Annotated in this window: 47 protein-coding genes (2 of these 47 cut by a window edge); 37 read left to right on the top strand and 10 right to left on the bottom strand. The window is 72.9% G+C overall.

What is annotated here, in order from left to right; genetic code table 11:
- Positions 1–302: the 3' end of an MDR family MFS transporter gene (locus ACZ6C1_RS06950; RefSeq protein ID WP_469238572.1), read on the top strand. Its footprint begins 1,747 nt before the window's first position; the window shows 302 of its 2,049 coding nt (coding positions 1,748–2,049); the start codon falls outside the window, past its left edge; it ends in the stop codon at positions 300–302.
- Between the two features lie 278 nt (positions 303–580).
- On the opposite strand, the gene ACZ6C1_RS06955 is transcribed toward ACZ6C1_RS06950, so the two are convergent.
- Positions 581–1,060 carry a YchJ family protein gene (locus ACZ6C1_RS06955; RefSeq protein WP_469238573.1) on the bottom strand — a complete coding sequence of 160 codons (480 nt, stop codon included), beginning with the start codon at positions 1,058–1,060 and terminating at the stop codon, positions 581–583.
- 130 nt (positions 1,061–1,190) lie between these two features.
- Between ACZ6C1_RS06955 and tgmA the strand changes: the two genes are divergently transcribed.
- The 3 genes from tgmA to ACZ6C1_RS06970 all read left to right on the top strand — a co-directional run bounded on the left by tgmA (position 1,191) and on the right by ACZ6C1_RS06970 (position 4,254).
- Entirely contained in the window at positions 1,191–1,385 is a 195-nt protein-coding gene (gene tgmA / locus ACZ6C1_RS06960) for a putative ATP-grasp-modified RiPP (protein ID WP_469238576.1), read from the top strand.
- 22 nt (positions 1,386–1,407) lie between these two features.
- On the top strand, positions 1,408–2,343 hold the full coding sequence (tgmB, locus tag ACZ6C1_RS06965; RefSeq protein ID WP_469238578.1) for an ATP-grasp ribosomal peptide maturase: 936 nt from the start codon (positions 1,408–1,410) through the stop codon (positions 2,341–2,343).
- A 135-nt stretch (positions 2,344–2,478) separates the two neighbouring features.
- Positions 2,479–4,254, top strand: a complete 1,776-nt coding sequence (locus tag ACZ6C1_RS06970; protein WP_469238580.1) for a hydroxysqualene dehydroxylase — start codon at positions 2,479–2,481, stop codon at positions 4,252–4,254.
- Positions 4,255–4,261: 7 nt separating this feature from the next.
- Here ACZ6C1_RS06970 and ACZ6C1_RS06975 read toward each other — a convergent pair whose 3' ends face one another.
- Positions 4,262–5,149 (bottom strand): alpha/beta fold hydrolase, encoded by an 888-nt coding sequence (locus ACZ6C1_RS06975; RefSeq protein WP_469238581.1) that lies wholly within the window; start codon positions 5,147–5,149, stop codon positions 4,262–4,264.
- Between the two features lie 106 nt (positions 5,150–5,255).
- On the opposite strand from ACZ6C1_RS06975, the gene ACZ6C1_RS06980 reads away from it, so the two are divergent.
- Both ACZ6C1_RS06980 and ACZ6C1_RS06985 read left to right on the top strand, forming a co-directional pair.
- Complete coding sequence (locus ACZ6C1_RS06980; RefSeq protein WP_469238583.1) at positions 5,256–6,578, top strand: 6-phospho-beta-glucosidase; 1,323 nt, start codon at positions 5,256–5,258, stop codon at positions 6,576–6,578.
- A gap of 57 nt (positions 6,579–6,635) precedes the next feature.
- Positions 6,636–8,528 (top strand): M64 family metallopeptidase, encoded by a 1,893-nt coding sequence (locus tag ACZ6C1_RS06985; RefSeq protein WP_469238585.1) that lies wholly within the window; start codon positions 6,636–6,638, stop codon positions 8,526–8,528.
- 49 nt (positions 8,529–8,577) lie between these two features.
- Here ACZ6C1_RS06985 and ACZ6C1_RS06990 read toward each other — a convergent pair whose 3' ends face one another.
- The gene (locus ACZ6C1_RS06990; protein WP_469238587.1) at positions 8,578–8,823 is read right to left on the bottom strand and encodes a DUF397 domain-containing protein; all 246 of its coding nucleotides are present in this window, start codon (positions 8,821–8,823) and stop codon (positions 8,578–8,580) included.
- Positions 8,824–9,687 carry a helix-turn-helix domain-containing protein gene (locus tag ACZ6C1_RS06995; protein WP_469238589.1) on the bottom strand — a complete coding sequence of 288 codons (864 nt, stop codon included), beginning with the start codon at positions 9,685–9,687 and terminating at the stop codon, positions 8,824–8,826.
- Positions 9,688–9,901: 214 nt separating this feature from the next.
- Between ACZ6C1_RS06995 and ACZ6C1_RS07000 the strand changes: the two genes are divergently transcribed.
- From ACZ6C1_RS07000 to ACZ6C1_RS07020, 5 genes are all read left to right on the top strand, one after another.
- Positions 9,902–10,348, top strand: a complete 447-nt coding sequence (locus ACZ6C1_RS07000) for an ATP-binding protein (RefSeq protein WP_469238591.1) — start codon at positions 9,902–9,904, stop codon at positions 10,346–10,348.
- A gap of 5 nt (positions 10,349–10,353) precedes the next feature.
- Positions 10,354–10,785 (top strand): hypothetical protein, encoded by a 432-nt coding sequence (locus ACZ6C1_RS07005; protein ID WP_469239067.1) that lies wholly within the window; start codon positions 10,354–10,356, stop codon positions 10,783–10,785.
- 844 nt (positions 10,786–11,629) lie between these two features.
- Entirely contained in the window at positions 11,630–13,441 is a 1,812-nt protein-coding gene (locus tag ACZ6C1_RS07010; protein ID WP_469239069.1) for a S8 family peptidase, read from the top strand.
- A 312-nt stretch (positions 13,442–13,753) separates the two neighbouring features.
- Positions 13,754–16,510, top strand: a complete 2,757-nt coding sequence (locus tag ACZ6C1_RS07015) for a helix-turn-helix transcriptional regulator (protein WP_469239071.1) — start codon at positions 13,754–13,756, stop codon at positions 16,508–16,510.
- 81 nt (positions 16,511–16,591) lie between these two features.
- Positions 16,592–17,290, top strand: coding sequence for an ester cyclase (locus ACZ6C1_RS07020; RefSeq protein WP_469238593.1), 699 nt, complete (start codon positions 16,592–16,594; stop codon positions 17,288–17,290).
- A 365-nt stretch (positions 17,291–17,655) separates the two neighbouring features.
- Here the strand turns inward: ACZ6C1_RS07020 and ACZ6C1_RS07025 are convergent, their stop codons facing one another.
- Both ACZ6C1_RS07025 and ACZ6C1_RS07030 read right to left on the bottom strand, forming a co-directional pair.
- The gene (locus ACZ6C1_RS07025) at positions 17,656–18,546 is read right to left on the bottom strand and encodes a D-alanyl-D-alanine carboxypeptidase family protein (protein WP_469238595.1); all 891 of its coding nucleotides are present in this window, start codon (positions 18,544–18,546) and stop codon (positions 17,656–17,658) included.
- 440 nt (positions 18,547–18,986) lie between these two features.
- Positions 18,987–19,214: a DUF5133 domain-containing protein gene (locus ACZ6C1_RS07030; protein ID WP_469238597.1), complete on the bottom strand. Its 228-nt coding sequence runs from the start codon at positions 19,212–19,214 to the stop codon at positions 18,987–18,989.
- A 102-nt stretch (positions 19,215–19,316) separates the two neighbouring features.
- Between ACZ6C1_RS07030 and mmuM the strand changes: the two genes are divergently transcribed.
- The 6 genes from mmuM (at position 19,317) to ACZ6C1_RS07060 (ending at position 25,770) form a co-directional block, all read left to right on the top strand.
- Entirely contained in the window at positions 19,317–20,243 is a 927-nt protein-coding gene (mmuM, locus tag ACZ6C1_RS07035; protein WP_469238599.1) for a homocysteine S-methyltransferase, read from the top strand.
- An 81-nt stretch (positions 20,244–20,324) separates the two neighbouring features.
- A complete protein-coding gene (locus tag ACZ6C1_RS07040; RefSeq protein WP_469238601.1) occupies positions 20,325–20,495 on the top strand; it encodes a hypothetical protein in 171 nt (56 codons plus the stop codon).
- Positions 20,492–22,402 carry a DUF2264 domain-containing protein gene (locus ACZ6C1_RS07045; RefSeq protein ID WP_469238603.1) on the top strand — a complete coding sequence of 637 codons (1,911 nt, stop codon included), beginning with the start codon at positions 20,492–20,494 and terminating at the stop codon, positions 22,400–22,402. Before ACZ6C1_RS07040 ends, ACZ6C1_RS07045 begins: the two co-directional genes overlap by 4 nt.
- A 1,504-nt stretch (positions 22,403–23,906) precedes the next feature.
- Complete coding sequence (locus tag ACZ6C1_RS07050) at positions 23,907–24,152, top strand: hypothetical protein (protein WP_469238605.1); 246 nt, start codon at positions 23,907–23,909, stop codon at positions 24,150–24,152.
- 64 nt (positions 24,153–24,216) lie between these two features.
- Positions 24,217–24,945: a helix-turn-helix domain-containing protein gene (locus ACZ6C1_RS07055; protein ID WP_469238607.1), complete on the top strand. Its 729-nt coding sequence runs from the start codon at positions 24,217–24,219 to the stop codon at positions 24,943–24,945.
- Between the two features lie 168 nt (positions 24,946–25,113).
- On the top strand, positions 25,114–25,770 hold the full coding sequence (locus tag ACZ6C1_RS07060) for a DUF5701 family protein (protein WP_469238609.1): 657 nt from the start codon (positions 25,114–25,116) through the stop codon (positions 25,768–25,770).
- A 37-nt stretch (positions 25,771–25,807) separates the two neighbouring features.
- Here the strand turns inward: ACZ6C1_RS07060 and ACZ6C1_RS07065 are convergent, their stop codons facing one another.
- Positions 25,808–26,758 (bottom strand): GlxA family transcriptional regulator, encoded by a 951-nt coding sequence (locus tag ACZ6C1_RS07065; protein ID WP_469238611.1) that lies wholly within the window; start codon positions 26,756–26,758, stop codon positions 25,808–25,810.
- Positions 26,759–26,828: 70 nt separating this feature from the next.
- Between ACZ6C1_RS07065 and ACZ6C1_RS07070 the strand changes: the two genes are divergently transcribed.
- The 12 genes from ACZ6C1_RS07070 to ACZ6C1_RS07125 all read left to right on the top strand — a co-directional run bounded on the left by ACZ6C1_RS07070 (position 26,829) and on the right by ACZ6C1_RS07125 (position 42,254).
- Entirely contained in the window at positions 26,829–27,782 is a 954-nt protein-coding gene (locus ACZ6C1_RS07070; RefSeq protein WP_469238613.1) for an NADP-dependent oxidoreductase, read from the top strand.
- Positions 27,783–27,910: 128 nt separating this feature from the next.
- Positions 27,911–29,167: an ABC transporter substrate-binding protein gene (locus tag ACZ6C1_RS07075; RefSeq protein WP_469238615.1), complete on the top strand. Its 1,257-nt coding sequence runs from the start codon at positions 27,911–27,913 to the stop codon at positions 29,165–29,167.
- Positions 29,168–29,240: 73 nt separating this feature from the next.
- A complete protein-coding gene (locus ACZ6C1_RS07080) occupies positions 29,241–29,984 on the top strand; it encodes a Clp protease N-terminal domain-containing protein (RefSeq protein ID WP_469238617.1) in 744 nt (247 codons plus the stop codon).
- An 820-nt stretch (positions 29,985–30,804) separates the two neighbouring features.
- Positions 30,805–32,661, top strand: coding sequence for an HSP90 family protein (locus tag ACZ6C1_RS07085; protein WP_469238619.1), 1,857 nt, complete (start codon positions 30,805–30,807; stop codon positions 32,659–32,661).
- A complete protein-coding gene (locus tag ACZ6C1_RS07090) occupies positions 32,658–35,690 on the top strand; it encodes a tetratricopeptide repeat protein (RefSeq protein WP_469238621.1) in 3,033 nt (1,010 codons plus the stop codon). The genes ACZ6C1_RS07085 and ACZ6C1_RS07090 overlap by 4 nt, the downstream gene beginning before the upstream one ends.
- 53 nt (positions 35,691–35,743) lie before the next feature.
- Complete coding sequence (locus ACZ6C1_RS07095) at positions 35,744–35,884, top strand: hypothetical protein (protein WP_469238623.1); 141 nt, start codon at positions 35,744–35,746, stop codon at positions 35,882–35,884.
- Complete coding sequence (locus ACZ6C1_RS07100) at positions 35,884–36,642, top strand: (Fe-S)-binding protein (protein ID WP_469238625.1); 759 nt, start codon at positions 35,884–35,886, stop codon at positions 36,640–36,642. Before ACZ6C1_RS07095 ends, ACZ6C1_RS07100 begins: the two co-directional genes overlap by 1 nt.
- Positions 36,639–38,057: a LutB/LldF family L-lactate oxidation iron-sulfur protein gene (locus ACZ6C1_RS07105; RefSeq protein ID WP_469238627.1), complete on the top strand. Its 1,419-nt coding sequence runs from the start codon at positions 36,639–36,641 to the stop codon at positions 38,055–38,057. The genes ACZ6C1_RS07100 and ACZ6C1_RS07105 overlap by 4 nt, the downstream gene beginning before the upstream one ends.
- Positions 38,054–38,692: a LutC/YkgG family protein gene (locus ACZ6C1_RS07110; RefSeq protein ID WP_469238629.1), complete on the top strand. Its 639-nt coding sequence runs from the start codon at positions 38,054–38,056 to the stop codon at positions 38,690–38,692. The genes ACZ6C1_RS07105 and ACZ6C1_RS07110 overlap by 4 nt, the downstream gene beginning before the upstream one ends.
- 327 nt (positions 38,693–39,019) lie before the next feature.
- Positions 39,020–40,453: a family 2B encapsulin nanocompartment shell protein gene (locus ACZ6C1_RS07115; protein WP_469238631.1), complete on the top strand. Its 1,434-nt coding sequence runs from the start codon at positions 39,020–39,022 to the stop codon at positions 40,451–40,453.
- 142 nt (positions 40,454–40,595) lie between these two features.
- Positions 40,596–41,450: a geranyl diphosphate 2-C-methyltransferase gene (locus ACZ6C1_RS07120; RefSeq protein WP_469239073.1), complete on the top strand. Its 855-nt coding sequence runs from the start codon at positions 40,596–40,598 to the stop codon at positions 41,448–41,450.
- A gap of 99 nt (positions 41,451–41,549) precedes the next feature.
- Positions 41,550–42,254: a helix-turn-helix domain-containing protein gene (locus ACZ6C1_RS07125; protein ID WP_469238633.1), complete on the top strand. Its 705-nt coding sequence runs from the start codon at positions 41,550–41,552 to the stop codon at positions 42,252–42,254.
- Between the two features lie 117 nt (positions 42,255–42,371).
- On the opposite strand, the gene ACZ6C1_RS07130 is transcribed toward ACZ6C1_RS07125, so the two are convergent.
- Positions 42,372–44,768: a glycoside hydrolase family 65 protein gene (locus ACZ6C1_RS07130; protein WP_469238635.1), complete on the bottom strand. Its 2,397-nt coding sequence runs from the start codon at positions 44,766–44,768 to the stop codon at positions 42,372–42,374.
- Positions 44,765–45,523 (bottom strand): HAD family hydrolase, encoded by a 759-nt coding sequence (locus ACZ6C1_RS07135; protein WP_469238637.1) that lies wholly within the window; start codon positions 45,521–45,523, stop codon positions 44,765–44,767. The genes ACZ6C1_RS07130 and ACZ6C1_RS07135 overlap by 4 nt, the downstream gene beginning before the upstream one ends.
- Before the next feature lie 780 nt (positions 45,524–46,303).
- On the opposite strand from ACZ6C1_RS07135, the gene ACZ6C1_RS07140 reads away from it, so the two are divergent.
- The 7 genes from ACZ6C1_RS07140 to ACZ6C1_RS07170 all read left to right on the top strand — a co-directional run bounded on the left by ACZ6C1_RS07140 (position 46,304) and on the right by ACZ6C1_RS07170 (position 55,529).
- The gene (locus ACZ6C1_RS07140) at positions 46,304–47,347 is read left to right on the top strand and encodes a tetratricopeptide repeat protein (protein ID WP_469238639.1); all 1,044 of its coding nucleotides are present in this window, start codon (positions 46,304–46,306) and stop codon (positions 47,345–47,347) included.
- Positions 47,344–48,555 (top strand): polyprenyl synthetase family protein, encoded by a 1,212-nt coding sequence (locus ACZ6C1_RS07145; protein WP_469238641.1) that lies wholly within the window; start codon positions 47,344–47,346, stop codon positions 48,553–48,555. Before ACZ6C1_RS07140 ends, ACZ6C1_RS07145 begins: the two co-directional genes overlap by 4 nt.
- Positions 48,556–48,991: 436 nt before the next feature.
- Complete coding sequence (locus ACZ6C1_RS07150) at positions 48,992–49,213, top strand: type A2 lantipeptide (RefSeq protein WP_469238643.1); 222 nt, start codon at positions 48,992–48,994, stop codon at positions 49,211–49,213.
- A gap of 94 nt (positions 49,214–49,307) precedes the next feature.
- Positions 49,308–50,114 (top strand): hypothetical protein, encoded by an 807-nt coding sequence (locus ACZ6C1_RS07155; protein ID WP_469238645.1) that lies wholly within the window; start codon positions 49,308–49,310, stop codon positions 50,112–50,114.
- An 89-nt stretch (positions 50,115–50,203) separates the two neighbouring features.
- The gene (locus ACZ6C1_RS07160) at positions 50,204–52,324 is read left to right on the top strand and encodes an NHLP family bacteriocin export ABC transporter peptidase/permease/ATPase subunit (protein WP_469239075.1); all 2,121 of its coding nucleotides are present in this window, start codon (positions 50,204–50,206) and stop codon (positions 52,322–52,324) included.
- A 1-nt stretch (position 52,325) separates the two neighbouring features.
- Positions 52,326–55,187 carry an NHLP bacteriocin export ABC transporter permease/ATPase subunit gene (locus ACZ6C1_RS07165; RefSeq protein ID WP_469238646.1) on the top strand — a complete coding sequence of 954 codons (2,862 nt, stop codon included), beginning with the start codon at positions 52,326–52,328 and terminating at the stop codon, positions 55,185–55,187.
- A 120-nt stretch (positions 55,188–55,307) separates the two neighbouring features.
- Complete coding sequence (locus ACZ6C1_RS07170; protein ID WP_469238648.1) at positions 55,308–55,529, top strand: hypothetical protein; 222 nt, start codon at positions 55,308–55,310, stop codon at positions 55,527–55,529.
- A 69-nt stretch (positions 55,530–55,598) separates the two neighbouring features.
- On the opposite strand, the gene ACZ6C1_RS07175 is transcribed toward ACZ6C1_RS07170, so the two are convergent.
- The gene (locus ACZ6C1_RS07175) at positions 55,599–56,960 is read right to left on the bottom strand and encodes a pectate lyase family protein (protein ID WP_469238651.1); all 1,362 of its coding nucleotides are present in this window, start codon (positions 56,958–56,960) and stop codon (positions 55,599–55,601) included.
- A 529-nt stretch (positions 56,961–57,489) separates the two neighbouring features.
- Between ACZ6C1_RS07175 and ACZ6C1_RS07180 the strand changes: the two genes are divergently transcribed.
- Positions 57,490–57,671: the 5' end (the start) of an RNA polymerase sigma factor gene (locus ACZ6C1_RS07180; RefSeq protein ID WP_469238653.1), read on the top strand. 358 nt of this gene lie beyond the right edge of the window; 182 of the gene's 540 nt are visible here — the first part of the coding sequence; the start codon lies at positions 57,490–57,492; its stop codon lies beyond the right edge, outside the window.

The raw sequence follows: 57,671 nt of genomic DNA on the forward strand, positions 1-57,671 counted from the left end.
GGCACGCGAGTCTGGGGCTGATCGCGGCGCGGCGCCGGTTGCCGCCGGAGGTGCTGGTGCCGGTGTTCGACCGGATGGTGGAGGAGGGGTACCTGACGCGGCACGGGCCTCTGTTCTCGCACACCGAGGCCGGGGCGCGCGAGGCGCGGGTGATCAGCGACGCGTGGGGGGAATGGCTGGCCGGGCAGGTCGAGCGGGAGACCGGCCGTCCGAGCGGTCCGGAGTTGCGGGCGGCGGTGGACGCGATCGCGAAGCGGCTGCTGGCGGAGGACCTCGCGGCGGCGATGCCGGCTCGCGCCTGACACCGATCGGGGGAAGGCCGCTCAGCGGGCGAGCCGGTGAAGGTCTCCGGCACGCGCCCCGTGCAGCCCCCGCGAAACCCCCGCCGCGCGCACCGCTGAAAGGCCCCCGCACCTCACCGGTGAGACCCCCGCCCCGCGCCCCGGTGCAGCCCCCCACACGTGACCGGTGAAGCCTCCGGCACGCGCGCCGCGGAAGGCCCCCCGCACCTCACCGGTGAGACCCCCGACCTGCCCCGCGAAACCCCCGTCACGCGCACCGCCGAGGGCTCCGTGGCGCTTCAGTCGGTGAAGGTCCCGTCGACGTAGACCCAGGCGCCGTCGGCCTTCTCGAAGCGGCTTCGTTCGCGCAGCTCGCCCGGCTCGCCCCGGTGGGTGTAGCGGGCGACGAAGGTGACCGTGCCGGTGGTGTGGAACAGGGTGCCGTCGGTGGTGTCGACGATCTCCAGGCCGGTCCAGCGCATGGCCGGGTCGAAGTCGACGCTCCTCGGGCGGGTGGCCGTTGCCCAGGTGCGCAGCAGGTAGGGCTCGTCGCGGACGACGAAGGCGCTGTAGCGGGAACGCATCAGCGCCTCGGCGGTCGGAGCGACGGCTTCCGCCGTGTGAAACCGGCCACAACAGGCCGTGTAGGCGGCGGGCAGACCGCACGGGCAGGGGGCGTCGCCCCGGACCGCGGGGGCGGTCTCGGGGCGGGTGGCGGACCGGGCGTTACGGGAGGTCGGACGGGGGGTGGCGCGGCGGGCGGGGGTGCGTCGGGGCATGCCCCCATTCTGCCGGTCGCCGGCCGGTGGACGATCCGGTGCCCGTATTGCAGCGGAGAGTAGTGAGATCCCTACACATTCGCCCGCGTACCGTCACATGTACCGAAGTTGACGAGTGATGGAGGGGATCATGCAGCCGTTCGCGTGCAGCTACGCGCGTCCGCAGAAGGCTTCGGAGGACGTCACCGCTCTCTACACGTACGACCCGGCGCTCCAGCTGAACGTCCTGTCGGACGGGCGTCCGGCGATCAGGGACCGGGCGTTGCTCCTGGCCGCCGGTACGACCACGTCCACCGCCGGCTCCCAGACGCACTTCGACGACTGAGCGACCCGGTCGGCACGCGCTGATGACCGTACTGATCCTGACGAGCCCTCAGGACGTCACGGCGGACATGGTGGTGGCCGAGCTGCACGAGCGGGGTGTGCCGCTCGTACGGCTGGATCCCGCCGATCTGCCCGGTGGCGTCGACCTGTCGGCCGAGTACGTCCACGGGGACTTCCACTGCTACCTCTCGACGCAGGGGCGCATGGTCAGCTCCCGGGCCCTGCGCTCCGTCTGGGTGCGCAGGCCGGGAGAGCCGGCGGCGCACGCGACCGGGACGTCGGCGTGGCTGGGCGCCGAGACGGGGCAGGCGCTGTACGGGATGCTGTACTCGACCACGGCGCGCTGGATGAACCACCCGCGGCAGGCGGCGCAGGCCCGGTACAAGCCCTGGCAGTTGCGTGTCGCGCACCACAGTGGCTTCGCCGTGCCGCCCACCCTCATCACCACGTTCCCGCGGGTGGCCGAGGAGTTCGCCGCGCGGTACGAGCGGGTCGTGGTGAAGTCCCTGTCGGGGCCGCCGCGCACCGAGCCACCCGTGGCGCTGCCCACCGCGCTGGTGGAGCCGGGCGCAGACTTCGCGGGGGTCGCGGCCGGGCCGACGCTGTTCCAGGGTTACGTCGCCAAGCGCGCCGACGTCCGGCTGACGTGTGTCGGCCTGCGGTTGTTCGCCGCCCGCAAGGTCGCCGACGAGGGGCAGGTCGACGGGCGCTACGGCGACACCGGGCACTCCTGGGAGCCGGTGGAGGTGCCGGACCGGATCGTCCGGTCGGTCCGCGAGTACATGGACCTGGCCGGCCTGGCGTACGCCGCGTTCGACTTCGCCGAGGACGACGAGGGCCTGTGGTGGTTCCTGGAGTGCAACCAGGGCGGCCAGTTCGGCTTCGTCGAGCTGCAGACCGGCCAGCCGATCGCCGGGGCGGTCGCCTCCTGGCTGGGGGCTCCGCCGACGCGCTTCTGATCCGACCCGCTGTGAACCGGCCATTGTGGCGGCTGTTGCGCCAAGGGGGACGCGCGGTGGTTCCGGGGCCCGCCGGGGCGGCCCTATGCTCCTGCGACCGACGTGACAGTTACCGCGGGTAAGGGGTGGGTGGGCATGCACCGTACGGGTACGACGCGACGCACCTTCATGGCGGGCGCCACCGCCGTCACCGGAGCCGTCGGGGTGGGCGCCCTGCCGGCCCCTTCGGCCACAGCGGCCACGGCCACGGCCGCGCGGCCCTCCGTGGCGGTGCTGGGCGGCGGGGTCGCCGGGCTCACCGCCGCGCACGAGCTGGCCGAGCGGGGGTTCGCCGTCACGGTCTACGAGCGGCGGGCGCTCGGCGGCAAGGCCCGCAGCATGGACGTGCCCGGCAGTGCCAGGGGCGGGCGCAGACCGCTGCCCGCCGAGCACGGCTTCCGGTTCATCCCGGGCATTTACCACAACCTCCCCGACACGATGCGGCGCATCCCCTTCCCCGGCAACGCGCGCGGCGTCTTCGACAACCTGGTGGCACCGGGCGAGATGATGTTCGCCCGCACCGGCCGCGAGGACCTGCGGATGCCCATCCCCTGGCCCGGCCACCAGCCGGAGCGGCTCACGCTCGACGAGATCCGCCGCGCGCTGACCGCGCTCGTCGAAACGGCCACCGGACTGCCCCTCCACGAGGCCGCGTACTTCGTCAACCGCGCGCTCGTCTTCCTGACCAGCTGCGACGAGCGGCGCGACACGGTGTGGGAGCGCACGCCATGGTGGGACTTCACCCGCGCGGCGCGGATGTCGGAGACGTACCAGCGGATCCTCGCGATCGGCGTCACCCGCAACATCGTGGCGACCAAGGCCGAGGAGGCCAGCACCCGCACGGTCGGTACGCTCGGCGAGGCGTTCGTCTTCAACGCCCTCGGCCGCGGTGCGGACGGCCCGCCGGACCGGATCCTCAACGCGCCGACCAACGAGGCGTGGATCGACCCGTGGGAGGCCCATCTGCGTTCCCTGGGCGTCGAGTTCCGGATCGGCTGGACCCTGCGCGAGATGCTGTACGGCGACGGCCGTGTCACCGGCGCGCTGGTCCAGAGCCCCGACGGCGTACGTACCACGATCACCGCCGACCACTACGTCTGCGCGTTGCCGGTCGAGCACGCGCGGCGCACCTGGGGTTCGGCGCTGCGGGCGGCGGATCCGCAGCTGGCGCGGTGCGACAGGCTCCAGACGGACTGGATGACGGGTATCCAGTTCTATCTCACCGAGCGCCCGCCCATGGTGCACGGGCACGTCAACTGCATCGACTCCCCTTGGTCGTTGACGGCGATCGCCCAGGCCGAGCACTGGCGGGAGCGGGACTTCCCCGCGGACTACGGTGACGGGGTGGCCGTGGACTGCCTGTCCGTGGACATCTCCGAGTGGGACAAGCCGGGGATCCTGTACGGAAAGACCGCGAAGCAGTGCACGCGCGAGCAGGTGGCCCGCGAGGTGTGGGCGCAGCTCAAGGCGGCGCTCAACGACACCGGCCGTACGGTGCTCAAGGACGGCGCCCTGCACTCCTGGTTCCTGGACCCCGGGGTGGACGGGCTCGGCACGCCGAACCCCACCAACGAGGACGAGCTGCTGATCCACCCGGTCGGCACGTTCCACCACCGCCCCTCGGCGGCCACGGCGATCCCCAACTTCTTCCTGGCGGGTGACTACGTGTCGGTCGACATCGACCTCGCGACGATGGAGGGCGCGAACGCCGCCGCCCGCCAGGCGGTCAACGCCCTGCTGGACCGCGCCGGTTCGGACGCGGCGCGGTGCACCGTGAAGCCCCTGTTCCGCGCGCCGGAGATCGAGGCGCTGAAGCGGCACGACCGCACTCGCTACCGGCTGGGGCTGCGCAACGCTCTGGATCTCGGCTGAGGGGTGGTCAGGCGCCCCCGGTGTGCCCCAGGACCGCCTCGGCGAGCGGGGCGAGGACCTGACGCGGCAGCGCGTGCCCCATCCCCGGGATCTCGACGAGTGCGGCGCCCCCGCCGGTGACCTGCGCCAGGTGCTGGGGGTGGGGCGGCGGGGCCAGGGGGTCGGCGGGCGCGGAGACGACGAGCACCGGGACGCGGGTTGCCGCGAGGGCGTGCGTCCGCTCCATTCCCGTCTGGTCGGCGCGGGCGTGGGCGCCGGAGGAGTCGTACCGTCCGGTGTGCGCGACGACCCGTCGTTCCAGCTCGCGGAAGTACGCGGGGTCGAACGGTATTGCCTCGCCGCCCAGTAGGCGCCAGTGCCGCACCCGGCGGTCGAGTTCGGCTTCGAGGCCGTGGTCCTCGACCGGCCGGGCCCACTCGGCGAGGATCCTCGGGTCGATGCCGGGCAGGTCCTCCACGGCGGTACGGGTGCCGTCGGCGTGGACGAGCGGCGCCGTGCTGAGCGCGTGCGTGCCGAACAGGGTGGCGCTGAGCACCCGGTCGGGGTGGTCGCAGAGGACGAGCTGGGCGAGCGTGCCGCCCAGGGACATGCCGACGAGGTGGGCGCGGTCGATCCCGAGCCCGTCGAGCACCGCGATCACGTCGTCGGCGAGGTCCGTGAGCCGGTAGGGCGCCTTCTCGTACGACCAGGTCGAGCGGCCCGTGTCGCGGTGGTCGTAGCGGATGACGTGGTGGTGGCGGGCGAGCGCGTCGCACAGCTCATCGGGCCAGCCGAGGCCGGACGCCTGGGCGCCCATGACCAGGAGCAGGGCGGGAGCGTCCGGGTCGCCCCGGCGCTCGGTCCACAGGCGCACACCGGGGGCGGTCTCCACGTACTGGACGTGTGGCTGGGGCATGGGGTCTCCCTCGGACGACAACTTAGACGATACGTATCGTCTCGCATGGCCCCGTCATGGTCAACCGTCCCCCGGCACGCCCGCGCGGCCGAGTAGCGTGACGGCCATGAGGCTGACGATTCTGGGCGGCGGCGGGTTCCGGGTGCCGCTGGTGTACCGGGCGCTGCTGGGCGACCGCGCGGAGGGCCGGGTCACCCGGGTGACCCTGCACGACGTGGACGGGGACCGGCTCCGGGCGATCGGCGGGGTGCTGGCCGAACAGGCCCGGGACGTACCGGACGCGCCGGAGGTCACGGCGACCACCGACCTCGACGAGGCCCTGCGCGGTGCCGACTTCGTGTTCTCGGCGATCCGCGTCGGGGGCCTGGCCGGGCGCGCGGCGGACGAACGGGTGGCGCTGGCGGAGGGAGTGCTGGGGCAGGAGACGGTGGGCGCGGGCGGCATCGCGTACGGGCTGCGCACGGTGCCGGTCGCGGTGTCGATCGCCCGCCGGATCGCCGCGGTCGCCCCCGACGCCTGGGTCATCAACTTCACCAACCCGGCCGGGCTCGTGACCGAGGCCATGTCGCGGGTCCTGGGCGACCGGGTGATCGGCATCTGCGACTCTCCCGTGGGCCTGGGGCGGCGGGTGGCGCGGCTGCTGGGCGCCGACCCGGACGAGGCGTGGTTCGACTACGTGGGCCTGAACCACCTGGGCTGGCTGCGCGGCGTGCGGGTCGCGGGGCGGGACGAGCTGCCCCGGCTGCTGGCGGACACGGAGGCGCTGGGGTCCTTCGAGGAGGGCAAGCTGTTCGGCGCGGAGTGGCTGCGCTCCCTGGGCGCGATCCCCAACGAGTACCTGCACTACTACTACTTCAACCGGGAGGCGGTACGGGCCTACCAGGAGGCCGAGCGGACCCGCGGGGCGTACCTGCGCGAGCAGCAGGCCGCCTTCTACGGCTCACCCTCCCTCGACACCTGGTACGCCACCCTCGCCGAGCGCGAGGCCACCTACATGGCGGCCAACCGGGAGGCGGCCGGCGTCGGTGACCGGGCCGAGCAGGACCTGGAGTCGGGCGGCTACGAGAAGGTCGCCCTGGCGCTGATGCGGGCCATCGCCCGCGACGAGCGCACCACGCTCATCCTGAACGTCCGCAACCGCACCACCCTGTCGGTGCTGGACGCGGACGCAGTGATCGAGGTGCCCTGCTTCGTCGACGCCAACGGCGCCCATCCGGTGGCGGTGTCGCCGCTCCCGTACCACGCGGTGGGGCTGGTGACGGCCGTCAAGGCGGTCGAGCGCGAGGTGCTGGAGGCGGCGGAGAGCGGGTCCCGCGAGGCGGCCGTGAAGGCCTTCGCCCTGCACCCGCTGGTCGACTCGGTGTCGGTGGCCCGGCGGCTCCTGGACGCGTACGCGAACGAGCACCCGGGGCTCGGCCATCTGGTGTAACGGTGGCCAACAGCGGTGTCTTTACGGCGCGTTGACCGCACCGTACGCTCCGGCCCCATGGTTGCCCAACGCCTTGGACGAGCCGCCGCGCTGATCGGCGCGGCCTCCCTCCTCACCACCGCCCTGGTGGGCTCCGGACCGGCCACCGCCGGGGAACGCCCACCGGTCACCGAGTCCGCCACCGTCGTCCCCGTACAGACCACCGGCCCCGCCGACAAGCGGTTCAACCTGATCCTGCTCGGGGACGGCTACACCGCCGAACAGCTCCCCGAGTTCCGGGCGGACGTCGACAAGCACCTCAACGTGCTGTGGAGCATCGAACCGTTCGCCTCCTACCGCTCCTACATCAACGTCTGGGCGGTGGAGGTGCCCTCCCCCGAGTCCGGCGTGGACTGCGATCCGGCGCTGGACGCACCCCGCAGGGACACCCCGCTCGGGATGGGCTTCTGGGGCGGTTGCGACGCGGCGAGCGTGCAGCGACTGCTGACCGTGGACAGCGGCGCGGCGAACGCGCTCGCCGGCCTCGTACCCGGCTCGACGAGCGCCAACCGGCAGATCGTCGCCCTCGCCAACAGCGACACCTACGGCGGCGCGGGCGGAACGTACGCCACCGCCTCCGGGGGCAACGCCCTGTCCTCCCTGATCACGCCGCACGAGATCGGCCACTCGCTGGGCGGGCTCCAGGACGAGTACGACTATTACGGGCGCGGCGTCCCCGGCGGCACCTACGAGGGCGGCGAACCGTCGTCCGCGCACCACACCGTGCTCACCGAGCGGCAGATGAGGGACCAGCGGGCCAAGTGGTGGCGGTGGCTCGGCGAGGAGAGCGAGTCCGGCGGCGTCATCGGACGGTACGAGGGCGGGCTCTACAGCACCAAGGGGGTGCACCGGCCCAGTCGGCACTCCCTCATGAAGACCCTCGGCTACGCCTTCGACCAGGTGGGCCGCGAGGTGATGGTGCGGGCGATCTCCTCCAAGGTGAACCTGATCCAGGGCCACACGCCGAACACCGCGCCGATCGGAGCCGACCGGACGGTGTGGGTGGACACCCTCCATCCGCTGGGCGGTGAACTGGACGTGACCTGGCGGCTGGACGGCCGTCCCGTGCGGTCGGCGGCCGGAGCCCGGACGATCGACATGCGGCTGCTGGACGTGCCGCCCGGCAGGCACACCCTGACCGCGACGGTCACCGATCCGACACCGTTCGTCCGTGACCCGGCGGTGCGCGGCTCCGCGGCGCTGACCCGTACGGTGACGTGGACGGTGGACACGTCGCTGGTGACGGAACCGGGCCACGTGGCACCGGAGTTCACCGGGCACACGGCCACCGACGCGCCCGTCGGGGCCCGGTCGGTGGTGTACGCCGACACCACGCACCCCGCCGACCGGACGCTCGCCGTCCAGTGGCGCCTGGACGGCCGGCCGGTGGCGAACCCGGGCAACGACCGCGACCTCGACCTGTCGGCGCTGCGGCTGCGCCCCGGCACCCCGCACACCCTCACCGCCCGGATCGCGGGCACGGACCGCGAGCTGCGCTGGACGGTCGACGCGACGGCCGCCTCCGCCTCGTACGAGCTGTCGAAGCCGCTGCGCACGGTCCACCGTCCGGGGCGGCCGGTGGAGTACGTGTACGACGGCGCGTTCACGATGCGGCTGACCGCGCGGGACGACCAGGACGGGTACGTGGTCAGCCAGTTCCGGGTGAACGGCGACGGCTGGTACACCTACTACGGCTGGCCGACGGACGCGGACGCGCCGTTCCGGTTCACTCCGGGCGGCACGGAGATCGACGGTCTGGTGTACGGGAAGCTCGGCACCCCGCGCGTGGTGCCGTGGGACGACGCGACACCGGAGTACGGCACGCACACCGTGGAGTACCGGACGATCGACTCGGCCGGGAACACCGGCCCCGCGAAGAGGTTCCTCGTGACGCTGGTGCCCAAGCGGTAGGGGCGGTCACGGCCCGCGTGCCGTCGGCCGACCGGCCGACGGCACGCACTCAGGTCAGCAGGAAGTCGGCCTTGCCCGACTTGGCACCCTGGATGAACGCGGCGATCTCCTTGTGGCTGTAGATGAGCGCGGGGCCCTCGGGGTCGGCGGACTGGCGGACCGCGACCCGGCCGTCGGCCAGCTTCATCGCCTCGACGCAGTTGCCGCCGTTGCCGCCGCTCCACGGCTTGTGCCAACCGTCGGCCCCGAGCTCGGCGGCGGGCATGCCGTTGTATATGCGCTTCGCGCTATCCATTCACAGCTCCTTGCGGAAATCCTTGAGGATTTCCTTCGTACGTTGCGCGGTGGCGGCCTGTGCGGCCATGCGGTCCATGACCTCGAGGTGCGAGGCCACCTCGGGACGCGCGTCGAGATAGACCGCGCCGGTCAGGTACTCGCTGTAGACCATGTCCGGCAGTTCGGGCATGGCGAAGCGGAACAGCACGAACGGTCCGTAGGTGCCGGGGTGGTGTCCGGTGGCGAACTCGGCGACCTGAAGGGTCACGTTCGTCAGCTCGGAGGCCTCCAGCAGCCGGTCGATCTGCGCCCGCATGACGGCGGGCCCGCTGCCCACGGGGCGGCGCAGTACCGTCTCGTCCATGATCACCCAGAACTTCGGCGCGTCGGGGCGGGTGAGCAGGGACTGCCGCTCCATGCGGAGGGCGACGTGGCGTTCGATGGCGTCGTGCGCGACCTGACCGACGGCGCCGCCGCGCAGGATGGCCCGGGCGTAGTCCTCCGTCTGAAGGAGCCCGGGCACGAACTGCGGTTCGTAGGCCCGGATGATGCTCGCGGCGCCCTCCAGGCTGACATACATGCTGAACCAGCCCGGCAGGACGTCGTGGAAACGCTGCCACCAGCCGGGCTTGTTGGCGTCCTCGGCGAGCCTGACGAAGCCGTCCGCCTCGTCGGCGGGCACCCCGTAGGCCTGGAGCAGCAGTTGCACGTAGGGGATCTTCAGCGCGACTTCCGCGGTCTCCATCCTGCGGATCGTGGCCGGGGCCACGCGGAGCACCTTGGCGGCCTCTTCCCGCTTCAGTCCCGCCCGCTCTCGCAGATCCTGCAGACGCTTGCCGAGTACGACCTGTCCCACGGTGGGGGCGGACCGCGGCTCGCTCACTTAAGACCTCCCCACGCGCTGTTTCGATGAGTGTGCCATGTGACGACCACAGAGAACACCGCACTCTGCAATTTTCAGAGTGCCACTTGCCAAGTGTCCGAGTCGGGAGGAAAGTATTCCGGTGAACCAGTTGGTGAACCAGTTCACGCGGCTGCCGCGCTCTGCCACGGGAGAGGCGACGTACGGCGCCGCTCCCCCACGTTAGGAATCGGTCGTGGCTCCTGGTAATGCGCTCACCCCCCGGCTCACGGCCCCACGACCCCCGATGTCCGCCGATGTCCGCCGCTTCTCCTTCGAACTTCCCGCACGCGCGGAATCGGTCGCCAGAGCCAGACACCTCGTCGAGGAACGGCTGGTGCTCTGGGAGGTGGACGGCACGGTGTGCGAGGCCGTGACGCTGGTGGTCTCCGAGCTCGTCACCAACGCCGTGGTGCACACGGCGAGCTGCCGGGTGATCTGCGAACTGCGGGACTGCGGTCAGCAATTGCGCGTCTCCGTCCAGGACGAGGGGTGCCCGGCCGCCGCGCCGCGGCTGTGCCGTGTGTCGCCGGAGGAGGGCGGCCGGGGACTGCTGCTCGTGGACGCCGTCAGCAGCGCGTGGGGCGCGCATGACGCGCGGCACGGGGCGGGGCGCGTCGTCTGGGCGGAGCTGGCGTGCTGAGGACGATGGCCACGCTGCTGGCGGCGCGTGGCCAGCGGGGGACGGTACCGAGGCCGGCCCGGTACAGCGACCCCGACGGCGAGGTGCGGTTGACGCTGCCGCCGTCGCTCCCGGCGGCGCTCGGCTGCGACGCGGTGGGGGTACCGGCGCGGTACGGCTTCCGGCTGATGTCACGGCTGCCCGGCAACGGGTGCGTGTTCGCCGACACGGACTGGTGGTGGTGGATCGTCCCGGCCGGTTCCGACGCCGATCTGCGCTGGCCGCTGCCGTCCTGTTACGCGGCGGACGCGTACGTCCCGGACCGGCGGCCCCGGCTGATCCACCGGCCGGACACGACGTCGCCGTACACCCCGCCGATCCCGCTGTACCTCATGATCTGCCAGCTCACCGGGGTCGCCCCCGCCTGGACCGTTCCGGGCGTGGGCACCCCCCTCTGACCCACCTGACCGCTGTGGCCCCTCGGCCACGGCGGCCGGCTCGCGCGGCCCCGGCTGGGGGGCTGGGCCGCGCGAGCCGCGGGGTGGCCCGCACGGGCGGTTCCGTCGTGACTCCACCCCCGCTCACCGCAGCCCTTCCGGCGCCGCCGCCCTCACGTACCCGCCCGGCCCCTTGCCGTCGCCCGGCCGGAACCTGAGCGGACGGAGCCCCGGCCCCGGGCTGCGCCCGGCGGGCAGGTTCAAGAAGCCCGGCGCCTACGACCACGTGCAGGGCCGCCCGAGCGGCGCCCGGCAGGCAGGTCCCGGAAGCCCGGCGCCTCCGACCACTCACCGGTCCGCCCGAGCGGAGACGTACATCCGCCTCGGCGCTCCCGGCAGGCGGGTCGGCATCCGGCCCCGTCGGACGGGGCCATGAGACGGGCGTGAGCCCGCGCGACCGGGGCGTTCCGGCCGCGATCGGCGCGGGTGCCGGTGGGGGCGGCGGGCACCGACCCCCACCCCGCCCTCGGCCCTCGCGGGGGTGACAAGGGTTTTCCCCGTATCGGCTTCATCCCGGGTTTCCCTACTGTCTGCCGCACCGGAGGTTCTCAGCCACCTGGCTGTCAGGTGCATGTAAGTCACGAGTGCCGCCGGTGACGGCCCCGCCCCAGGGGCCGTCGCGTCGGCGGCGGCGCAACGGGCGTACCCGGCCCGGGGACCACGGACTGCCACCCCCACGGCACGTCCGCGCTCCCCAAGCGCCCGCCGCCCGTCGCGCCCTGCACCGTCAGCCGCTCCGGGAGTCGCCGGAGCTGCCCTGAAAGGGAACACCTTGAACGGTTCCAGGCGGAGACTCATATCCGTCGTGGCGGCGAGCGCCACGATCCTCGGCGTGACCGCCACCTCCGCGGTGGCCCTCGCCACAGAGGCCACCCCCACCCCGAAGCCGGCTGCCCCGGCTTCGCAGGCCATGACCCCGGCCGCGCTGCCCAGCGCGCCGGTGGACAAGGTCATCGTCACCTACAAGTCCCGTACCGCCGAGGCCACGTCGAACGCAGCCGCCAAGAGCGACGCCGCGGCGAAGGCCACCGAGACGGGCGAGAAGCTCAGCTTCGAACGCCGCCTGGCGAGTGGTGCCGCGCTGGTCGACCTCGGCACGGACACGACCAAGCAGGACGTCACGGAGGTCATGGACGCCTTCCGCGCCGACCCGCAGGTCGCCTCCGTGGAGGCCGACATCCGCGCCTACGCGATGGCCGTCACGCCCAACGACACCGAGTACGCCAAGCAGTGGGACCTCTTCGAGGCCACCGGCGGCATGAACGTGCCCGGCGCCTGGGACAAGACCACCGGCAGCGGCGTCACCGTCGCCGTCATCGACACCGGCTACGCCGCGCACAGCGACCTGAGCGGGAACACCGTCTCGGGCTACGACTTCATCTCCAGCTCCGCCGACGCCCGCGACGGCAACGGCCGCGACGCCAACCCGGCGGACGAGGGCGACTGGAACGCCACCGACGGCGAGTGCGGCGCCGGCTCCCGGGCGAGCAACTCGTCCTGGCACGGCACCCACGTCGCGGGCACCATCGCCGCGACCACCCACAACGCCAAGGGCGTCGCGGGCATCGCGTACGGGGCGAAGGTCCAGCACGTCCGTGTGCTCGGCAAGTGCGGCGGCTCGTCCTCCGACATCGCCGACGCGATCACCTGGGCCTCCGGCGGCACCGTCCCGGGCATCCCGGCGAACCCGAACCCGGCCAAGGTCATCAACATGAGCCTCGGCGGCGCCAGCTCGACCTGCCCGACCGTGTACAAGAACGCCATCGACGGGGCGGTCGCGCGGGGGGCGACCGTCGTCGTCGCGGCCGGCAACAGCAACGCCAACGCGTCCGGCTTCACGCCCGCCAACTGCGCCGGCGTCATCAACGTGGCGTCCACCAGCCGTGAGGGCAACCGTTCGTACTACTCGAACTACGGCTCCATCATCGACGTCTCGGCCCCGGGCGGTGAGACCCGCCGCGCCACCGACACGCCCGGCACCGTCACCACCCCCGAGAACGGCATCCTCTCCACGCTGAACTCCGGCACCACGACCCAGTCGCTGGAGAACTACAAGCCGTACCAGGGCACTTCGATGGCCGCCCCGCACATCGCCGGGCTCGCCGCGCTGCTGAAGTCGGCCAAGTCGACCCTGACCCCGGCCGAGATCGAGACCGCGATCAAGGCCAACGCCCGCCCGCTGCCCGGCACCTGCACCGGTGGCTGCGGCACCGGCATCGCGGACGCGACCAAGACCGTGAACGCCGTGACCGGTACTACCACCCCCGGTACCGGAACGGCGTTCACCAACACCACGAACGTGACGATCTCGGACAACACCACCGTGACGTCCCCGATCGCCGTCACCGGCCGCACGGGCAACGCCCCCGCCGCCCTCAAGGTCGACGTGGACATCAAGCACACGTGGCGCGGCGACCTGGTCATCGACCTGGTGGCCCCGGACGGCACCGCGTACCGGCTGAAGAACTCCAGCAGCAACGACTCGGCCGACAACGTCCTCGCCTCGTACACGGTCGACGCCTCCGCCGAGACCGCGAACGGCACCTGGAAGCTGCAGGTCCGCGACGTGGCGTCGGGTGACACCGGCTACATCGACTCGTGGGGCCTGACCTTCTGATCCGCCGGTAGGACCCACATCTTCACAGGTCAGGGGCGTGCTCGTGGCATTTCGCCGCGGGCACGCCCCCTTGTGTGTTCGTCCACATACCGGACAGGGCACCTGGACTCCCGTGGCCGAGTTCGTATGCTGCGCTCGCGGGACAGATCACGGGCAGGGGGTCCGTGGGCAGGGGGTCCGCGCGCCGGAGGGTGGTGGTCGCAGGTGAGGTCGACGCCGTATCCCTCCACGCCGTACGTCCCGGCGCCCTACGTCCCGGGCCCGTACGCCCCCGGGCAGGGCGACCGGGCCGCGCCCGTCGGGCGGACCGAGTTGCTCACGCGCCTCGAACGCGTCCTCATGGCCCGTGGACGTGCCCTGCTCACCGGGCCTCCCGGGGTCGGCAAGACGGAGGTCGCCCAGGCGGCCGCCGACCAGGCCACCACACGGGGTGAGACCGTCGTGTGGCTCGCCCCGCAGCCCGCGGACCAGGGCATGGCCGGGGCGGCCGCGGCCGCCCTGGTCACCTCCGTGCCGGCCTTCGCGCTCGACGGTCTGCCAGGGCCCCAACGGGACGCCGTGGCGGTGCTCTGCCGCGAGTCCGCCGCGCCGGCCGTCGGCCGGGACCCGATCGCCCTGCGGCTGGCCGTCGCCGGCATCCTGCGGACCCTCGCCGAGCGCTCCCCCGTCCTCCTCGTCGTCGACGACGCCCAGCGCATCGACGCCGACAGCGCGGACCTGCTCCGCTTCGCCCTCCACCTCGCGCCGCCCACGCTGCGCGTCGTCGCCGTCGAGACGCCCGCGCCGTACGCCGCCGGCGGCGCCGACAGCGGTGGTGCTCCCATGCCGCTGTGGGTGGCCTCCGAGGCCGACGTCCTGCTGGTGCCGCCGCTCCAGGCCGACGAGATGGCCGAGCTGCTCGTCCACCACCGGCTGCCGTCCCGGCTCGCGGGGCGCATCCACCGCGCCAGCGGCGGCAACCCCCGCCTCGCGCTCGCCGTCGGCCGCTCCCTGGCCGACGCGCGCACCCCGGTGCACCACGCCGAGGCCCTGCCGCTGTCGGGCCGCGCCCGGGACGTGGCCCGCCGGATGCTCGCGCCCGCCTCCGACTCCGTACGCGCCACGCTGCTGCTCGCCGCCCTGGCGCTGCGCCCGACCACGGCGCTGCTGCGGCGCGCCGGGCGCCCGACGGCGGAGGCGGAGCTGGCCGCCGCGGAGCGCGCCGGGCTGATCTCGCTGACCGAGGACGGGACGGTCGCGTTCACGGCCGGACTGCTGCCCTCCACGCTCGTCCACGACACCTGCTGGACCGAGCGCAGCCGGGGGCACGCCGCGCTCGCCGAGGTGGTGGACGACCCGGTGGAGGCGGTACGGCACCGGGCCCTGGCGGGTGACGTGCCGGACGAGGACCTGGCCGCCGAGGTCGCCGCGGCGGCCGACACGGCACGCCGCCGCGGCAACAGCGCGCTCGCCGCCGAACTGGCGCTGCTCGCCGCCGAGACCACCCCAGCGGGGCTGGGCCGCCGCCGGCTGGAGCGGCTGGTGGACGCCGCGGAGGAGGGCGCGCGGGCCGCCCGCGCGGATCTCGCGATGCGCGCCGCGGCCGATCTGCTGGCCCGTGACGCGACACCCGCCGACCGGGTCCGGGCGCGGCTCGCCGTGCTGGACACGGCGGGGCAGGGGCTGACCGACCTGGACGAGATCTATGTGCACGCCATGGAGGACTCCGAGGGCGAGCCGGCGCTGCGGGCGGCCGTGCAGCTACGCCTGGCGGTGAAGTACGTTCTCGCGGACGGTGATCCGGTGCGGTCCCGGGCCGCGGCGGTCGAGTCGGCCGCCCTGGCCATGTCGGTGGGCGACCGGCACACCGCCGCCCAGGCACTGACCCAGCAGGCGCGGATGGACCGGGTGCTCGGCTCGCCGGACGCCGAGCGGACGCTGGCCGAGGCGCGCGCGCTGGAGATGACCGACCGGCCGCTCGGTGTCCGCAACACCGCCCAGATCCTGACGATCCGTCATGCCCTGTTCGACGACCGGCTCGCGGACGCCCGGGACCAGCTCTACGCGCTGTTGCCGCTGGTCGAGCGACGCGGCCCGGTCGAGGACGCGATCGAGTTGTTCCGTACGCTCGCCGAGGTCGAGGCCCGGCGCGGCCAGTGCGCGGCAGCCCTGGCGCATGCCGAGCGGTCGCTCGCGCTGACGCTGGAGGCGGGCCTGTCGCCGGGGCCCGCCTGGTACGCGCTGGCGCTCGCCGAGACCGCGGGCGGCAGCTTCGCGCGGGCGGCCGGGTACGCGCGGCGCAGCGTCCGGGCGTCGGAGGAGGAGGGCGACCACGTCTTCCTGTCCCGGAGCCTGTACGCGCTCGGCCGGGTCCAGCTCGTCACCGGGGACGTGGCGGGCGCGCTGGAGACGCTGCGCCGGGTGCGGGACGGCGAGAGCGCGCAGTGCACGGTCGACCCCTCCATGCTGCGGTGGCACGAGGAGCTGGCCGAGGCGCTGCTGGCGAGCGACGCCATGGAGGAGGCCCAGGCGCTTCTCGCCGACGTGGGCCCGGTGGCGGAACGGCTGGGCCGCGGTACGGTGCTGCTCGGCTACGACCGGGTGTACGCGCTGTGCCTGGCGGCGGGCGGCAAGACCGACGAGGCGGTCGACCTGCTGGTCGGGACGGCGGACCGGTTCGCCGGGCACGGGCTCGTCCTGGAGCAGGGACGCTGTCTGATCGCCCTGGCCCGGGTGGAGCGGCGGCGGCGCAGACGGTCGGCCGCGCAGGCGGCGATGCAGGCGGCGGCCGCGGTCTTCGAGCGGGCGGGCGCCGTGCCGTGGCTCGGCCTGACCGCGGAGAGCCCCTCCCCCGCCGACTCCGCGCCGGCGCCCGCCGCCGGAAGTGCGCTGTCCCGGCTGACGGAGGCCGAGCTGCGGCTCGCCCGGCTCGTCGGGGAGGGCGCGAGCAACCAGGAGGCCGCGGCCCGGCTGTACCTGAGTGTGAAGACCGTCGAGGCACGGCTGACCCGCATCTACCAGAAGCTCGACGTCCGCTCCCGCGCCCAGCTTGCGACGGCCCTCAACGGACTCGCCGCGCCGTCCCGGTAAGGGGGCCCGCGCCCGCCTGCCGCGTCCGTCCGACCGGCCTACGCTGAAAACAGCGCAGTCGTTCCAATGGCGGGAGGCGTCATGACATTCGTCCAGATCATCGACTGCAAGACCGACAGGGTCGACGAGATGAACCGGCTGCTGGACAGCTGGGCCGAGGCGACTCAGGGCAAGCGGACGGCCACCCACGCGTTGATGGGCCGGGACCGTTCGGACTCCACGCATGTGCTGGAGATCGTGGAGTTCCCCTCGTACGAGGAGGCGATGGAGAACTCGAAGCTCCCCGAGACCGACCGGATCTTCCGGGAGATGGTGGAGCTCTGTGACGGTGAACCCACCTTCACGGACCTGGACGTCGTGAGGGACGAGCAGCTCAACAAGCTGGTCGTCCAGAGGTTCGTGGACGAGGTGATCAACCAGGGGAACGTCGACGCGGCCGACGGCATGTGCACCAGTGACTACCGGGAGCACGACCCGTCGCTGACGTCGTACGACGTGGACCTGGCGACCGCCAAGGAGCAGAACCGGGAGATCATGGAGGCGTTCCGGCCGACCTGCACCATCGAGGGGCTCGTCGCCGAGGGTGACCTGGTGTGCCTGCGCATGTCGTTCAAGGGCCGCCACGTGGCCGCCTACAAGGGCATCGAGGCGACCGACAGGGACGTCTCCGGGACCGGACACGCGACCTTCCGCTGCCAGGGCGGCAAGATCGCGGAGAGCTGGTGGAACGTGGACGACCTCGGCCTGATGCGCCAGTTGGGCGTCGTACCGGAGGACTGAGGGAGCGTCCACCGGCACCGTCCCACCGTGATGCACACAGCCCCTTCGCCCCTCCGTGCGAGGGAGGGGTGGGGGGAGCCGTGACGCACGAGCCCTGATGGCCTCTGTGGGTGACCGAAGAAGTTACCCGCTGGTATCGCCTGGCCACCCTGCTGCCCGAGTCCCAGGCCGCCGAGGTCAGGGACTACTGGCAGCGCCCCGCGCCGTCCGCGTGTTCGGCGCGCACAGCCCGTGGCCCACCCTCGACGCGTTGCGGGCCGACGGCACGTCGACCCTTGCGTACGGCCCGCGGCCTTCCGTGACAACAGGCGGCGCCCGCAAGGCCGGGCTCCGTCCCCGCGCGTGCGGGGGACGGAGCCCGGGCGCTACTTCCTGAAACCGTGGTCCAGGAGCTTGGTCGCGTCCGTGTTGCGATTGGCCTCCGAGGAGGAGGCCAGGACCGTGCCGACCACCGTCCTGCCGTCCCGGGTGGCGGCGAAGACCAGGCAGTACTTGGCCTCGGGGCCCGATCCGGTCTTGACCCCGATGGCTCCCCGGTAGGTGCCGAGCAGTTTGTTGGTGTTGGTCCAGGACATGTCGCGGTATCCGCCGCTCTTCGTCCTGACCCTCTGCTTGGTGGACTTCGTCTTCACGATGGCGCGGAACGTCGGGTTCTTCATCGCCTGCCCCGCGAGCTTGGTGAGGTCGCGCGGTGTCGAGTAGTTCTTGCCGTTGCCGTTGCCGATGCCGTCGAAGGAGTCGAAGTGGGTGTTCTTCAGGCCGAGACCGGTGGCCGCCGCGTTCATCTTGCCGACGAAGGACTTCACGCGGGCCTGTCGCGTGGAGCCGGTGCCGTAGGTGTCCGCCAAGGCGTACGCGGCGTCGCACCCCGACGGCAGCAGCAGCCCGAACAGGAGCTGCCGGACGGTCACCTTGTCGCCCACGATGAGCCGTGCCGATGAGGCGGTCTTGGCCACGATGTAGTCGCTGTACGCCATCTGGACGGTGACCTTCCGGTCCAGGTCCAGGTTCTTCTGCGAAAGGACCACCTGAGCCGTCATGATCTTGGCCGTGGAACCCGTGGGGAGGCGGCTGTCCGCGGCCTTCGCGTAAAGGGCCGCCCCCGAACCGCTGTTCATCACGAAGCCGCCCTTGGCGGTGACCGACGGCGGCCGCACCGGGGCCGCCTGGGCCGGGGCGAGGGTCGCCCCGGTGGCCAGCACGGTCCAGACCGTGACGTGTACCGCTCCTAAACGGCTGAAGGTCCTGCTGTTCACGTTCCACACTCCCGTACACGCAGCCGCGGCGACGCTGCCCGGATACACCGCTACAGGCAAGACACGCCAACCGGACCCGGGGATGCGCCTCGCCCTCCGGAAGCCACCGAAAGAGTGACGGAGATGGAGGACGGCGGGCCGGTGATCGCGCCCCCGGCGCGCGGGGGCGCGTCGGGAGCCGGGCGCGTACCGCCCGGGTGGACGACCCCGGGCCGGGACGCGCGCGGGCCGGACGTACGGGGAGCGGTACGCGCGCGGGCGGACGCGCCTGGCCCGCGACGTACGTGCGGCAGGACGTGCGCGGGGGGACGTGCCTGGCCCGGGACGTGCACGGGGGACGCGCCTGGCTCGCGACGTACGTGCGGCAGGACGTGCGCGGGGGACGCGCCTGGGCCGGGACGTACGGGGGTGGAACGTCAGCCGGTGAGGGGTGCCGGCCGTCAGGACGTCAGCAGGGAGTCGTCCTCCGGGCGGGCCCCGGGCAGGCGGTGGCGGGCGGCGACCAGGGCCGTGTCCACGTCCCGGGTGCCCGTGGCGACGCAGAGGGTGCGGGCGAGTTCGTCCATGCGTTCCCGGACCTCCGGAGCGCCCGCCTCGGCGTGCAGGATCCTCAGGGTCTCGTACTGCTCGACCAGGTTGTTCAGGACGGCGGGGTGAGCCATCAGCACGGCCGGCTCCTTCCTGACGACTAGCGCCGGTTGTCTGCGTGGGGCCCTGCTACCCGGTGATCCGTTCCGCATGCCCCCGCGTCTTGGGCTAGCTTCGCCCCCATGACCAGCGCCGCCGCCCCCGCCTTCGCCGAAGCCCTCACCGCGTCGCCCTCGCCCGTCGTCCTCGACGGCGGTCTGTCCAACCAGCTCGAGGCAGCCGGCCACGACCTGAGCGACGCGCTGTGGTCGGCGCGGCTCCTCGCCGACCGGCCCGAGGCGATCGTCGCGGCCCACCTCGCCTATTACGAGGCCGGTGCGAGCGTCGCGACGACCGCCAGTTACCAGGCCACCTTCGAGGGGTTCGCGCGCCGGGGCATCGGCCACGACCGGGCGGCCGGTCTCCTCGCGCTCAGTGTCGAACTGGGACGCGAGGCCGCCCGCCGCGCCGAGGCGAAAGCGCCCGGGCGGTCACTGTGGGTGGCCGCCTCCGCCGGGCCCTACGGCGCGATGCTCGCCGACGGGTCGGAGTACCGCGGCCGGTACGGGCTCACCGTCGCCGAGCTGGAACGGTTCCACCGCCCTCGGCTGGAGGTGCTGGCCGCCGCCCGCCCGGACGCCCTCGCGCTGGAGACCGTGCCGGACGCCGACGAGGCACGGGCGCTGGTACGGGCGGTGCGCGGGCTCGGCGTACCGGCATGGCTGTCGTACAGCGTCGTCGGGGAGCGGACGCGGGCGGGCCAGCCGCTGGAGGAGGCCTTCGAGGTCGCGGCGGCGTCGGAGGACATCGTCGCCGTCGGGGTGAACTGCTGTGCGCCCGACGACGCCGACCGCGCGGTCGCGATCGCGGCGCGCGTCACGGGCAAGCCGGTGGTGGTGTACCCCAACAGCGGTGAGCGGTGGGACGCCGGGGCCCGCGCCTGGCGCGGCCGTTCGACGTTCTCGGCCGAGCGGGTGGACGGCTGGCGGCGGGCGGGCGCGCGGCTGGTCGGCGGCTGCTGCCGGGTGGGCCCGGACGCGATCGCCGAACTGGCGGCCAGAACCCGCTGATCGTTCGATCGTTTGACCGGGCCGGTGTCGGCCGATCACGATGTCGGTGTCGAGGGTGCGTCGACGACTTGGAGTGATGCGATGCCGTACGCGCACGTCCACCGCCGGTCGCCGCGCGCCGCCCTCGCCCTGCGTGAGGAGGCCGCAGCGGCCGTCTTCGGCCCCGGTGCCCGTGAGGAACCGGCGGCCGTCCGCGACCTGGCGCCCCCGCCCGTACGCGACGACCTCACCACCGACCGGTTCCCGGCATGAGCGAGCACCTCCATCTGCCCCCGGACGACCGGGAGTCGAGCCCGTACACCGGATTCACCCGGGCCCACTGGGAGACGGCGGCCGACGGCCTGGTGCGGGCCGCGTGGCGCTGGGCGACGCCCGGCGGAGCGCTGCTGGACCTGCCGGGGCGGCCGTCCGCCTCGGGCGTCCGATCCGACGGCCTGGAGGGGTACGCGCGGACGTTTCTCGCCGCCGCGTTCCGGGTCGCGGGCGCCGGCGGGAAGGACCCGTGCGGGCTGCTCGGCCGGTACGCGGACGGGCTGGCCGCCGGGACGCGCACGCCCGGCCGTGAGGACGCCGAGTCGTGGCCGGCCGTCCTCGACCACCACGTACAGGGCCAGCCGATGGTCGAGTCGGCGTCCGTGGCGCTCGGTCTGCGGCTGACCCGGCCCTGGCTGTGGGACCGCTTGGACAGCGGCGTACAGGACCGGGCCGAGCAGTGGTTGCGGGGTGCGCTTCGGCACACGCCCGCGCCGAACAACTGGTACCTGTTCCCACTGACCGTCGCCGGGTTCCTGGAATCGGTGGGGCGCGGTGACGCGGAGACCGCGCGGGCGATCGAGCGCGGGCTGGGGCTGCTGGAGGGCTGGTACCGGGGCGACGGCTGGTACGCGGACGGCGACGGGCGGGCGTTCGACCACTACAACGGCTGGGCCCTGCACCTCTACCCGCTCCTGCACGCCCATCTGGCGGGCGACGGAGCCCTGTTGGACGTGTACGGGCCGCGGCTGCGCACGCACCTGGAGGGGTTGTCGCTGCTGTTCGGCGGTGACGGGGCGCCGGTGCACTTCGGGCGGTCGCTGACGTACCGGTTCGCGGCGGGGGCGGCGGTCGGGCTCGGCGCGCTGACCCGGTACACGCCGCTGGCGCCCGGGATCTCACGGCGGCTGCTGAGCGGCTGTCTGCGGTACTTCCTGGACCGGGGCGCGGTGGACGGGCGCGACGGGCTGCTGACGCTCGGCTGGCACGGTCCGCACGCGCCCACACTGCAGCCCTATTCGGGCCCGGCGTCGCCCTATTGGGCGTCCAAGGCCTTCGTGGCGCTGCTCGTCCCGGCGGACGACCCGCTGTGGACGGTACGGGAGGAGGCGGCGCCCGCCGAGAACGGTGACCGGGTGCGGGCGCTGCCCGCGCCGGGGCTGCTGATCCAGACGACGGGCGCGGACGGCATCGCCCGGCTGCACAACCACGGCAGTGACGCCGTGCCGCCGTTCGCCGGGGACACCGCCGAGGGGCACGATCCGCTGTACGGGCGGTTCGCCTACTCCACCCGTACGGGGCCGACGTCCGCCGCCAACCCTCCCGACAACCATCTGGCCGTCGAGGTGGGCGGGGTGGCGTCGGTGCGCCGCCGGGTCCGTCCGCTGGGCGCGGGGCACGGGGACGGCTGGGGGTGGGCGGCCTCGTGGCACCGGCCGGTGTTCCCGGCGGGGTCGCCGACGGTGCCGGGGTTGCGGGCGGAGAGCGTGACGGTGGCGCTCGGCCGCCACGAGCTGCGGGTGCACCGGCTGGTGGGCCTGCCCCGCGGGGCGCGGGTACGTCTGTCGGGCTGGGCGACGGGCCCGGACGAGCCGCTCGCCTCCCAGTTGGTCGGCCTGTACGGGTGGGAAGGGCCGCACGCGGAGGAGCTGCGCGCTCCGCAGGGCACGGCGTTCGCCCGCTGGGTGGTCCTCCCGCGGCTGAGCGCCGCTCCGTCCCAGGGATGCGGCACGGTCGTGCTGGTGGCGCTCGCGTCCCTGACGGCCGCCCCGGACGCGGCGCCCCTGGCGGGCGTGGCGGCGGTGGAGCGGGTGGACGGCGAGCTGGTCGAGGTGCGGTGGACGGACGGCGAAGCGCTCACCCGGATCGGGTTCACTCCGGTGGTGAGGGTCACGCACGCGCCGTGAGGACGCCGCCGGTTCGGCCACCGGGCGCCGGGGGGCGTGTCAGGGAACGATCAGCCGCACGCGCTCGTCCCCACGCCGGGGTCTCGCTCCGCACAGCCGGCGGGCACACGGCCTCCGGTGGTGCGCGCGCCCGGCCATGAGCCGCCGAGTGTCGGTGACGGCCCCTCGGGGCGCCTTGGACGGCGACGCACGGTCCGTGCCCGGCTGGAGCGGGCCTCGTCCCCACGCGGGGACGGTGGGACGGACGGGACGTGACGCCCTCCTTCGGATGCCGACCACGGGCGTCGTCGACGCGGCCGGCACAGAGCGGCGTGGCGGCGGGACGAGCAGGTCGGGCATGGCGGACCGGCGGCATCGCCAACCAGCGCGCACCTGTCCGGCGACGAGGTCACCGGTGCGGCTACCAGCGCGAGCAGTGGCATGGGCGAGTCCACCAGTTCTCCTTCAAGTCGGCGCGGCACGCGGGTGGCCCCACGCACCGCGTTGTCCCAGGCCGGGCATCGGCCAGTGGACGGTGCCGTCCGGGTCATAGACAAGGCACCTTATGGCGCCGGCCGCTCGGGATCTCTCCCACGCAGCCAACTGCTCACCAAGGTCCGCCAACTCCGCTGATGAAGCAACTCTCAACCGCATTTTTGGTTCCTGGGCGAACCTGTTTGAAAAATCTTCCCGGCGCTTGTCACCGACCTGCGGAAACGCAGTTTTCGATCAAGACTTTTTTGGTGCGGTCCCTTTGCTTACTGGCTACTCCATTTTCATTGATTGACGCCGCCCGTGTGCGCCTGGTTTCCCGCTCATTAATGGACCCGACCGCCACCGGTGCCTCACTGCGCAGCCTTGCGTGAAGGCTCGCCCGACGGCAAGGTCATCAGACATCCGGAATCCGTTGTTCCATTTCCATTATTACCGCCGAGTATCCGGACTCAGGCCGTCCGGTTAGTTAATGACATGATTTCTACTTCAGACATTCGGGGCTCGAACTCATTTTCCCTTTCCTTTCCTCTTGAGGAGCACAGGAAAGCCCTTCCTGTGAGGAGAGTAGTGCTCTGGCCAACGCTCTGACCATACGAGATGGCACAGATGAGGACTGCCTATGTCAGGCGTTCGAGCTTTGTTGACCGGCTCTGAAAAACCCTGAGAAGCCCGGAACTTGGCAGGTGATCAACCAAAACGAAGATCGCTCGGGCCTTTTTTCGCGCCCCTCATATAGAGGGCGCTTGTCGCCATAGATGTGACCGTGTAAGGCTTCTCGAAGTGGGGCGGCATCCCCGCTGAGTAACACCGCAAGTGGACGGAAGAACCGGGTCACCAACCGAAGATCCTTTTCGGTCTAGACAAGGCCCTTGTGGCCAGAAAGAGAGATCCAGTGATCTCCATCAATACCGCGATGCAGCCCGGCCCCTTCACGGGGCCGGGTTGTGTCGTCGGAACCTCTCCGTGCGGTGGTTTCGGACTCCGCCCGGTATTCGAAACCCGGCGCTCCGAGCCGGGGACCATCGCGCGCATGGCGCTCAAGCTGGGCGCGTTCACCATCGCCGCCGGTTCCACCCTCGGCATCATGCGGCTGGGGTACGAGGCGCCCGTCGCGGCGGGCGTCACGATCTCGGCGGCCGTGATCGCCAACCGGCTCGTGGACCGGAAGACCGGCACGGACCGGCGCCGGGCCTCGCGGGTGGCCGCTGCCCTGGCGCAGCAGATCTCCCCGGCCCTGCCGGGCCAGGCCACCGTCGAGCCGGGAGCGGCGAACTAGACGGCGACCGGGGGCGCACCGGCCAGGTGCGCCCCCGGCGCCGCCCGGTTCGGGGGAGGACGCCATGACCAGGAACGACAACCGCCGTACCGGCCGCCCGATGCGTGACCTGTCGGGCCGGCAGGGGTCGCTGGCCCGCATGTGCCGCGACCTCGTACAACTGCGAGAGGAGAAGGGATACACGCTCAAGGAACTCGCCGACCGCAGCTCCCTGTCCGTCGGAACGCTCTCGGCCGCCACCAACGCCAAGCGATGCCCGTCTTGGCCGACGATGGTGGCCTATCTCAAGGCCCTGGGAGAGCGGCCCGACGACTGGCGCCCGCAGTGGGAGATGGTCGCCGACGCACGCCAGCGGCGCGCGGCCGGGGTGCCGGAGGAGCCCACCCAGCGCGCCGCCTACCGTCGGCTGCTGCCGTCGCAGGTCACCCGCGTCGAGGAGTTCGCGCTCGCACTCAGTGAACTGCGGCTGTGGCGCGAGAACATGCCGTACAAGCAGATCGTCTCGCGCTCGCTCTCCCGGGGCGCCTCGGTGTCGAAGACGACCATCTCGTACGCCATGAACGCCAAGGTCCTTCCGACCGAGAGCGCGTTGGAGGGCATCCTGCTCGGCCTCGGCCTCAACCGCGGCGACGCCGAGTACCAGGACTGGTTCGAGGCCCGCCGTGTCCTGCACGCCGGACTGCTGCGCCAGAAGATGCTGAGCAGGACCGCGGTCTTCTCCGGCACCCACCGCGCACGCAGGATCCGGCGCGTACGCGGGCCGGCCTCCAGGCGGACCTCCGGCCAGGCCTGACCGCTCCACCCGTGCCCCGGGTTCCGCCACACCGCGTGGCGGAACCCGGGGCACGGTCACGCGTGGTCCGGCGCGGTGCCGTCGTGGTGACGTCGCGTCGGGAACATTCCGGCAGGCCGCGTCGTTCGGTCTTGAGCCCACCGCCTTCGACACGAACCGAGGAGTGCCTTGCCCGACACCACGTCCTCCCCCACCGTGATCCCTCTCCCGTCGCTCGCCGCCCAGGCGGAACACCTCATCGCGCTCGGGGTGCACGACGTCGCGGGGATACCCGCCGACCAGTTGCGCGCCTTCGCGGCGGATGCCGGTCACCGGGACGGCGACGCCCTGCTCGCCGTTCATCCGGACCGCGCCCCGGCCTCCGCGCTCGCCCCGCTGCTCCGGCACGACGGCAAACCGGGCTTCGTCGTCACCGACATGCCCGACGTCGACCGTTTCGATCCCTGCGCCGTGGAAGTGCCGGACACTCCCCTCTACCTCGTCACCGGCCCCGACCGCGGCGACCACATGGCCAACTGGAGCCCGGAGGAGGCGCTGCCCGCCCTCACCCGGCAGGACCGCACCCCGCTGCTGCTCACCGAGGGCATCCACTGGGTGCTCCAGCAGCCGGCGGTCCTGGAACGCAACCACTGCTTCATGACCATCGGTTCCCGGCTGCGCAAGGCGAACGGCGCCCTGGACGCCCGTACCCCGGCGATCTGGATCAGCAACGGCACGGGACGGGACGGCCGCGAACGGCGCAACGCCCCCAAGGTCGGCTGGTGCTGGTGGGGCAACCGCCACACCTGGCTCGGCTTCGCCTCCGCCACGGGCCGCGGCCACTGAGTCCGGAAGGCGACCGGCGGCGGACCGGGGGGACCGCTCAGGCGAGGACCCGGTCCGCGGCCCGGAAGGTGCGGCGGTAGGCCAGGGGTGAGACACCGATCGCGGCGTGGAGGTGCTGCCGCAGGGAGGTGGCCGTGGCGAAGCCCACCTCGCCCGCGATGCGGTCCACCGACAGGTCGGTGGATTCCAGCAGGTGCCGAGCCCGGGCGACGCGCTGCTGGATGAGCCACCGGCCGGGGCTCATGCCGACCTCCTCGCCGAACCGGCGGGCGAAGGTGCGCGCGCTCATCCGCGCGTGGTGCGCGAGGTCGGCGAGTGTGAGCGGCAGGTGCAGGTTCTGCAGGGCCCAGTGGCGGGTGGCACCCGTCCCGTGGTCCGACGTCTCGGGCACCGGCTGTTCGATGTACTGGGCCTGGCCGCCGTCCCGCCAGGGCGGCACGACGCACTTCCTGGCCACCTGGTTGGCCACCTCGCTGCCGTGGTCCTCGCGCACGATGTGCAGGCAGACGTCGACGCCCGATCCGGCGCCCGCGGAGGTGAGGACGTCGCCGGTGTCGACGAAGAGGACGTCGGGGTCGAGCGTCACGTGCGGGAAGAGCCGCCGGAACAGCGGGACGAGCGCCCAGTGCGTGGTGGCGGTCCGGCCGTCGAGCAGCCCGCCCGCCGCCAGGAGGAAGGCGCCCGTGCAGATGGAAACGAGCCGGGTGCCCGGGCGGATCCGGGCGAGCGCGTCGGCGGCCGGCCGGGGCAGGTCGGCGGCGGCGAGTTCCATGTCGTAGGGCGGGACGACCACGGTGTCGGCGGTGGCCAGTGCCTCCGGGCCGTGGTCGACGGTGATCGAGAAGTCGGAGCCGGTGCGCACGGGACGGCCGTCGACGGAGCAGGTGATCACCTCGTACCGGCCGTCGGCCGAGCCGAAGACGCGGTTCGGGATGCCGAGCTCGAAGGGATACACGCCGTCGAGGGCGAGGACTACCACTCGGTGCATGGCACGATCCTATCGGATATTGGCTGTCTTGCCATTTTCCGCGCTCTCCGCCCCCGGCAGGGTGGAGCGCATGACAACGACAACAACCATGCGTGCGATCAGTCAGGACCGCCTCGGCGGCCCCGAGGTCCTCAAGGAAGTGGAGATGCCGCGCCCGGAGCCGGGCCCGAGTCAGGTACTGGTCCGCGTGCGCGCGGCGGGGGTCAACCCGACCGACTGGAAGCACCGCGGCGGCCGGATGTTCCTCGGCGAGCCCCCGTACGTCCTCGGCTGGGACGTCTCCGGCGTGGTGGAGGCCGTCGGCATGGGCGTCACCCTGTTCAAGCCCGGCGACGAGGTGTTCGGGATGCTGCCCTACCCGTACGGGGTCGGCTCCCACGCCGAGTACGTCACCGGTCCCGCGCGGGCTTTCGCCCGCAAGCCGGCCGGCATCGACCACGTCCAGGCCGGAGCCCTGCCGCTGGCCGCGCTGACCGCCTACCAGGCGCTCGTCGACACGGCGCGCGTCCAGGCCGGGCAGCGGGTGCTGATCCACGCGGCGGCGGGCGGCGTCGGCCACTTGGCCGTGCAGATCGCCAAGGCCCACGGGGCGTACGTGATCGGCACGGCGAGCGCGGGCAAGCACGCGTTCCTGCGTGACCTGGGCGCCGACGAGGTGATCGACTACCGGGAGACCGACTTCGCCGACGAGGTGAACGACGTCGACGTCGTCCTGGACACCATCGGCGACGACGACTACCGCGCGCGTTCGCTGCGCACCCTGCGCCGGGGCGGCCTGCTGGTCTCCATCCTTCCCATGGGCGGGGAGGAACTGGCCGCGCGGGCAAGCGAGTTCGGCGTCCGGACGGAGCTGCTGCTCGTCGAGGCCGACCACGCGGGCATGAACGCGGTCGCCCGGCTCGCCGAGGAGGGCCGGCTCCGCGCGGCGATCGCGGGCACCTTCCCGCTGGCGGACGCGGCCAAGGCGCACGAACTGGGCGAGACGGGCCGGACGGCCGGCAAGCTGGTGCTCACCGTCGGCTGACGCGAGGCCTGGGACCGCCGGGCCGTCACCGCGGGCGCAGGGGTGTGCCGACGGCCACCCGCGCCCGCGGTGACCGACGGGAGGGCGGTCGCGCGTGACACCCGCCGCGCTGGGGCGTTGTGCGGTGCATGAACCAGACGAACGGTGGGACGAACGGCGAAGAGAAGAAGGCCCCTGCGGCGGGTGGCCCGGCCGCGGAGGTTCCGGCCGTGGGCGTGGTGGTCGCGCGCACGGGCCGGCTGGCGCGGCTGGGGGATCCGCTGGCGTACGCCATGGACCTCCTGGCGCCGAAGCTGCGCGGGCGGCTGCGTCTGGTGGGCCGGGACAGCCGGTCCACCGCGGAGGGCGCGCGGAGGGCGGTGCGGGAGCTGGTGGAGGTGGAGCGGGCCCGGATCGTGCTGACGCTGGCGGGCACGGAGGTGCTGCCGGCGGTGGCCGACGCCTGCGAGGAGGCGGGCGTCCCGTGCCTGTCGAGCACCTTCCCCTGGCAGGTGTACTACTACGGCGGTGCGCGGCGGCGCTGGACGTACCACTTCTGCTGGGGGCTCGACGACATCGCCGAGACGTTCGCCGACCTGTGGGAGGCCGTCGGCGGGACGGAACGCCGGGTCGGGTGCCTGTGGAACGACGGCCCCCAGGGCGCATGGTCGCGCCACGCGACGCACGGTTTCCTTCCGGCCGCACGCGCGCGTGGCCACCGCCTGGTGGACCCGGCCGGGTACCGTGAGCCCGCCTCGGCCCTCGGCGGCCATGTGGCAAGGTTCCGGGAGGAGGGGGTGGACGTCGTCACGAGTGCGGCGACCGGTGCGGACCTGGGCGTGTTCCGGCGGGAGGCCGCCGCGCGGGGGCTGCGGCTCCGGCTGATCACCTGCTCACGGTGGCTCGCCTATCCGCCCGCCGCCTCCGCTCCGGCCGCCCAGGCACCCCAGGCGAACGTGGCGACGCTCGTGTACTGGACCCCGGCCCACCCGTACCGCTCGTCCATCGACGGTACGAGCGCCGCCGAGCTGGCCGAGGGGTACGAGGGGGCCACGGGCAACCAGTGGCTCCAGCCACTGGGCCTGGCGTACGCCCTCGTCGAGGTGGCCGCCCACGCCCTGGCCACGGCCGGCGACCCGACGGCCCCCGCGTCCGTCGCGGCAGCGATCGGTACGACCCGGCTGGACACGGTCGCGGGCCCGCTGGACTGGACGTCCGGCCCGGTACCGCACATCGCGACGGTACGGCTGGCGGGCGGTCAGTGGCAGCGGGGCCGCCGGCACCCGTACGAGTTGGTGGTCGTCGACGACCGGGGCGTGCGGGGGTTGCCGGTCGGTGGCGAGCTGCTGCCGCTGGACGAACCTCACTGGGCGACGGGCCCCTCGCCGGCCGCGGAGCCGTCGTGACCGCGGTGGCGGGACCGCCTCAATTGTCAACCTGGGGTTGCGGTCCGACGGTGTGTCAACTTACGGTTGACACATGACGAAACCAGTCGGCATGACGCATCCCGTCCGTCTCGACGACCTCATCGAAGCCATCAAGAAGGCACACACCGACGCGCTCGACCAGCTCTCCGGCGCCGTGATCGCCGCCGACCACCTCGGCGAGCTGGCGGACCACCTGATCGGCCACTTCGTGGACCAGGCCAGGCGCTCGGGCGCCTCCTGGACAGACATCGGCAAGAGCATGGGGGTCACCAGGCAGGCCGCCCAGAAGCGTTTCGTACCGAAGTCCGGCGAACCCTCGGAACTCGACCCCGCCCAGGGATTCGGCCGCTTCACCGACCGCGCCCGCAATGTCGTGATGGCCTCTCAGAACGAGGCCCACACCGCGGAGAACGACACGATCAGCCCCGCCCACCTGGTGCTCGGGCTGCTGCACGAACCCGAGGGGCTCGCCGCCAGGGCGATCACCGCCCAGGGAGTGTCCCTCGACGCGGTCCGCCAGGAGGCACGGGCGGCGCTGCCCCCGCGCGCGGACGGCGTGCCCGGCCTCGTCCCCTTCGACGCCGGGGCCAAGAAGGTCCTGGAACTGACCTTCCGTGAGGCCCTGAAGCACGCCCACAACCACGTGGGGACCGAGCACATCCTGCTCGCCCTGCTGGAGTTCGAGGACGGCCGGGGTCTCCTCACCGGCCTGGGCATCGACAAGACGGCCACCGAGGCGCACGTCACGGCGGCGTTGGCGGCGGCCGTGGACGGGACCGCGGCGGAGGAGGCCTAGAACTCGGGGTCCCCTCCCCCGGCACCCGCCGAGCCACCACGAACGCGGGCGCCTGCGGTCGGGGCGCCGCGGAGGGGGTGACGCCGCCCGGGTGCGGGGGGGGCCAGTCCGCGGAGGGGTGCGCCGCCCGCCCGCGGAGGGGTGGCGCACCCACCCGCCCAGCGGTTGCGCCGCCCATCCGCCCAGCGGTTGCACCGCCCGTCCGCCGAGGAGCCAAACCGGGGCCGGCCGCGCGGCCACGGCGCCGGGGCGGACGAGGCGGCGATCGCGAAACGGCGTACCCAGCGAGGGCGTTGCTCGGGGGCACCCCGGTCGCGGCGGGCCGCGGGACCGCGACGCGGGGTGGTTTGCAGGACCGGGCCGCACGGGGCGGGCAGCACGCGGCAGGCAGCAGGGACCGGTCCGCAAGACCGAGCCGCACGCGGCAGGCAGCAGGCAGCAGGCATGGATCGCAGGACCCAACCGCACGCGGCAGGCCGTGGGGACGGGCAGCAGGGACGGGCCTCAGGGGACCGACCCGCAGGGCAGGGCCGCACGCGGCGGGGCGCGGGCCCCGAGAGGGAGAGACCGGGCCTCAGGGCCGGGCCAGAGGGGCCGGGCCGCAAGATCACTGGGGCCGGCAAATCCCTGGGCATTGTCAGTGGCCCTCCCTACGATGGTCCTCAATTCCGAGTCCTCCTCGGTGACCTGCGCGTATGCCCGCGCGGGGTGCCGAGGTCAGGGCCGGGCCCATCGCGATTCGTGAGGGGGGGACCCCGCGATCGCCCGACCCGCGCCCACGGCCGTCCGTCCGGAGCCGTGCGGTGGCCCCACTGCGCCCATGAACCTTCACTCGCCCCAGCCGCCAGAACCGTCCGAACCGTCGGTGAACACCTTCCAGGTCGACCTCCGGGGCCTGGTGGACCTGCTGTCCCACCACCTCTACTCCAGCCCGCGCGTCTACATCCGCGAGTTGCTGCAGAACGCGGTGGACGCGGTCACCGCCCGTCTCGCCCACGACCCCGCCGCCCCGGTGGCCATCCGGCTCACGGCCACCGGCGAAGCCGTCGTCATGGAGGACAGTGGTATCGGCCTCACCTCCGAGGAGGTGCACACGCTCCTCGCCACCATCGGACGCAGCTCCAAGCGCGACGGGCTGGAGAGCGCCCGGCAGGAATTCCTCGGCCAGTTCGGCATCGGGCTGCTCGCCTGTTTCGTCGTCGCCCGGCAGATCCGCGTCGTGTCCCGCTCCGGCCGCAAGCCGGACGAGCCGCCCGTCGAGTGGGTGGCGAGCGACGACGGCTCGTACACGGTACGGACGCTGCCGCACGACGCGCGGCCCGAGCCCGGCACCACGGTCCGGCTGGAGCCGCGGCCCGGCGCCGAGGAGTGGACCGAACCGCGGCGCGTCGCCGAACTCGCCCAGGACTTCGGGTCGCTGCTGCCGCACGAAATCACCTTCACCGGGCCGGACGCCACCGACCGTCCGCTGACCGAGCGGCCGGCCGTGTGGGACCGGCCGTACCCGACACCCACCGCCCGCCGGGTCGCACTCGCCGGGCACTGCGCACGGGTCTTCGGGTTCACGCCTCTCGACTCCATCGACCTGGACCTTCCGGTGGCCGGCGTGCGCGGTGTCGCGTACGTCCTGCCGTCCCCCACGAGCCCCGCCGGCAGGGCGGCCCACCGGGTCTACCTGAAGGGGATGCTGCTCACCGACCGGGCGGACAATCTGCTGCCCGACTGGGCCTTCTTCGTGCGGGTCGTCCTGGACACCGACACACTGCGGCCCACCGCCTCCCGGGAGAACCTGTACGACGACGAGACGCTCGCCGCCGTGCGGGACGCGCTGGGCGTCCGCGTCCGTGAGTGGCTCACCGAACTCGCGGCCGGGGACCCCGACCGGCTGGCGGCGCTCCTCACCGTGCACCACCTGGGCGTGAAGTCCATGGCGCGGCACGACCCGGAGCTGTTCGCACTGATGCTGCCCTGGTTGCCGTTCGAGACGAGCGACGGCCGGGTCACGCTCGACGAGTTCGTACGCACGCACCCGCAGGTCCACTTCACGCGGACGGTGGAGGAGTTCCGGCAGGTCTCCCCGATAGCGGCCGCCCACGGCCTGGGCGTCGTCAACGGCGGGTACACCTACGACTCCGACCTGATCGCCCTGCTCCCCCAGGTCCGGGAGGGCGTCACCGTCAGCGCGCTGGACGCCGGCGCCGTCACGGCACACCTCGACCCCGTCGGGCCCCAGGAGGAACTGGCCCTCGCTTCCTTCCTGGCCACCGCCCGCACCCGCCTGGACCCCCTCGGCTGCGACGTGGCGCTGCGGTGCTTCCAGCCCGTCACCGTGCCGGCGCTGTTCCTCGACGACCGGGAGGCCCGCCACGAGCGGGACCGCGCGGCGGCCGAGGAGGGAGCCGACAGCCTGTGGAGCGACATCCTCGGCGCCCTGCGCGGCTCGGCGCCGCGCGCCCGCCTCGTCCTCAACCACAACAACCCCCTGGTGCGGCGTGTCGCGGCCATCACCGACGCCGACCTGGCCGGCACCGCGGTCGAGTCGTTGTACGGGCAGGCGCTGCTCATGGCGCAGCGCCCGCTGCGGCCGGCCGACACCTCCCTGCTCAACAGGGCGTTCCTCGGGCTCCTCGAATGGGCCACGCACCCGACCACGGCTTCCCAGGAGGGCGACGCATGACCACCCCCGAGCACTCGCCCCAGCACTCGCCCGAGGACATCCGCCGGGCCCTGTGGGAGAACAATTCCGCGCCCAACGGGCTGCTGCGCAACGCCCGCGCCGAGGAACTGGTGGCCGCCGCCGAATCGACCGGTGACCGCGATCTGCTCCGGCAGGCGCTGTTCGGTCTGATCCAGGCGTACGAGTTCAGCAGCGAGCGCGGCAAGATGCTGGTGCCGTTCGCCCGGCTGATGCGGGAGTGGGACCAGGACCCGTCCGCCTTCGACAGGGGTGACAGCCACACCTTCCACTGGATGTTCAAGTGGGTCAGTTCCGGGATGCTCACGCTCCCCGAGATCCCGCTCGCCACCATGGAGCAGTGGCTCACCGAGATGGAGCGCCGCTACCGGGTCGCCGGATACACGGAACGGGCCGTGCGGCAGGGAGAGTTCGACCTCGCCGACCACACCGGCGACACGGAACGGGCGGCGCGCGCGTTCAGCGCGTGGACGGCGGCGGACCGCGACCCGATGGCCAACTGCCATGCGTGCGAGCTCAACGACCAGGGTGCCTACTGGGTGAGGCAGGGCCGGGACGACAGGGCTCTGGACACCTGGCAGCCGGTGCTCGACGGCAACTCCAGTTGCATGGAGGAGCCGCACCGCGTCCTCGCCCAGTCGCTGCTGCCGTTGGTACGGACGGGCCGGCTGGACCAGGCACGCGCGAACCACCTGCGGGGGTACCGCATGGCGCGCGGCAATGACAGCCTGCTGCCGTCGGTGGCCCTGCACATCGAGTTCTGCGCCCTGACCGGAAACGAGGGCAGGGGACTGGAACTGCTCTCCGAGCACGCGTCGCACCTCGCGTCCGACGGCGACCCGGGCCAGCGGCTGGACCTGCTGGGAGGGACGCTGGTCCTGTTGCGCCGACTGATGGCCCTCGGTATCGGGGACGGTCCCGCGGTCGCCCACGGGGGGCGGCAGCGTACGGTGCGGGAGCTGCACGACCTGCTCGACGCCGAGGCCTGGGCGATCGCGGCCCGCTTCGACGCGCGCAACGACAGCGACGCCACATCAGGCCGGCTGCGGGACCGGCTGGACCGTGAGCCGCTGGTGGACGCTCTCCCGCTGGGTGTGCGGGCGGAACGGCTCGGCGCCGGCGCCGTCTCCTCGGCGGCGGGCGCGCCCGCGGGCACGGGCGCCGGAGCGGTCACCACGGCCGGTGCGCGCAAGGCCCCGGCCGCCTCCCTGCCGGAGCTGGTCGCCGAAGCGCGGGACCTGCGCGCCCAGGGGCACCCGCGTGCGTCGGCCGTCTGGGACCGGGTCGCGGCCCTCGTCGCGGAGAGCGGCGCGGCCACCGACGCGCTGCTCGCCGCCGACCTGCTGGACCAGCGGGCGCTGCGTGCCGGGCGCGCGGGCGAGGACGGCGCGCGCCAGTTGCTCGAGCGGGCCGTGGCGGCCTACCGGAACGCCGGCGAGCCGAGCCGGGCCGCCCTGGCCGAGCTGCGCGTTGCGTCCGCGGCGGCGCAGTCGGGTGCGGAGGCGGACGAGATCCGGGCCCTGCTCGGTACGGCCGCCGCCTCGGCGGAGGCCCTGGACCCGGCCGACCGGACCAGGACGCGGCGGATCGCGACGGTCGCCCTGATGCGGGCCAAGTTCGAGGCGATCCTGCGGGACGGCGAGAAGGAGCGGAACGACGGCATTGAGAAGAACGGGGTGGGCGGGGAGAACGGGGAGAGCGACGACGCCTCGCGGTTCGACGCCGATCTGGCCGCGTTCGTCACGCGGTTCGCGGAGGCGTCCGGTGGGGACGACGTCGACGACCTCCTCGCCGAGGCGGAAAGGCTGCGGGCCGACCACGCCTGGCGTGCCGGTGCCAGCGAGGAGGCGGACGCGCTGCTGGCCTCGGCCGCCCGGCGGTGTGTCGACGCCGGCCGCCCGTGGGACGCGGCCGAACCGCTCGCGCGGCGGGCCCGGCTGCTGATGGCGCTGGGGCGCCCGCGGGACGCCGAGGACGCAGCACGTGCGGCGCTCGCCCACAGCGCCGAGATCGTGGCGGCGGACGAGCTGGGTCGGATACGGCTGACCTTGGCGGAGGTCCTCCACGGGCAGGACGGCAAGGAGGCGGAGGCGGCCGACCACGCCTTGGAGGCGGCGCACTGGTTCGACGCCGCCGGCGAGTCGGCGGGCGCGGGAGCGTACGCCCGGCTGGTCCTGGCCCAGGCCCTCGGGGAGACGGGGCGTGCCGCCGAGGCCGCCGAGGTGCTGGAGTCGGCGCTGCCCGACCTGCTGGAGCACGGGGAGGAGCAGGCGGTACGGGCCCGCGACGCCCTGGCCCGTAACCTGCGGGCCCTCGGCGACCACCGGGCGGCCGCCGAGCAGTACCTGCTCGCCGCGGAGGTGACCAAGGGCTGGGACCACGCGGGGCCGCACGCCCACTTCGCGTCGCTCGGCGCCGAGTGCCTGTCGGCATCCGGCATGCGGGACGAGGCCGTCGCCGCCTACCACCGGGCCGTCGAGCTCTGGCAGGGCCTCGACGATCCGGGAGCGCTCGCGCGGACCCTGCGCGCGCTGGCGTGGCTGGAGGCCGGGGGCGGGGACACGGACGCGGCGAAGGAACTGATGTCGCGAGCCCTCGCCGCCGTCGACGGGGACGCCCCGGAGCTGCTGGTGGAGCGCGCGCGTACGTGGTCCCAGACGGCCGAGCTGCTGCTCGACGAGCTGTACGAGGACGAGGACGAGGAAGAGGACGAAGAGGAAGAGGAGAACGAGGGCGGGGACGACGAGGGGGACGACAGCCGCCGGGAGGTGGTGCGACTCCTGGAGCGGGCGGACGCGGCGTTCGCCGCGCTGGGCCCGGACCTCCTGGAGGAGCGGGTGCGTTGTGTCGTGCGGATGGCCTGGACGGAGCGGGAACTGGACCGTGCCGATGAGGCCGCCGAGCGGATCCGGGCACTGATGACCGAAGCCCGCGCCGTGGACACGGACGAGGGGCGTTCCGCCGTCTCGCGCCTGGAGCGCACGCTCGGCCACCTCACCCGCTCCGCCTGACCTCTGTGGCCGTTCGGTGACCGGCCGGCACGGCGGCCCGTGCACTGCCCCTGATGAGGCGGTGCACGGGCCGCGCCGTACGCACCCACCGTGTCGTGCGGCTCCTGGCCGAGGGCACCGTCCCCGGCCATATCCTCGTCCGGGCGAGGGCCACCGGGCCGGAGCCGGAGGACGACGGCAGGAAGGAGCCGTGATGCGCGTCGCGCTGTTCGTGACCTGCGTCAACGACGCGGTGTATCCCGCGACCGGGATCGCCACGGTGCGGCTCCTCGAACGCCTCGGCGTCGAGGTGGATTTTCCCGCGGCCCAGACGTGCTGCGGCCAGCCGCAGTTCAACACCGGCTACCGGCGCGAGACGGAGCGGCTGGCACGGCGTACGGCACGGGCCTTCGAGGGGTACGAGTACGTCGTCACCCCTTCGGGTTCCTGCGCGGCCATGGTGCGCGAGCACTACGCCGGGCTCGGCGAGCCGGAGCTGGGGCCGCGTACGTACGAGCTGACGGAGTTCCTGGTCGACGTGCTGGGCGTGACGGACGTGGGGGCGTACTTCCCGCACCGGGTGACGTACCACCCGTCGTGCCACGGTCTGCGGCTGCTGGGACTGGGCGAGCGGCCGCGCCGGCTGCTCGCCGCCGTCAAGGGGCTGGAGCTGGTGGAGCTGCCCGGCGCGGAGGAGTGCTGCGGTTTCGGCGGGACGTTCGCGGTGAAGAACCCGGCGGTGTCGGTGGCGATGGGCCGTGACAAGGCGCGTAACGCGGTGGCGACGGGTGCCGAGGTGTTGTGCGGTGCGGACAACTCGTGTCTCATGCACATCGGTGGTGTGCTGCGACGCGAGGGTGAGCGGGTACGGGCGGTGCACATCGCCGAGATCCTGGCCAGTACGGAACCCCGTACGGGCTCCAGTACGGAACCCCGTACCAACGCCGGTACGGAAGAGGAGCCGCCGCGGTGAGGGGAACATTCCTGGGCATGCCCGCCTTCCCGGAGGCGGCCGGGGAGGCGGTGGCCGATCCGGTGCTGCGGCGGAACCTGCGGCACGCCACGCACACGATCCGCGACAAGCGGGCCCGGGCGGTCGCGGAGCTGGACGACTGGGCGCTGCTGCGGGAGGCGGGGAAGCAGATCAAGGACCGTACTCTGCGTCACCTGGACAGCTATCTGCTGCGGTTGGAGGAGGCCGTCACGGCGGCCGGAGGCACGGTCCACTGGGCGGCGGACGCCGGCGAGGCCAACCGGATCGTGACCGAGCTGGTGAAGGCGACCGGTGAGCGGGAGGTCGTGAAGGTCAAGTCGATGGCGACCCAGGAGATCGGCCTGAACGAGGCGCTCGAGGCCGAGGGGATCGCCGCGTACGAGACGGATCTGGCCGAGCTGATCGTGCAGTTGGGCGATGACCGGCCTTCTCACATCCTGGTTCCGGCGATCCACCGCAACCGCGGGGAGATCCGGGACATCTTCCGCGACCGGATGGCCGACTGGGGCCGGCCGGCGCCCGCCGGCCTCACCGATGCGCCCGCCGAGCTGGCGGAGGCGGCCCGGCTGCACCTGCGGGAGAAGTTCCTGCGGGCGAAGGTGGGGATCTCGGGCGCGAACTTCATGGTGGCCGAGACAGGCACGCTGGTCGTGGTCGAGTCGGAGGGCAACGGGCGGATGTGCCTGACGTTGCCGGAGACCCTGATCTCGGTCGTCGGGATCGAGAAGGTCGTGCCGACGTGGCGAGACCTGGAGGTGTTCCTCCAGACGCTGCCGCGGTCGTCGACGGCGGAGCGCATGAACCCGTACACCAGCATGTGGACGGGGACGGCGGACGCCGACGGCCCGAGCGCCTTCCACCTGGTCCTGCTGGACAACGGCCGTACCACCGCGCTCGCCGACGAGGTGGGTCGCCAGGCGTTGCGTTGCATCCGCTGCTCGGCGTGCCTGAACGTCTGCCCGGTGTACGAGCGGGCCGGCGGGCACGCGTACGGTTCGGTCTACCCGGGCCCGATCGGCGCGATCCTCACACCGCAACTGCGGGGCACGACGAGCGACATCGACGCCTCCCTGCCGTACGCGTCGACGTTGTGCGGCGCCTGCTACGAGGTGTGCCCGGTCGCCATCGACATTCCCGAGGTGCTGGTCCACCTCCGCGGCGAGGTCGCCGAGCGGGGCGGTAAGGGTCACCGCCTGGAGAAGGCGGCCATCAAGGCGGCCACCTGGCTGCTGGACCACCCCGCCGCCCTCGCGGCCGGCGAGCGGGCGGCCTCCGCGGCCCGCGGGGCGCTCCCGTCCAGGCCGCCGGGCGCCGGGGCCTGGACCGACGGCCGTGACCTGCCCGAGCTGCCGGAACGATCGTTCCGCGACTGGTGGAAGAAGAACCGCGCATGACCTCCCGCGAGCGGATCCTCGCCCGTGTCCGCGCGGCCACCTCCGGTGCGCCGGAGGCCCCCGAGCCGACCCGTGACTACCGTACGAGCCACTCCCCCGAGGATCCGGCCGCCCTGCTGGACCTCCTCCACCACAACCTGGCCGACTACCGGGCCCACGTGCACCGCGTGACCGAGGACGAACTGCCGACCCTGATCGCCCGGTTGCTCACCGAGCGCGGGGCGGCCTCGGTCGCCGTGCCGCCCGGCCTGCCGACGGCGTGGCTGGCGGCCACGGAGGCCGAGCGGCGCCACGACACGGCCGGGCGCCCGCTGACCGCGTACGAACTCGACGCCACCGATGCCGTCGTCACCACCTGCGCGCTGGCGATCGCCGAGACCGGCACGATCGTCCTGGACGCGACGGAGGGCCAGGGGCGGCGCGCCCTCACCCTCGTACCGGATCTGCACCTCTGTGTCGTCCGGGCGCCCGAACAGGTCGTCGCCTCACTGCCACGGGCCCTGCCGCGGCTGGATCCGACCCGGCCGCTGACCTGGATCTCGGGGCCGTCGGCGACCAGCGACATCGAACTGGACCGGGTGGAGGGGGTGCACGGCCCGCGCACGCTCGACGTCCTGCTCGTCACCGCGAGGTAGCCGGGGCAGCCGGGGTAGCGGGCGAGCAGTCCGGCAGGCAGCCGTTGAACGGCCCGCCGGGAGCCGTCGGACGGCCCGCGGGCAGCGCCAGGTGGGGCGGGCGCCGCGGGGCGCGCTCCGGGGGTGACCGGCGTGGGTGACCGGCCTGGGGCGCGCGTGGGCGCGGGCGGGGGGCGCGTGCGCTGCGGCGCGACACGCGCACATGTGCGCCAATCCCCCATCACTATGCGTAACGCAGATTCACTACGCGTGATAACGCGAGGCGGGTCACGCGCCTGTTCCACGGCCGCCCGCCATGTGGATCATCATACGAAAGGGAAGCAGCCCATGGCAGTCGAGACACGCCCGGCCCCCGCGGAGCCGAAGATCCAGACGCAGGAGAAGATCCAGCTCAGCCTGAGCACGCGGGCGGCGCGCAATCTCGCCACCACCACCAAGTCCGAGCCCCAGATGCAGGAGATCAGCTCGCGCTGGCTGCTGCGCAAGCTGCCCTGGGTCCATGTGCCCGGCGGCACCTACCGGGTCAACCGCCGGCTGTCGTACGCCGTCGGAGACGGTCGGGTGACCTTCGTACAGACCGGTGCGAAGGTGCAGGTCGTACCGGCCGAGCTGGGCGAACTGCCGCTGCTGCGCGGATTCAGCGACCCCACCGCGCTGGCGGCGCTGGCCGACAAGTTCGTCCAGAAGGAGTTCGAGCCGGGCCAGGTCATCGTGGAAGCGGGCCGCAAGGCCGACCAGGTCTTCCTCATCGCGCACGGCAAGGTCGAGAAGGTCGGCAAGGCCAAGTACGACGACGGGGAGACGCGCCTGGGCATGCTCGCCGACGGCGACTCGTTCGGCGGGCGGATGCTGGCGTGCGACGCCAACGCCAAGTGGGAGTTCGGCGTCCGGGCCACCACCAGGACCACGGCGCTCGTGCTCACGCAGGCCGCGTACAAGCAGGTGGCGGGCCAGTACGAGTCGCTGCGCAACCACGTGCAGGGGCTCACGTCCAACGGGCACAAGCCGACGAACAAGTACGGCGAGGTGGAGATCAGCTTCCTCTCCGGCCACGAGGGCGAGCCGGACCTGCCCGCGACCTTCGTGGACTACGAACTCGAGCCCCGCGAGTACGAGCTGAGCGTGGCGCAGACGGTGCTGAAGGTGCACAGCCGTGTCGCCGACCTCTACAACCAGCCGATGAACCAGACCGAGCAGCAGCTCAAGCTCACCATCCAGGCGCTGCGCGAGCGCCAGGAGCACGAGCTGGTCAACAACCCCGACTTCGGACTGCTGCACAACACGGACTACGACCAGCGCATCCAGGCCCACTCCGGCGCGCCCACGCCGGACGACCTCGACGACCTGATCAGCATGCGCCGCAACACGCAGTACCTCTTCGCCCACCCGCGCACGATCGCCGCGTTCGGCAAGGAGTGCAACAAGCGGGGCCTGTACATCGGCAGCGTCGACGTCGGCGGGCACCAGATCCCCGCGTGGCGCGGCATCCCGATCCTGCCGTGCGGCAAGATCCCGATCACCGAGCACCACACGTCCTCGATCATCGCGCTGCGTACCGGTGAGGACAACGAGGGCGTCATCGGCCTCTACCAGACGGGGCTCCCGGACGAGTACGAGCCGGGCCTGAACGTGCGCTTCATGGGCATCGACGAGAAGGCGATCATCTCCTACCTGGTCAGCACCTACTACTCGGCCGCGATCCTGGTCCCGGACGCCATCGGCATCCTCGAGAACGTCGAAGTACGCCCCCGCGCCGAGTAGTCGCCCCACCGCTCCCGGCGTCACGAACAGCGGTTGAAGGAGGGCGGGGACGGTGTCATCGCGTTCCCGGTGCGGGACGCCGCCACCCACTGTCCCGGCCCCTCCCCCCACACACATCACAAGGAGTCCCCCCAGCATGACCATGACCACCTCCTCGGACGAGGTGCTCCGCACCGATTTCCAGAAGTCCGTCGCCGCGTACTGGAACACCAATCAGCAGGACCCGGTCAACCTGCGGCTCGGTGAGGTCGACGGCCTGTACCACCACCACTACGGCCTCGGCGACTACGACCCGTCCGTACTGGAAGGCCCGGAACAGACCCGCCAGGAGCGCATCGTCCGGGAACTGCACCGCCTGGAGACCGCGCAGGCCGACGTGCTGCTGGACCACCTCGGCCCGGTCACCGCCGACGACCGGCTGCTCGACGCCGGTTCGGGGCGCGGCGGCACCAGCATCATGGCCAACCAGCGCTTCGGCTGTTACGTCGACGGCGTGTCCATCTCGGAGTACCAGGTCGGCTTCGCCAACACCCAGGCGGAGGAGCGCGGCGTCAGCGACCGGGTGCGGTTCCACTTCCGCAACATGCTGGACACCCGTCTGGAGGCCGGTTCCCGCCGGGCCGCCTGGACCAATGAGACGACCATGTACGTGGACCTCTTCGAGCTGTACGCCGAGATGTCACGCGTACTGCGGCGCGGAGGCCGTTACGTCTGCATCACGGGCTGCTACAACGATGTCACCGGTGGTCGTTCCAAGGCAGTCAGCCGCATCGACGAGCACTACACGTGCAACATCCATCCACGCAGCGAGTACTTCAAGGCCATGGCGGCCAACGACCTCGTGCCGATCACCGTCGTGGACCTGACGGCCCGGACCATCCCGTACTGGGAGCTGCGCGCGAAGTCCGCCCTGGCCACGGGAATCGAGGAGCCCTTCCTCACGGCGTACAAGGAGGGCAGCTTCCACTACCTGCTGATCGCGGCGGACCGGGTCTGACGCGTCGGACGGGTCCGGCACGGTGTGGGAGCGCGCCGAGGCGTACCGTGGGCTGGTAGGCAGCCTGCCGTAGCGCACCTGGAAGGGACGGTGCCTCCCATGCCTGAGAATTCGCTGTTGCGGGAACCCGCCGCCGGGACGCACACGCACGGGCCCTGCCGGGGAGACATCGGCCGGCGCGTGGCCGCGCGCCGGGAGCAGCTCGGCCTGAGCCGCGAGGAGGTGGCGGTCCGGGCGGGCTCGGCACCCGGATACATCCAGTACCTGGAGGAACAGCCCGCCACGCCGGGGATCGGCTTCCTGCTGCGGCTGGCGGACGCCCTGGAGACCAGCGTCGTGGAGCTCACCGGCGGTACCGCCGACCTGCCCCCCGGCATGGGCCACGCCCCGCTCCACCCCGAGGTCGTCGACCTCGGCCTCGACGAGTGCCGCTCACTGCTCGGCACCCACGGCGTGGGGCACGTCGCCGTGACGACGCACGACGGCCCCGCCATCCTGCCGGTCAACTACCTGATCACCGACGGCGAGCTCGCGTTCCGGGTGGCGCCGGACGCGCTGGCGCCACTGACCGGGGACAGCCAGATGGCCTTCGAGGTCGATCACATCGACGACGTGCTGTGCCGCGGCTGGAGCGTCCTGGTCGTCGGCACGCCCCACCCGGTCACCGACCCGGAGGCGGCGCGCAGGCTCGACGAGCAGGCGTACAGCGCCCCGTGGAGCGGTGGGGCCGAGGCCCGTTGGGTGGCCCTCACACCCACCCGCGTCAGCGGCAGGCGCATCAACGTGCCGTACGCCCACGCGTAGCGCGGTCACGCCTACGTGGAGCGCGATCAGGCCCATGCGTAGCACGGTCACGCCTACGCGTTGCGCAGTCCCGCCCATGCGTAGCCCGGTCACGCCCACGCGCCGGCGCGGTCACGCTCACGCGGGGAGCGGGAGGGCGCAGACCTCCCCCGGCTCGACCGTGACGGCGACGCCGTCGGCCAGCTCGATGCCGATGGGTTCGCTGCCGGAGCCCGGGACCGCGATGTGCAGGTGGCCCGGTGTCATGCGCAGCCGTACGCCCCAGTGACCGCGGTAGCGGAGGGTGAAGTCGTACTCGGACAGCTCCGGCAGCGGCACCGGGTCCAGGCGCAGGACGCCGCCGCGCGTCTCCAGGCCGGTCAGGCCGCGCTGTACGAGGTCGAGGGTGCCCGCCATCGCCCCCAGGTGGATGCCCTCGCCCGTGGTGCCGCCCTGGACGTCGGCGATGTCTCCTTCGAGGGCCTCCTGGCAGAACCGCCACGCCTCGGCGCGCCGTACCCGGGCGAGGACCCATCCGTGCACCAGGCCGCTCAGTGTCGAACCGTGGCTGGTGCGGTGCAGGTAGTAGTCCACGGTCCGGTGCCAGGTCTCGTCGTCCAGGTCGTGGCCCAGGCGGCGCAGCAGCGCCCGCAGCTCGCCGGGTGAGAACAGGTAGCCGAGCATCAGCACGTCCGCCTGCTTGGACGCCTGGTAGCGGTTGACGGAGTCGCCCTCGGCCTCCAGGATCCGGTCGAGCCGGCGGATGTCGCCGTAGCGCCGCCGCCACCCCTCCCAGTCGAGTTCCGCCAGGTCGCCGAAGCCCTCGAACTGGCTGATGACGCCCTGGTGGAACGGCACGTGCAGGCGGCGCGAGACGTCGTCCCACAGTTCGAGCTCGCCGTGGTCGAGCTCCGTGCGCTCGGCGAGCTCACGCCTGCGCGGTTCCGGCAGGTCGTGCAGCAGCTCCAGGGTGCGGGCGAGCACCCAGGCGGCCGTGACGTTGGTGTACGCGTTGTCGTCGAGCCCCGGGCGGTCGGCACCCGGGTAGGCGTCGTGGTACTCGTCGGGGCCGAGGACGCCGCGGATGCGGTAGCGGTCGAGATCCTGGTCCCAGGCGGCGCGGCAGGCCCAGAAGCGGGCGATCTGGAGCAGCATCTCCGCGCCCTTGGTGTGCAGGAACTCGGTGTCGCCGCTGGCCTCGCAGTACTGCCACACGTTGTAGGCGATGGCCGAGCCGACGTGGTGCTGGAGGTGTGAGTGGTCGGGCAGCCAGCGACCCGAGCGGGGGTTGAGGTGGAGGAGCTGGGTCTCCTCACGGCCGTCGCTGCCGCTCTGCCAGGGGTACATCGCGCCGGTGCAGCCCGCGTCGCGGGCGGTGAAACGGGCGCGTTCCAGTCGGCGGTGGCGGTAGGTGAGCAGGGCCCGGGACACCTCGGGGAAGTGGAGGTTCAGGTAGGGCAGGACGAACAGCTCGTCCCAGAAGATGTGGCCGCGGTAGGCCTCGCCGTGCAGGCCGCGGGCGGGGACTCCGACGTCGAGGTCGGCGGTGTGCGGGGAGAGGGTCTGCAGGACGTGGAAGAGGTGCAGGCGCAGGATGCGGCCCGCCTCGTTCGGCACCTCCAGGGCCGCGCGGCGCCAGAGCTGTCGCCAGGCGGCGCGGTGGGAGTCCCGCAGCGTCTCGAAGCCGGGTGCGCGGCCGACCCGGTCGACGGCGGCGTGCAGGGCGTCGCTGATCGCCGCGTCGCGGGAGGTGTGCAGGGCGATGGTCTTGTCGACGACGACCGGGCTCCCGGGGCGGACCACGAGGCGGAGGCACTGGGTGACGCGGCGGTCGGCGTGGTGGACCGTGAGCGTGGCGTCCTCCGCACCGGCGGTGGTCGTGCGGGCGGCCATGCCGACGCGGATGTCGGAGTTACGCGTACGGCAGCGCAGCCACACCGTGTCGGCGCCGGCGTCGCCCGTGTGCACATGGGTGAGGTGGCGGGAGGCGAGCTGGCGGTAGCGGGCAACGCCGGCGTTGGTGACGTCACCGTCGAGGCCGGCCTCGACGTCCAGCGTGCCCGCCCAGTTCTCGGCGGTGAACTCGGTGCGCAACGCGGCCAGGTGCGGGGCGGCCATGTGGACGATCCGGGTCTGCCGCACCGCCAGTCGCCGTCCGTCGTCGTCCTCGTAGCGGATCAGACGCTCCAGGGTTCCGGCGCGCAGGTCGAGCGTCTGGCGGTGGTCGGTCATCTGGTCGCTGTCGGGTCCCAGCCACGCGCCGGGGGTTTCGGCGGCGTCGATGCGGTAGCGCAGTGGCAGCCAGTTCGGCAGGTTGACCATGTCCTCGTTCTCGACCGTCCGTCCGGCCACGTCGGAGGTGAGGCGGTTGTAGCAGCCCGCCACGTACGTACCGGGGTAGTGGACGCCGTCGGCGGAGTACTCGGTGGCGGCGCCGCGGGTGGCGAAGTAGCCGTTGCCGAGGGTGCACAAGGACTCGCGCAGGCTCTCGGTGGCGGCGGAGTACCCCTCGTACTCCCAGGTCCAGTCCGTCACGACGGCGCTCCTTCGCGGGCGGCCGGGAGCAGCTCCGCCAGGTCGTGTACGACGATGTCGGCGCCCGCGCGGCGCAGCGCGTCCCCCGTTCCGCCGACCGCCGTGCGGTCGACGCCCACGACCAGGCCGAAGCCGCCGCGCCGTCCGGCCTCGACGCCGGCCAGGGCGTCCTCGACGACCGTGCAGTCGGCGGGCGGTACGGCGAGCCGGCGGGCGGCCTCCAGGAAGAGCGCGGGGTCGGGTTTGCCGGGCAGCCTGAGCCGGGCGGCCTCCACGCCGTCGACGCGGACGTCGAACAGGTCCGCCGCCCCGGCCGAGGCGAGGACCTCGCGGGCGTGGCGGGAGGCGGAGACGACGGCGAGCGGGATGCCGGCGCGGCGGAGGGCGCGCAGCAGCCGCACCGCGTCCGGGTAGGCGTCGACGCCGCGCGTCCGGAGCTGCCGGGTGAACAGCCGCTCCTTCTCGGCGGCGACCGCCTCGACCACGTCGGGGGACGGGAGCGGCCCGCGGGCGGCGAGGAAGGCGGCCGCGCCGTCGAGGCGGGACTTCCCGTCGACGTATCGCAGGTAGTCCTCGGTGACGTCGAACGGCCGGCGCCGGGCGGGGTCCTCCGGAGGATGGGCCCGGAGGTGAGCGTCGAAGGCCGCCTTCCAGGCCGCGGCGTGGACCCGGGCGGAGTCGGCGACCACACCGTCGGTGTCGCACACCACGGCACGGGTGGCCCACAGCCCGTGGGCGGGCGCCTGTGGGGTCATGGGCGGGTCCTCCCAGCTCGTCCTGTCGGACCTCGACGGGTTCCCGGCAATGCCCGCCGTACGCGGCGCGCCGCCACCATCCGCACATCGCCCCGCTGGGGCGCGGTCAGGGGGGCGGGGAGGGCGGACTCGGCGGGGGGCGGGCTCGGCGGGCAGTCGGCTCGGCGGCCGGTCACCTCCAGCGGGGGTGCGCTCGCCGGGCGGTCGGCCTCGGCGGGGGGCCTCCGCAGGCGGTCGGCTCCGCGTCGGGCCTCGCCGGGCGGTCGGCTCGGCGGCCGGTCACGGCCGGCCCGTGGTCGGGCTCGGCCGGGGGTCACCTCGCTCGGTGGGCGGTCCCGCTGGGTCTGGGCCCCCTCGGCGGGCCGTCACGCTTGGCGGGTCGGGCTCGGCCGGCCGGTCACCTCTGGCGTGGGCGCCTCGGCCGGCGGGTGGCTCGGAGGGGGGTGGGCTCGGCGGCCGGTCACGGCCGACCCGCAGTCGGGCTCGGCCGGGCGCCTCGGCGGGCCGGCACGGCCGACCTGCGGTCGCCCCCGGCGGGGTCTCGGCGGCTGGTCGTGGTCGGCTCGCGTGGGGCCTCGCCGGGCGGGTGGCTCGGTGAGTGGTCACTCTCGGCGAGTGGTCACGATCCGTCACCCAGAAGTGGAACCTCTCCCGTCTCTTGATCCTCTTCCCTCCCGAAGCGCGCGCAGTCAGCTGAGGAGAACGAGAAGAGAGGGGAGGTCCGTCGTCGATGGCCCACACGCCGTACGGCCCGCGGCCGCCCCTCGCGGAAGGGCACACATGTTCAGCAAGGCTCTCGCGCCGGAGTACCAGGGTGCGCTCAGCGCGCTGTCGGTGAATTCCTCGCTCACGGACGTGCTCGCCGCGGCGACCGAGCAGATGGCCGCCGCCCGACGTGCGGGCGACGCGCACGAGACGGCGCGCGCCGCGCTCGCGGTGGCGGAGGCGCACCGAAGGCTCGGCCATGTCGAGGCGGCGGACCGGGCGTGGAAGTCGAGTTACCGCACGGCGCGTTCGGCCGGTGACGTACCGGCCATGGCGTGGGCGCTGTGGAGCGGCGGAACGCTGGCCCGGCAGCGCGGGGCGCTCGCGCTGGCCTTCCGGCTGCTCCGGTACGCGGCCGACCTGGGCAAACGTGGCGGTGACATCGTCGCCCACGGCTACTCGCTGGCCGGGCTCGCCGAGACGGGACGGATCCAGGGCGACTACGAGGCGGTCGGCGCGCTGCACGACGAGCTGCTCGCGGAGGCGCGCAAGCGGGGCGAGGCCCGGCACACCGTGTGGGCGCTGGAGGGCATCGCCCAGATGCACCGCAACAGCGGCCGGTACGACACGGCGTACGAGCTGTTCGAGGAGGCCGCCGGGATAGCCGCCGCCGCGGACGACCGGCGCGGTCACGCCTGGGCGTTGCGCGGGCTGGCCGACATCGTCTCCGTGCGCGACGGTGACACCGCCCGCGCGCTGGAGCTGCTGGGCCGTGCGGAGGCGGGCTGCCGGGAGATGGACCTGTCGAGCGCGCTGGCCTACAACCACAAGATGCGCGCCAACGTGCTGTACCGGGCGGGCCGGTACGCGGAGGCGCTGGAGACGTACGAGCAGGCGCTGGCCGAGTTCCGCATGATGGACGAGCCGCGTGGCGAGGCCTTGTCCCGCCTGGGCTCGGTCAAGGCCCGCGCCCGGCTGGGCCTCGCCGACCCGGCCCGCACCGCCACCGAACTGGCCGACCTGGCCGGCGTCCTGGACCGGATGGGCCTGCACGCCCGCGCCATGGTCGACCGGGCCCATGCCGAGCTCGGCCTGTCCCCCGAGGAGCCCCGCCGATGACACTCCCCCGCCCCTCCGCGACGAACCCCGCCCGGTCCGCCCCGGACGCTTCGTCGCCCCGCGGCGTCCACGGCACGGGGGGCCACGCGTACGCGTCCGACGGCTGTGGCGCGGCGGCGGCCGAGGCCCCCGCTCTCGACCACCCGTCCACGCCGCCCACCGCGCGGGACGCCGAGGGTACCGAGAGCGCCGAGGCGGTGCTGGCGAGGTGCCGCGCGTTGGTGGAGCCGGTGCTGCGGGCGCGGGTCGCGGGGATGCACGCGTGGCCGGCCGAGATGGCCGGGTACGCCTTCGGGTGGTGGGAGCACGGGGGCGGGCCCCGCACCGGCTCGTCCGGGAAGGGCGTGCGTCAGGCGCTGGCCGTGCTGTGCGCCGAGGCGGCGGGGGCGCCGGCGGAGACCGCGGTCGACGCGGCCGTGGCGGTCGAGCTGGTCCACACGTTCTCCCTCCTCCACGACGACATCATGGACGGCGACGAGACCCGCAGGCAGCGGCCGGCGGCGTGGAAGGCGTACGGGACGGGGCCCGCGGTCCTGGCCGGGGACGCCCTCTTCGCGCTGGCCTTCGAGGTGCTCGCCGGCTCGCCCGGCCCGCACGGCGGGGCGGCGGTGCTGCGCCTGTCGCGGGATCTGTCGGACCTGGTGGACGGGCAGGCGGAGGACCTGTTGTTCGAGGCGCGGCCGTGGGCGGGGCCCGGTGCCGTGCCGGTCGGCGCGTACCTCCGGATGGCCGAGCACAAGACGGGAGCGCTGCTGGGGTGCGCGGCGGCGCTGGGCGCCCTGCTGGCGGGCGCGCCGGCGGTGACGGTGGACGCCCTGTCCACGGCGGGGCGTGAGCTGGGCGTCGCCTTCCAGGTGGTCGACGACGTGCTGGGGCTGTGGGGTGACCCCGCGACGACGGGCAAGCCGGTCCACGGGGATCTGCGGCGGCGCAAGAAGACCCTGCCGGTGCTGGCCGCGCTGGCGGCGGGCACACCGGCGTCCCGGCGGCTGGCCGCCGTCCTCTCCGTACCGGGGCCGTTGGACGAGGCCGCGGTGCGGCGGGCGGCTCTGCTGGTGGAGGAGGCGGGCGGCCGGGAGGCGGCCCTGGGGGAGGCCCGGCTCCGACTGGACCGGGCGCGGGCGTGCCTGCGGGGCGTTCCGCTGGCGCCGGAACCGGCCGGCCGGCTCCTCGCGCTGCTGCCGTACGTGGTGGGCCGCTCGGTGTGACGCCGGGGTGGGGACGGCTCCGGCAAAGTCGGTCGACGCCAGGAAAACGGCCAATTCCCCACCCCGGCAGGCACATCCGTTATGAGGCAATGTCAGCGAATCTGCACACCGAATGTACAGGCGTCACAACGCCTCCCACGGGCCGTCATGACTCCGTCGGGACGTCCCGGCCGTTGATGCCGGAATGTCCCGTTCCGAAACGCCTGGACAACAGGGGGCGGAAAGACGGGCGGCCGGGCGTGTGAAGAAGTCGCCACCAACCCATGGACGCACCTGCACATCGACGTAATCAGGCCTCTGTGAACCGTCGTTACGAGCGCTCACCGGATTGGCTGAGCAACGCACCCCCGTGCTTTGATCCTTCGCACTGCGGCGATCGCACAAAGGCTCGCTCCGTAGTCATTTCGAGTTATCCGTGTGAAGGGAACCTCACCACATGAACCCCCAGATCCAGACCCAGGAGATCTCCGACGCCGACCTGGACGCCGTGTCCGGTGGCCTCCACAGCGCCGTTGCCAGCGGTGTCGTCGGCAGCGCGACCGCCACGCTCGACTCGGTCGCCCCGGTCTCCACGGTCGCCACGTCGGCCGTCGGTGCCGTCGAGTCCTTCGCCGGCCTGAACTCCTCGGCCGTCACCGGCTTCGTCGCCGGCCTCTGAGACGGCATGAGTGAGCCCCGGGACTTCCGCGTTCCGGGGCTCACCTCGCTGTTCTCTTCCTGAACCGGACACATGCAGTCGAGGGAAGAGTTACGTGCAGTTCCGCCAAAAGGCCCTTTCCAAGCTGCAATCTCCCGAGGAAATAGACCTGCCGGTGCGTTTCGCCCGGCCGCAGGGCCTTCTCGTGCTGGCCGTCACCGTCGTCGCGATGGCTGCCGCGGCCGTCTGGGCCGTCACCGGCTCGGTGGCCTCCACGCTCACGGCGCCCGGAATCCTCACCCATGGCAAGGGCAGTTACCTCCTCCAGAGCCCCGTCGCCGGTCAGGTCACCGGTGTACTCGCCGAGGAGGGCGACCACCTGCCCGCCGACGCGCCGCTGCTGAAGGTCCGTACCGCACAGGGCGATTCCGTGGTGCGCACCATCGCCGCCGGGCGTGTGACGGCCCTCGTCGCGACGATCGGGTCCGTGGTCACGACCGGCTCCGACGTCGCGTCCGTGGAACGGGTCGACACGCGGGACGCACCCCTGACGGCGACGGTCTACGTACCGGCCGACCGCGGCGCGACCGTACCCGTGGGTGCCTCCGTGGACCTCACCGTGCAGTCGGTGCCGACGCAGGAGTACGGCGTCCTGCGCGGCCGGGTGACCTCCGTCGGCCGGACCGCCCAGACCCGCCAGCGCATCAGCGCCTTCCTCGGCAACGGCCAGCTGGGCGAACAGTTCTCACGGGCCGGCCAGCCAGTGGCGGTCCTGGTCGAGCTGGAAAGGTCGTCCGCGACGAGGACGGGCTACGCGTGGTCGACGTCGGACGGCCCCGATCACCCCCTCGCCTCCATGACGCTGGTGAACGCCTCCGTGCACCTGGCCTCTCAGGCCCCCGTCGACTGGCTTCTCCCGTGAGCGCGCCGGGCGGCCGCCGCCGCGCCCCCACGCGCGCCGCGCCGAGGAAGAGGCGGCCGAAGGCCGTCCGCACCCCCACCGTCCTCCAGATGGAGGCCGTGGAGTGCGGCGCCGCCTGCCTCGCCATGGTGCTCGCCCACCACGGGCGTCATGTGCCGCTCGAGGAGCTGCGCATCGCGTGCGGCGTCTCCCGCGACGGCTCACGCGCCAGCAACGTCCTCAAAGCCGCCCGCGGTTACGGCCTCCAGGCCAAGGGCATGCAGATGGAGCCGGCGGCGCTCGCCGAAGTGCAGGCCCCGGCCATCCTGTTCTGGGAGTTCAACCACTACGTCGTCTACGACGGCACGGGCCGCCGTTTCGGCCGCCGGGGCGTGCACATCAACGACCCCGACAAGGGACGCCGCTTCGTCTCCCCGGAGGACTTCGACACCAGCTTCACCGGGGTCGCCCTCGTTTTCGAGCCGGGCCCGGACTTCCGCCGGGGCGGCCGCAGACCCGGGGTGCTGAGCGCCGTACCCGCGCGGCTGCGCGGCACGACGGGCACCCTGCTGGCGGCACTCCTCGCGAGCCTCCTGCTCGTCGTGGTCGGCGCGGCGGTGCCCGCGCTGAGCCGGACGTACATCGACATGTTCCTGATCGGGAACCAGACCTCCGTGCTGGGGCCGCTGTTCGCCTCGATGGCGGCGATGGTCGCCCTGACCGCCGTACTGACGGGGCTGCAGCAGGCCAACCTGCTGCGCGGGCGGATCATCTCCTCCACGCTCACCAGCGCGCGCTTCCTCCGGCACCTGATGCGCCTGCCGGTCACGTTCTTCGCCCAGCGAAGTCCCGCCGACCTGGTGCAGCGGCTCCAGTCCAACGACGCGGTCGCCGAGACGCTCGCCCGCGACCTGGCCGCCGCGGGTGTGGACGGCGTCGTCGTCGTCCTCTACGCGCTGCTGCTGTGGACGTACGACCCCCAACTGACCGTGGTGGGGGTGCTGATCGCGCTCCTCAACGTGGTCGCCATGCGGATGGTGATCCGGTTGCGGGCGACGCACACGCAGAAGCTGCGTGCCGACAACGCACGGCTGACGAACACCTCGTACACCGGCCTCCAGCTGATCGAGACGATGAAGGCGACGGGCGGCGAGAGCGGCTACTTCCGCCGTTGGGCGGGGCAGCACGCGACCACCCTGGAGGTGCAGCAGCGCCTCGGGGTGCCGAGCGCCGCGCTGGCCGTCGTCGCGCCCACCCTGGCGACCCTCAACAGCGCGCTGATCCTGTGGATCGGCGGACTGCGGGCCGTGGAGGGGCACATCTCGATCGGTCTGCTCGTCGCCTTCCAGGCCCTGGTGACGCGCTTCACCGCCCCCATCACCCGGCTGAACGGGGTGGCCGGCCGCATCCAGGACTTCGCCGCCGACGTGGCCCGGCTGAAGGACGTGGAGAGCTTCCCCGTCGACGCCCTCTACGCGCGCGTGGAGCCGGACGCGAGTACCCGCCGCCTCAAGGGTCATGTGGAGCTCGAGAACATCACCTTCGGCTACAGCCCGCTGGACAAGCCGTTGCTGAGCGGTTTCTCCCTGACCGTGGGGCCGGGACAACAGGTGGCCCTGGTCGGTGGTTCCGGCAGCGGCAAGTCGACCGTCTCCCGGCTGATCTCGGGCCTCTACGCCCCCTGGGAGGGGACGATCCGGATCGACGGCCGGCGCCTGGAGGACATCCCGCGCGGAGCGCTGGCCGCCTCCGTGTCCTTCGTCGACCAGGACGTGTTCCTCTTCGAGGGAACCGTCCGGGACAACGTCGCCCTGTGGGACCCCTCCATCCCGGACGACGCCGTCGTCGCCGCGCTCAGGGACGCCGCCGTGTACGACGACGTCATCGCGCGCCGCCCCGGCGGCATCCACAGCCGCGTCGAACAGGACGGGCGCAACTTCTCGGGCGGGCAGCGCCAGCGCCTGGAGATCGCCCGTGCGCTGGTGCGGCGGCCCAGCATCCTCGTCCTGGACGAGGTGACGAGCGCGCTGGACGCCCGGACCGAGCAGGTCATCATCGACAACCTGCGGCGGCGCGGCTGCGCGTGCGTGGTCATCGCCCACCGGCTGTCCACGGTCCGCGACAGCGACGAGATCGTGGTCCTGGACCACGGCACGGTCGTCGAGCGGGGCCGACACGAGGAACTGCTCGCCGCCTCCGGCGCGTACGCCGAGCTGGTCAAGGAGCGCTGACATGTCCGTCCACCCGGAGGTCCACCCCCAGGCGGCCGCGGCCGACCCGGTGGTCCACGCCCTGGGCACCCTGGGCTCCCCCGTCCAGGGCGCGGGACTGCGCACCGTACCGCTGGAAGGGCCGCACGTACTGTGGCTCGTCGTCGCGGGCGGGCTCGACCTGTTCGCCGTCGACGCCGCCCAGCAGGGCCACTGGCACTTCCTGGGCCGCCTGGAGGCCGGCAGCCTGCTCCTCGGCCCCGTCGAAGGCCCGCAGCACACCCTGGTGGGCCGGCCCACGCAGGACTGCGCGCTGCGCCGGATCGGGCTGCGGGAGCTGTACGCCGCGTACACCGACCCTTACGGGGGGCAGGACCCGTACGCCGGGCAGGACCCGTACCACCCCTACGGCGAGGCCACACCCCTGGAGCACGCCTTCGCCCTGGGCACCGCCCGCAGCCTGGGCGTGCTGTTCGAGGCGCCCCTCGACGACGGGCGCTCCACGGCGGACGAGACCGTCACCGACGACGACATGCTGTGGATGCCGGTCCCGCCGGGCGGCGTCCGGTACGGCGCCGCGTACGGCGCGGAGGCGGCGGGCGAACTGCTGGTCGACGGCGCGCTGTGGCAGCGGATGGTGAACCAGCAGTACCGGCTGCTGTCCGCCGTGGACCGCTGGATCGAGAAGCTGGAACGCGCCCACGAGGACCGGACTGCCGCCGGCATCAAGGCGGGCGAGACGGTCCGCGCGCGGGCCGACCAGGCGCTGCTGGCGTCGATCGGGCGGCCGGACCGCACGGGCCGGAAGAGGAGCTCGGCGGCGGACGACGACGCCACGTACGCGGTGTGCCGGCAGGTCGCCCGCGCGGCCGGGATCACGCTCGCCGAACCGTCGGCGAGCGGTGTGGCCGACGGGCGGACCGGCGCGGTGGAGCGCATCGCGGTCGCCTCCCGCGTCCGCACGCGCGCGGTGCGGCTGGAGGGGCGCTGGTGGCGCACGGACTCCGGGCCCCTGGTGGGCCACTGGGCGAAGTCGGGAGCCCCGGTGGCGCTGCTGTGGCGGCGCGGCCGGTACGAGGCGGTGAACCCGGCCTCGGGGCTGCGGATACGGATCGGGGCGGAGAAGGCGGCCGAGTTGGAGCCGAGGGCGGTGATGTTCTACCGCCCGCTCCCCGAGCGGCCCATGACGCCGTCACGGCTGCTGCGCTTCAGCCTGCGGGGAGCCGGGGGCGACGTACGCAACCTGGCTCTCGCCGGGCTGGTGACGGTGGGGCTCGGCGCGCTGGTGCCGGTCGCGACCGGCCGGATCCTCGGCGTGTACGTACCGGCCGCGCAGACGAGCCTGATCACACAGGTTGCCGTGGCCGTGATGATCGCGGGAGTGGTCTCCGCCGCGTTCATGCTGATGCAGAACCTGACGGTGCTGCGGATGGAGGGGCGCATCGAGAGCGTGCTCCAGCCGGCGGTGTGGGACCGGCTGCTGCGGCTGCCGACGAAGTTCTTCGCCGAGCGCTCCACGGGGGAGCTGGCGAGCGCGGCCATGGGGATCAGCGCGATACGCCGCGTCCTGACCGGGGTGGGTCCGGTGGCGGTGCAGGCGAGCACGGTGGGTGTGGTGAACCTGGTGCTGCTGCTCTGCTACAGCGTCCCGCTGGCGCTGGCCGCGATGGCGATGCTGCTGGTGATCGCGGTCGTGTTCCTCGGGCTCGGGCTGTGGCAGGTGCGCTGGCAGCGGCGGCTGGTCGAGCTGAACAACAAGCTCAACAACCAGGCCTTCCAGACCCTGCGTGGGCTTCCCAAGCTGCGTGTCGCGGCGGCGGAGAGCTTCGCGTACGCGGCGTGGGCACGGGAGTTCGCCCGCTCCCGCGAGCTGCAGCAGCGGGCGGGCCGGATCCGTAACGTCACCACCGTCCTCGACGCCGTCTACCTCCCGCTCTGTTCCCTCATCATGTTCGTGCTCCTGGCGGGCCCGGCACGCGGCCGCATGACGGCGGGTGAGTTCCTCACCTTCAGTACGTCGGTGACGATGCTGCTGACGTCGGTCACGCAGGTCACGGGGGCCCTCGTCTCGGCCGCCGCGGCGCTGCCCCTGTTCGAACAGATCAAGCCGGTCCTGGACGAGGCTCCGGAGGTCCGGGGCTCCACCACGCAGCCCGGTGTCCTGTCCGGCGCCATAGAGGCCCGTAACCTCTCCTTCCGCTACTCCGACGACGCGCCCCTCGTCCTCGACGACGTGTCGCTCCACATCAGGCCGGGCGAGTTCGTGGCGGTCGTCGGCCCCAGCGGCTGCGGCAAGTCGACCCTGCTGCGCCTGCTGATCGGCTTCGACCGGCCGGTGACGGGCAGTGTCCTGTACGACGGCCAGGACCTGACCGCCCTCGACCAGGCGGCCGTGCGCCGCCAGTGCGGTGTCGTCCTGCAGAACGCCCAGCCCCTCACCGGCTCGATCCTGGACTGCATCAGCGGCGCCGAGTCGTTCTCCCAGGAGGAGGTGTGGGCCGCCGCGGAGATGGCGGGTCTCGCGGAGGACATCAAACGGATGCCGATGGGGCTGCACACCATGATCGCGGGCGGTGGGGCGATCTCCGGCGGCCAGCGCCAGCGCCTGATGATCGCGCAGGCCCTGATCCGCCGCCCCCGGATCCTGTTCCTGGACGAGGCGACGAGCGCGCTGGACAACGAGGCGCAGCGCATCGTCATCGACTCCACGCGCCGTATCGACGCCACCCGGCTGGTGATCGCTCACCGCCTGTCGACGGTGCTGGACGCCGACCGGGTGATCGTCATGTCGGCCGGCCGCATCGTCGAGCAGGGCTCCCCTGCCGCGCTCCTCGCCGACCCCGGCGGGCACCTCTACGAGCTGGTACGCCGCCAAATGCGCTGACCGGACATCCTTCGAAAGGGTGGGATCGGCCCTCAGGGGCGCGCCGGTCCCCGAGAACGCGGAACCCCTCCTTACGAACCCCGCCCGGACGGACCGGGCGGCGCGTCCACGGAGGAACACATGCTCAGGAAGGCCTTTGCCTGCACGGCCCTCGTCGCCGCTGCCATGGCGCTCGGCACCGTCCCCGCCGCCGCTCACGGCGACGACGACAAGGACGACCACGGCAACTTCCACGCCTTCGAGTGGGACAAGGGCAAGTTCGCCGCCCTCGAGTCGGCCGGTGGCTCCAAGATCGCCGTAGGCGGCTGGCACAAGGGCGGGGCCATCGGCGCCGAGTGGTAAACGGCCCACCCGTCGAACGACGGCCGCCGGGACGACACGTGGTCGTCCCGGCGGCCGCCGCCGTCCCGGTCAGCCCTTGGGCGTGGCGACCGCACCCGAGTCGGTGAGGACTCCGGCACCCGTGGTGCGGGCCAGTTCCGCCGGCAGGTTCGTGGCGGAGGTCCGAAGTCCGGCGGTGTGGACCGGTGTCCAGCCGACCGCCGTCCCCAGCTTCTTCTTCGCGTTCGCGGCGTTGTGGGCGGCCACGAGGTCGGTCACCGCCCCGTTCACCACATTGCCGCGGCCCGCGACCGCACCCGTACCGTCACCGCTGAGCAACTGCGCCGGCTTCCGGTCGCCGGACAGCGTCCAGGCGTTGTGTTCGAGGACGATCCCCGCCCCGGCGCGGGCGTTGACGCTGTACTGGTGGGCGTAGCCGTTGAGCTTCGTCGTGTCGTAGTGGTTGTTGTAGATGTGGACGCGGCCGATGCGGGCCAGGGGCGCCCGCTGGGTGATGCCCTTCCACACGTTGTGGTGGATGGACACCCGCAGCTTGCCCTTGCTGTCGGAGTCGCTGCTGCCGATCAGCATCGTCTTGTCGTGACTGGTGAACACGTTCCGTTCGACGGTCACCAGGTCCGAGCCGTTGGTGATGTCGAGGGCCCCGTCGTGTACCTGGTACTTGCGCCCGAAGTAGGTCCTGCCCGCGCTGTCGTACGTCGGGGAGTCGGTGAACGTGTTGTGGTCGGCCCACACGTGCGTGGCGCCGCGCAGGCTGACCGAGTCGTAGGCGGAGTTCCACTCGCCCTTCGAGCCGTCGGTCGGGTCCCACTGCGGGAAGCAGTCCTCGGTGGCGCTGAACGTGAGGTTGCGGATGATGACGTTGTCCGCGTCCTGGACGACCACGCTCCCGCCCTTGATCCCGGCGCCGGTACCCGGCACGCCCACGAGGGTGGTGTTCGACGGGACCCGGAAGACGATGTTCTTCGCCTGCTTGGCCTGGGCCGCCCTGCGAGCGTTCTCCTGCGGGCCGGAGGGCATCTTCGACCGGCCCCACACGGCGGGGTCGTACGCCGCGAGGTAGGCGGCCGGTGTGTAGCCGGTGCCGGCCGCGTAATCGGCGCAGCGGCTCTTGTCGTTGGCGTCGATGGTGCCCTTGACGCGGATGATCCGCGGGGTGGTGCCGGAACCGGAGCCGAGTGCCTTCGCCAGTTCGGCGCGGGTGGAGACGGTGTACACATGGGCGTCGGTGGCCCTGGAGCCACCGGTCGTACCGGAGCCGTCGGCCGCCCAGCCGTCGCCCGCGGGCAGTGTCTGGTGCGCCAGGCCGGGGGCCGCGTTCGCGTTCATGACGAGCGGGACGGCGCTGAGACCGGCGGCCGCCACGGCCGCGGTGCAGATCAACGCCGTGCGCCGCCGACGGAAGGACCGGCGATGAGTGGGGGATGCCACAGATGAATCCTTAAGGAGATCGATCGGCGAGCCCCGGTTGTCGGGGCTTGTCACCCCTTGGTTGCCGCAGCGGCCGGAAAGGTTGCCGGCCGGATGATCCTTCGGCGTGAGTGCCCGCCCCAGAAAAAGGCCTCGCTGATTTTTTCGGAGCGTCTGCGCAGCTCCCGAGCGGTCTCCCATGCTGGAGGGGACGCCGTCGCCCCGAGGAGGGTGGTGAACTTCGGCTCCTGGGACGTCTACCTCGGTGAAGCACTGAGTGCGCCCGGACCTCTCGTCCGGTGGACCGGGTTCGTCCGGTCCTACTTGCCAGGACCCCGACAAAGGGGTGGGCAATGCTCCAGGTTCGCTCCCCTAGCACCACCAAGACAGGGCCCGAACCCGCCAACCGCCACGGAACACCGGGGCGGGGCAGCAGGGGACGGCCGAGGCCACGCACGGTCCTCATCGACCGTGCCCCGGGAAGTCCGGCCGCCGCGCTGAACGTTGTTCCGCCGGCGCCCCTTCTGCCGATCGGTGGAGTCCGATGAATGTGGACGATGCCGAGCGGCAGTTCAGTGAGTTCGTACGGACGTATGCCACCCGGCTCCTCGCATTCGCCATCAGGGTCTGTGGGAACCGGATACTCGCGGAAGACGTACTCCAGGAAGCCTTCGCCAGGATGTGGAAGGCGTGGCCGGACAGGAGAATCCAGGGCGAGGCACCCCTCGGCTG

The sequence above is a fragment of the Streptomyces sp. NPDC041796 genome (assembly GCF_055590785.1).

Coding starts and splice junctions, on each gene's coding strand:
- ACZ6C1_RS07115 (WP_469238631.1), top strand. CDS start 39,020: ATGGCAGTCGAGACACGCCCGGCCCCCGCGGAGCCGAAGATCCAGACG.
- ACZ6C1_RS07050 (WP_469238605.1), top strand. CDS start 23,907: ATGGCGCTCAAGCTGGGCGCGTTCACCATCGCCGCCGGTTCCACCCTC.
- ACZ6C1_RS07145 (WP_469238641.1), top strand. CDS start 47,344: ATGACACTCCCCCGCCCCTCCGCGACGAACCCCGCCCGGTCCGCCCCG.
- ACZ6C1_RS07140 (WP_469238639.1), top strand. CDS start 46,304: ATGTTCAGCAAGGCTCTCGCGCCGGAGTACCAGGGTGCGCTCAGCGCG.
- ACZ6C1_RS07045 (WP_469238603.1), top strand. CDS start 20,492: ATGAGCGAGCACCTCCATCTGCCCCCGGACGACCGGGAGTCGAGCCCG.
- ACZ6C1_RS06985 (WP_469238585.1), top strand. CDS start 6,636: ATGGTTGCCCAACGCCTTGGACGAGCCGCCGCGCTGATCGGCGCGGCC.
- ACZ6C1_RS07150 (WP_469238643.1), top strand. CDS start 48,992: ATGAACCCCCAGATCCAGACCCAGGAGATCTCCGACGCCGACCTGGAC.
- ACZ6C1_RS07095 (WP_469238623.1), top strand. CDS start 35,744: ATGAGGCGGTGCACGGGCCGCGCCGTACGCACCCACCGTGTCGTGCGG.
- ACZ6C1_RS07120 (WP_469239073.1), top strand. CDS start 40,596: ATGACCACCTCCTCGGACGAGGTGCTCCGCACCGATTTCCAGAAGTCC.
- ACZ6C1_RS06970 (WP_469238580.1), top strand. CDS start 2,479: ATGCACCGTACGGGTACGACGCGACGCACCTTCATGGCGGGCGCCACC.
- ACZ6C1_RS07020 (WP_469238593.1), top strand. CDS start 16,592: ATGACATTCGTCCAGATCATCGACTGCAAGACCGACAGGGTCGACGAG.
- ACZ6C1_RS07090 (WP_469238621.1), top strand. CDS start 32,658: ATGACCACCCCCGAGCACTCGCCCCAGCACTCGCCCGAGGACATCCGC.
- ACZ6C1_RS07170 (WP_469238648.1), top strand. CDS start 55,308: ATGCTCAGGAAGGCCTTTGCCTGCACGGCCCTCGTCGCCGCTGCCATG.
- ACZ6C1_RS06975 (WP_469238581.1), bottom strand. CDS start 5,149: ATGCCCCAGCCACACGTCCAGTACGTGGAGACCGCCCCCGGTGTGCGC.
- ACZ6C1_RS07165 (WP_469238646.1), top strand. CDS start 52,326: ATGTCCGTCCACCCGGAGGTCCACCCCCAGGCGGCCGCGGCCGACCCG.
- ACZ6C1_RS07070 (WP_469238613.1), top strand. CDS start 26,829: ATGACAACGACAACAACCATGCGTGCGATCAGTCAGGACCGCCTCGGC.
- ACZ6C1_RS07085 (WP_469238619.1), top strand. CDS start 30,805: ATGAACCTTCACTCGCCCCAGCCGCCAGAACCGTCCGAACCGTCGGTG.
- ACZ6C1_RS07040 (WP_469238601.1), top strand. CDS start 20,325: ATGCCGTACGCGCACGTCCACCGCCGGTCGCCGCGCGCCGCCCTCGCC.
- ACZ6C1_RS07065 (WP_469238611.1), bottom strand. CDS start 26,758: ATGCACCGAGTGGTAGTCCTCGCCCTCGACGGCGTGTATCCCTTCGAG.
- ACZ6C1_RS06990 (WP_469238587.1), bottom strand. CDS start 8,823: ATGGATAGCGCGAAGCGCATATACAACGGCATGCCCGCCGCCGAGCTC.
- ACZ6C1_RS07110 (WP_469238629.1), top strand. CDS start 38,054: ATGACCTCCCGCGAGCGGATCCTCGCCCGTGTCCGCGCGGCCACCTCC.
- ACZ6C1_RS07125 (WP_469238633.1), top strand. CDS start 41,550: ATGCCTGAGAATTCGCTGTTGCGGGAACCCGCCGCCGGGACGCACACG.
- tgmB (WP_469238578.1), top strand. CDS start 1,408: ATGACCGTACTGATCCTGACGAGCCCTCAGGACGTCACGGCGGACATG.
- ACZ6C1_RS07135 (WP_469238637.1), bottom strand. CDS start 45,523: ATGACCCCACAGGCGCCCGCCCACGGGCTGTGGGCCACCCGTGCCGTG.
- ACZ6C1_RS07075 (WP_469238615.1), top strand. CDS start 27,911: ATGAACCAGACGAACGGTGGGACGAACGGCGAAGAGAAGAAGGCCCCT.
- ACZ6C1_RS07080 (WP_469238617.1), top strand. CDS start 29,241: ATGACGAAACCAGTCGGCATGACGCATCCCGTCCGTCTCGACGACCTC.
- ACZ6C1_RS06955 (WP_469238573.1), bottom strand. CDS start 1,060: ATGCCCCGACGCACCCCCGCCCGCCGCGCCACCCCCCGTCCGACCTCC.
- tgmA (WP_469238576.1), top strand. CDS start 1,191: ATGCAGCCGTTCGCGTGCAGCTACGCGCGTCCGCAGAAGGCTTCGGAG.
- ACZ6C1_RS07160 (WP_469239075.1), top strand. CDS start 50,204: ATGGAGGCCGTGGAGTGCGGCGCCGCCTGCCTCGCCATGGTGCTCGCC.
- ACZ6C1_RS07100 (WP_469238625.1), top strand. CDS start 35,884: ATGCGCGTCGCGCTGTTCGTGACCTGCGTCAACGACGCGGTGTATCCC.
- ACZ6C1_RS07005 (WP_469239067.1), top strand. CDS start 10,354: ATGGCCACGCTGCTGGCGGCGCGTGGCCAGCGGGGGACGGTACCGAGG.
- mmuM (WP_469238599.1), top strand. CDS start 19,317: ATGACCAGCGCCGCCGCCCCCGCCTTCGCCGAAGCCCTCACCGCGTCG.
- ACZ6C1_RS06980 (WP_469238583.1), top strand. CDS start 5,256: ATGAGGCTGACGATTCTGGGCGGCGGCGGGTTCCGGGTGCCGCTGGTG.
- ACZ6C1_RS07055 (WP_469238607.1), top strand. CDS start 24,217: ATGACCAGGAACGACAACCGCCGTACCGGCCGCCCGATGCGTGACCTG.